The organism is Streptomyces sp. NPDC019531, assembly GCF_044903305.1.
GTDB lineage: Bacteria > Actinomycetota > Actinomycetes > Streptomycetales > Streptomycetaceae > Streptomyces.
Map to the genome: position 1 here is coordinate 55517 of NZ_JBJDQL010000007.1, position 55099 is coordinate 110615.

General features: G+C 70.8%; 55 protein-coding genes and 1 pseudogene (2 of these 56 cut by a window edge). 24 read left to right on the forward strand and 32 right to left on the reverse strand.

Annotation, left to right across the window (positions count from 1 at the left end; all coding sequences use genetic code 11):
• Positions 1-1026, forward strand: partial view of a PH domain-containing protein gene (locus ACI2L1_RS11295; RefSeq protein WP_404739069.1) — the 3' portion only. It extends 318 nt beyond the left edge of the window; 1026 of the gene's 1344 nt are visible here — the last part of the coding sequence; the start codon falls outside the window, past its left edge; its stop codon occupies positions 1024-1026.
• A gap of 30 nt (positions 1027-1056) precedes the next feature.
• Here ACI2L1_RS11295 and ACI2L1_RS11300 read toward each other — a convergent pair whose 3' ends face one another.
• Complete coding sequence (locus ACI2L1_RS11300; RefSeq protein WP_404739070.1) at positions 1057-2340, reverse strand: hypothetical protein; 1284 nt, start codon at positions 2338-2340, stop codon at positions 1057-1059.
• A gap of 133 nt (positions 2341-2473) precedes the next feature.
• Complete coding sequence (locus ACI2L1_RS11305) at positions 2474-3601, reverse strand: alpha/beta hydrolase (RefSeq protein ID WP_404739071.1); 1128 nt, start codon at positions 3599-3601, stop codon at positions 2474-2476.
• Positions 3602-3773: 172 nt separating this feature from the next.
• Between ACI2L1_RS11305 and ACI2L1_RS11310 the strand changes: the two genes are divergently transcribed.
• The 6 genes from ACI2L1_RS11310 to ACI2L1_RS11335 all read left to right on the forward strand — a co-directional run bounded on the left by ACI2L1_RS11310 (position 3774) and on the right by ACI2L1_RS11335 (position 8776).
• Positions 3774-5585: a phosphatidylglycerol lysyltransferase domain-containing protein gene (locus tag ACI2L1_RS11310; protein ID WP_404739072.1), complete on the forward strand. Its 1812-nt coding sequence runs from the start codon at positions 3774-3776 to the stop codon at positions 5583-5585.
• Between the two features lie 71 nt (positions 5586-5656).
• Positions 5657-6517 (forward strand): dihydropteroate synthase, encoded by an 861-nt coding sequence (folP, locus tag ACI2L1_RS11315; RefSeq protein WP_404739073.1) that lies wholly within the window; start codon positions 5657-5659, stop codon positions 6515-6517.
• A complete protein-coding gene (locus ACI2L1_RS11320) occupies positions 6514-7017 on the forward strand; it encodes a nuclear transport factor 2 family protein (protein ID WP_404739074.1) in 504 nt (167 codons plus the stop codon). The genes folP and ACI2L1_RS11320 overlap by 4 nt, the downstream gene beginning before the upstream one ends.
• Positions 7018-7253: 236 nt before the next feature.
• Positions 7254-7613, forward strand: coding sequence for a dihydroneopterin aldolase (gene folB, locus ACI2L1_RS11325; RefSeq protein ID WP_404739075.1), 360 nt, complete (start codon positions 7254-7256; stop codon positions 7611-7613).
• Positions 7610-8221 (forward strand): 2-amino-4-hydroxy-6-hydroxymethyldihydropteridine diphosphokinase, encoded by a 612-nt coding sequence (gene folK, locus ACI2L1_RS11330; RefSeq protein WP_404739076.1) that lies wholly within the window; start codon positions 7610-7612, stop codon positions 8219-8221. The genes folB and folK overlap by 4 nt, the downstream gene beginning before the upstream one ends.
• 69 nt (positions 8222-8290) lie before the next feature.
• Entirely contained in the window at positions 8291-8776 is a 486-nt protein-coding gene (locus ACI2L1_RS11335; protein WP_404739077.1) for a DUF3180 domain-containing protein, read from the forward strand.
• A 22-nt stretch (positions 8777-8798) separates the two neighbouring features.
• On the opposite strand, the gene folE is transcribed toward ACI2L1_RS11335, so the two are convergent.
• The 6 genes from folE to dacB all read right to left on the reverse strand — a co-directional run bounded on the left by folE (position 8799) and on the right by dacB (position 16472).
• The gene (gene folE, locus ACI2L1_RS11340; protein WP_404739078.1) at positions 8799-9404 is read right to left on the reverse strand and encodes a GTP cyclohydrolase I FolE; all 606 of its coding nucleotides are present in this window, start codon (positions 9402-9404) and stop codon (positions 8799-8801) included.
• Positions 9405-9550: 146 nt separating this feature from the next.
• Positions 9551-11584 carry an ATP-dependent zinc metalloprotease FtsH gene (gene ftsH, locus ACI2L1_RS11345; protein ID WP_404739079.1) on the reverse strand — a complete coding sequence of 678 codons (2034 nt, stop codon included), beginning with the start codon at positions 11582-11584 and terminating at the stop codon, positions 9551-9553.
• A gap of 184 nt (positions 11585-11768) precedes the next feature.
• Positions 11769-12329 carry a hypoxanthine phosphoribosyltransferase gene (hpt, locus tag ACI2L1_RS11350; protein ID WP_020122574.1) on the reverse strand — a complete coding sequence of 187 codons (561 nt, stop codon included), beginning with the start codon at positions 12327-12329 and terminating at the stop codon, positions 11769-11771.
• Positions 12330-12383: 54 nt separating this feature from the next.
• Positions 12384-13406: a tRNA lysidine(34) synthetase TilS gene (tilS, locus tag ACI2L1_RS11355; RefSeq protein WP_404739080.1), complete on the reverse strand. Its 1023-nt coding sequence runs from the start codon at positions 13404-13406 to the stop codon at positions 12384-12386.
• Between the two features lie 213 nt (positions 13407-13619).
• The gene (locus tag ACI2L1_RS11360) at positions 13620-14744 is read right to left on the reverse strand and encodes a zinc-dependent metalloprotease (protein WP_404739081.1); all 1125 of its coding nucleotides are present in this window, start codon (positions 14742-14744) and stop codon (positions 13620-13622) included.
• An 87-nt stretch (positions 14745-14831) separates the two neighbouring features.
• Positions 14832-16472, reverse strand: a complete 1641-nt coding sequence (dacB, locus tag ACI2L1_RS11365; protein ID WP_404739082.1) for a D-alanyl-D-alanine carboxypeptidase/D-alanyl-D-alanine-endopeptidase — start codon at positions 16470-16472, stop codon at positions 14832-14834.
• Between the two features lie 79 nt (positions 16473-16551).
• Between dacB and ACI2L1_RS11370 the strand changes: the two genes are divergently transcribed.
• Both ACI2L1_RS11370 and ACI2L1_RS11375 read left to right on the forward strand, forming a co-directional pair.
• On the forward strand, positions 16552-17043 hold the full coding sequence (locus tag ACI2L1_RS11370) for an inorganic diphosphatase (protein WP_164425123.1): 492 nt from the start codon (positions 16552-16554) through the stop codon (positions 17041-17043).
• Between the two features lie 101 nt (positions 17044-17144).
• Positions 17145-18812: a threonine/serine exporter ThrE family protein gene (locus ACI2L1_RS11375; RefSeq protein WP_404739083.1), complete on the forward strand. Its 1668-nt coding sequence runs from the start codon at positions 17145-17147 to the stop codon at positions 18810-18812.
• Positions 18813-18819: 7 nt separating this feature from the next.
• Here ACI2L1_RS11375 and ACI2L1_RS11380 read toward each other — a convergent pair whose 3' ends face one another.
• Positions 18820-19686, reverse strand: a complete 867-nt coding sequence (locus tag ACI2L1_RS11380) for a DedA family protein (RefSeq protein ID WP_404739084.1) — start codon at positions 19684-19686, stop codon at positions 18820-18822.
• 133 nt (positions 19687-19819) lie between these two features.
• Here ACI2L1_RS11380 and ACI2L1_RS11385 point away from each other — a divergent pair, with 133 nt between their 5' ends.
• On the forward strand, positions 19820-20185 hold the full coding sequence (locus ACI2L1_RS11385) for a YbjQ family protein (RefSeq protein WP_389102927.1): 366 nt from the start codon (positions 19820-19822) through the stop codon (positions 20183-20185).
• Positions 20186-20201: 16 nt separating this feature from the next.
• Here the strand turns inward: ACI2L1_RS11385 and ACI2L1_RS11390 are convergent, their stop codons facing one another.
• Entirely contained in the window at positions 20202-20963 is a 762-nt protein-coding gene (locus tag ACI2L1_RS11390) for a MerR family transcriptional regulator (protein ID WP_404739085.1), read from the reverse strand.
• Between the two features lie 112 nt (positions 20964-21075).
• Between ACI2L1_RS11390 and ACI2L1_RS11395 the strand changes: the two genes are divergently transcribed.
• Positions 21076-22356, forward strand: a complete 1281-nt coding sequence (locus ACI2L1_RS11395) for an ion channel protein (RefSeq protein ID WP_404739086.1) — start codon at positions 21076-21078, stop codon at positions 22354-22356.
• A gap of 31 nt (positions 22357-22387) precedes the next feature.
• The gene (locus tag ACI2L1_RS11400; RefSeq protein WP_404739087.1) at positions 22388-23794 is read left to right on the forward strand and encodes a glutamate decarboxylase; all 1407 of its coding nucleotides are present in this window, start codon (positions 22388-22390) and stop codon (positions 23792-23794) included.
• Between the two features lie 162 nt (positions 23795-23956).
• Here the strand turns inward: ACI2L1_RS11400 and ACI2L1_RS11405 are convergent.
• From ACI2L1_RS11405 to ACI2L1_RS11425, 5 genes and pseudogenes are all read right to left on the reverse strand, one after another.
• A pseudogene (locus tag ACI2L1_RS11405) lies at positions 23957-24234 on the reverse strand (ABC transporter permease); the annotation flags it as partial.
• Positions 24230-24871 carry a PadR family transcriptional regulator gene (locus tag ACI2L1_RS11410; RefSeq protein ID WP_404739088.1) on the reverse strand — a complete coding sequence of 214 codons (642 nt, stop codon included), beginning with the start codon at positions 24869-24871 and terminating at the stop codon, positions 24230-24232. The pseudogene ACI2L1_RS11405 and the gene ACI2L1_RS11410, both read right to left, overlap by 5 nt.
• Positions 24872-24889: 18 nt before the next feature.
• On the reverse strand, positions 24890-25426 hold the full coding sequence (locus ACI2L1_RS11415) for a DinB family protein (protein ID WP_404739089.1): 537 nt from the start codon (positions 25424-25426) through the stop codon (positions 24890-24892).
• Positions 25427-25547: 121 nt separating this feature from the next.
• Positions 25548-27008 carry an aldehyde dehydrogenase family protein gene (locus ACI2L1_RS11420; protein ID WP_404739090.1) on the reverse strand — a complete coding sequence of 487 codons (1461 nt, stop codon included), beginning with the start codon at positions 27006-27008 and terminating at the stop codon, positions 25548-25550.
• 144 nt (positions 27009-27152) lie between these two features.
• Positions 27153-27977, reverse strand: coding sequence for a helix-turn-helix domain-containing protein (locus ACI2L1_RS11425; protein WP_404739266.1), 825 nt, complete (start codon positions 27975-27977; stop codon positions 27153-27155).
• Positions 27978-28341: 364 nt separating this feature from the next.
• Here ACI2L1_RS11425 and ACI2L1_RS11430 point away from each other — a divergent pair, with 364 nt between their 5' ends.
• The gene (locus ACI2L1_RS11430) at positions 28342-28842 is read left to right on the forward strand and encodes an ATP-binding protein (RefSeq protein ID WP_404739091.1); all 501 of its coding nucleotides are present in this window, start codon (positions 28342-28344) and stop codon (positions 28840-28842) included.
• A 91-nt stretch (positions 28843-28933) separates the two neighbouring features.
• Here the strand turns inward: ACI2L1_RS11430 and ACI2L1_RS11435 are convergent, their stop codons facing one another.
• The 8 genes from ACI2L1_RS11435 to rpmG form a co-directional block, all read right to left on the reverse strand.
• Positions 28934-29176: a DUF397 domain-containing protein gene (locus ACI2L1_RS11435; RefSeq protein ID WP_362672134.1), complete on the reverse strand. Its 243-nt coding sequence runs from the start codon at positions 29174-29176 to the stop codon at positions 28934-28936.
• Positions 29177-29324: 148 nt separating this feature from the next.
• A complete protein-coding gene (locus tag ACI2L1_RS11440; RefSeq protein ID WP_404739092.1) occupies positions 29325-29786 on the reverse strand; it encodes an SRPBCC domain-containing protein in 462 nt (153 codons plus the stop codon).
• Positions 29783-30151, reverse strand: a complete 369-nt coding sequence (locus ACI2L1_RS11445; RefSeq protein ID WP_057612402.1) for a helix-turn-helix transcriptional regulator — start codon at positions 30149-30151, stop codon at positions 29783-29785. Before ACI2L1_RS11445 ends, ACI2L1_RS11440 begins: the two co-directional genes overlap by 4 nt.
• Before the next feature lie 10 nt (positions 30152-30161).
• Complete coding sequence (locus ACI2L1_RS11450) at positions 30162-30533, reverse strand: VOC family protein (protein WP_404739093.1); 372 nt, start codon at positions 30531-30533, stop codon at positions 30162-30164.
• 65 nt (positions 30534-30598) lie between these two features.
• Positions 30599-30832: a 30S ribosomal protein S18 gene (gene rpsR, locus ACI2L1_RS11455; RefSeq protein ID WP_404739094.1), complete on the reverse strand. Its 234-nt coding sequence runs from the start codon at positions 30830-30832 to the stop codon at positions 30599-30601.
• Between the two features lie 5 nt (positions 30833-30837).
• Positions 30838-32016, reverse strand: a complete 1179-nt coding sequence (locus ACI2L1_RS11460) for a CobW family GTP-binding protein (RefSeq protein WP_404739095.1) — start codon at positions 32014-32016, stop codon at positions 30838-30840.
• Complete coding sequence (locus ACI2L1_RS11465) at positions 32016-32264, reverse strand: type B 50S ribosomal protein L31 (RefSeq protein WP_404739096.1); 249 nt, start codon at positions 32262-32264, stop codon at positions 32016-32018. The genes ACI2L1_RS11460 and ACI2L1_RS11465 overlap by 1 nt, the downstream gene beginning before the upstream one ends.
• A 5-nt stretch (positions 32265-32269) precedes the next feature.
• A complete protein-coding gene (gene rpmG, locus ACI2L1_RS11470; protein ID WP_404739097.1) occupies positions 32270-32434 on the reverse strand; it encodes a 50S ribosomal protein L33 in 165 nt (54 codons plus the stop codon).
• A 62-nt stretch (positions 32435-32496) separates the two neighbouring features.
• Between rpmG and rpmB the strand changes: the two genes are divergently transcribed.
• The 4 genes from rpmB (at position 32497) to ACI2L1_RS11490 (ending at position 34241) form a co-directional block, all read left to right on the forward strand.
• Entirely contained in the window at positions 32497-32733 is a 237-nt protein-coding gene (rpmB, locus tag ACI2L1_RS11475) for a 50S ribosomal protein L28 (RefSeq protein ID WP_404739098.1), read from the forward strand.
• Between the two features lie 12 nt (positions 32734-32745).
• Positions 32746-33051, forward strand: a complete 306-nt coding sequence (gene rpsN / locus ACI2L1_RS11480; protein ID WP_404739099.1) for a 30S ribosomal protein S14 — start codon at positions 32746-32748, stop codon at positions 33049-33051.
• Between the two features lie 67 nt (positions 33052-33118).
• Positions 33119-33628 carry a hypothetical protein gene (locus ACI2L1_RS11485; RefSeq protein WP_404739100.1) on the forward strand — a complete coding sequence of 170 codons (510 nt, stop codon included), beginning with the start codon at positions 33119-33121 and terminating at the stop codon, positions 33626-33628.
• An 88-nt stretch (positions 33629-33716) separates the two neighbouring features.
• Entirely contained in the window at positions 33717-34241 is a 525-nt protein-coding gene (locus ACI2L1_RS11490; protein ID WP_404739101.1) for a DUF4232 domain-containing protein, read from the forward strand.
• On the opposite strand, the gene ACI2L1_RS11495 is transcribed toward ACI2L1_RS11490, so the two are convergent.
• Complete coding sequence (locus ACI2L1_RS11495) at positions 34222-35274, reverse strand: DUF2786 domain-containing protein (protein WP_404739267.1); 1053 nt, start codon at positions 35272-35274, stop codon at positions 34222-34224. The genes ACI2L1_RS11490 and ACI2L1_RS11495 overlap by 20 nt on opposite strands.
• Positions 35275-35532: 258 nt before the next feature.
• On the opposite strand from ACI2L1_RS11495, the gene ACI2L1_RS11500 reads away from it, so the two are divergent.
• The 3 genes from ACI2L1_RS11500 (at position 35533) to ACI2L1_RS11510 (ending at position 38708) form a co-directional block, all read left to right on the forward strand.
• Positions 35533-36159 (forward strand): LysE family translocator, encoded by a 627-nt coding sequence (locus ACI2L1_RS11500; RefSeq protein ID WP_404739102.1) that lies wholly within the window; start codon positions 35533-35535, stop codon positions 36157-36159.
• Positions 36160-36208: 49 nt separating this feature from the next.
• The gene (locus ACI2L1_RS11505) at positions 36209-36943 is read left to right on the forward strand and encodes a Clp protease N-terminal domain-containing protein (RefSeq protein WP_404739103.1); all 735 of its coding nucleotides are present in this window, start codon (positions 36209-36211) and stop codon (positions 36941-36943) included.
• Between the two features lie 70 nt (positions 36944-37013).
• Positions 37014-38708: a bifunctional 3'-5' exonuclease/DNA polymerase gene (locus ACI2L1_RS11510; RefSeq protein ID WP_404739104.1), complete on the forward strand. Its 1695-nt coding sequence runs from the start codon at positions 37014-37016 to the stop codon at positions 38706-38708.
• On the opposite strand, the gene ACI2L1_RS11515 is transcribed toward ACI2L1_RS11510, so the two are convergent.
• Both ACI2L1_RS11515 and ACI2L1_RS11520 read right to left on the reverse strand, forming a co-directional pair.
• Positions 38709-42191, reverse strand: coding sequence for a BTAD domain-containing putative transcriptional regulator (locus tag ACI2L1_RS11515; RefSeq protein ID WP_404739105.1), 3483 nt, complete (start codon positions 42189-42191; stop codon positions 38709-38711). It lies immediately after the preceding gene.
• Positions 42192-42581: 390 nt separating this feature from the next.
• Positions 42582-43475, reverse strand: coding sequence for a glycosyltransferase family 2 protein (locus ACI2L1_RS11520; protein ID WP_404739106.1), 894 nt, complete (start codon positions 43473-43475; stop codon positions 42582-42584).
• A gap of 324 nt (positions 43476-43799) precedes the next feature.
• On the opposite strand from ACI2L1_RS11520, the gene ACI2L1_RS11525 reads away from it, so the two are divergent.
• A complete protein-coding gene (locus ACI2L1_RS11525; protein WP_404739107.1) occupies positions 43800-44966 on the forward strand; it encodes an RNA-guided endonuclease InsQ/TnpB family protein in 1167 nt (388 codons plus the stop codon).
• Positions 44967-45150: 184 nt separating this feature from the next.
• Here the strand turns inward: ACI2L1_RS11525 and ACI2L1_RS11530 are convergent, their stop codons facing one another.
• Together ACI2L1_RS11530 and ACI2L1_RS11535 are read right to left on the reverse strand one after the other, a co-directional pair.
• Positions 45151-45345, reverse strand: a complete 195-nt coding sequence (locus ACI2L1_RS11530; protein WP_404739108.1) for a hypothetical protein — start codon at positions 45343-45345, stop codon at positions 45151-45153.
• Positions 45346-45497: 152 nt separating this feature from the next.
• Positions 45498-45947 (reverse strand): DUF5707 domain-containing protein, encoded by a 450-nt coding sequence (locus ACI2L1_RS11535; RefSeq protein WP_404739109.1) that lies wholly within the window; start codon positions 45945-45947, stop codon positions 45498-45500.
• Between the two features lie 313 nt (positions 45948-46260).
• On the opposite strand from ACI2L1_RS11535, the gene ACI2L1_RS11540 reads away from it, so the two are divergent.
• Genes ACI2L1_RS11540 through ACI2L1_RS11550 form a run of 3 tightly spaced genes read left to right on the forward strand, consistent with a single transcriptional unit; the run spans position 46261 to position 49560 of the window.
• The gene (locus ACI2L1_RS11540; protein WP_404739268.1) at positions 46261-48573 is read left to right on the forward strand and encodes a histidine kinase; all 2313 of its coding nucleotides are present in this window, start codon (positions 46261-46263) and stop codon (positions 48571-48573) included.
• Complete coding sequence (locus tag ACI2L1_RS11545; protein WP_404739110.1) at positions 48570-49253, forward strand: response regulator; 684 nt, start codon at positions 48570-48572, stop codon at positions 49251-49253. Before ACI2L1_RS11540 ends, ACI2L1_RS11545 begins: the two co-directional genes overlap by 4 nt.
• Before the next feature lie 25 nt (positions 49254-49278).
• Positions 49279-49560 (forward strand): SCO4225 family membrane protein, encoded by a 282-nt coding sequence (locus tag ACI2L1_RS11550; protein WP_404739111.1) that lies wholly within the window; start codon positions 49279-49281, stop codon positions 49558-49560.
• Between the two features lie 307 nt (positions 49561-49867).
• Here ACI2L1_RS11550 and ACI2L1_RS11555 read toward each other — a convergent pair whose 3' ends face one another.
• From ACI2L1_RS11555 to ACI2L1_RS11570, 4 genes are all read right to left on the reverse strand, one after another.
• Entirely contained in the window at positions 49868-51364 is a 1497-nt protein-coding gene (locus tag ACI2L1_RS11555; RefSeq protein WP_404739112.1) for a family 43 glycosylhydrolase, read from the reverse strand.
• Positions 51365-51379: 15 nt separating this feature from the next.
• Complete coding sequence (locus ACI2L1_RS11560; protein WP_404739113.1) at positions 51380-52789, reverse strand: AbfB domain-containing protein; 1410 nt, start codon at positions 52787-52789, stop codon at positions 51380-51382.
• 38 nt (positions 52790-52827) lie between these two features.
• Positions 52828-53595, reverse strand: a complete 768-nt coding sequence (locus ACI2L1_RS11565; protein ID WP_404739114.1) for a hypothetical protein — start codon at positions 53593-53595, stop codon at positions 52828-52830.
• 94 nt (positions 53596-53689) lie between these two features.
• A protein-coding gene (locus tag ACI2L1_RS11570; RefSeq protein ID WP_404739115.1) for a LamG-like jellyroll fold domain-containing protein crosses the window boundary here: on the reverse strand, positions 53690-55099 show its 3' portion. 1383 nt of this gene lie beyond the right edge of the window; the window shows 1410 of its 2793 coding nt (coding positions 1384-2793); its start codon lies beyond the right edge, outside the window — the gene reads right to left on this strand; the stop codon is at positions 53690-53692.

Here is a 55099-nt window from a genome sequence, read left to right on the forward strand (position 1 = left end):
CACATCCGGCTTGAGCGGATCCAGGCGATCGACGTCACGCAGCCGCTCCTTGCGCGCGTGGCGGGTGTCGCGAAGCTCAGGCTCGATGTCGTCGGCACCGACAAGAAGGACGAGCTGGCCTTCCTCGGGGAGCGCGAGGCGCGGGCGCTGCGCGCGGAACTCCTCGCGCGCGCCGCCGGGTTCGCGCCCGAGACCGCGCACGAGGTCGGCGAAGCCCCGGCGCGCGAACTGCTGCGCACGCCTCCGCGCGATCTCGCGCTTTCCCTTGTGCTCTCGGGCGCCACCTGGGGCAGCCTGGTCGCCGCCCTCGTCGTACCACCGCTGCTGTGGATGGCCACCCACAGCGCCTGGACGGTCCTCGCGACCGCACTGCCGCTCCTCGGCGCGGCGGGCGCGAGCAGCGTGGGACGGTTCGTCACGGAGTACGACTGGACGGTGGGCGAGTCTCCGGACGGGCTGCGCATCGACCACGGCCTGCTGGACCGCACGCACGAGACGGTGCCACCGGGACGCGTGCAGACCGTGCGGATCGTGGAGCCGTTGCTGTGGCGGCGGCGCGGCTGGGTGCGGGTCGAGCTGGACGTGGCCGGGTCGTCCAACTCCGTGCTGGTACCGGTCGCTCCGCGCGAGGTCGCCGAGGCGGTCGTCGCGCGCGTGCTGCCCGGCGTGACGGTTCCGCCCCTGTCGGCTCTGTCGAGGCCGCCGCGGCGGTCCCGGCGGTGCGTGCCCCTGTGGTGGCGCGGCTACGGACTCACCGTCACCGACGCGGTGTTCGCCGCGCGGCAGGGGCTGCTGCGGCGGAGCCTGGCGCTCGTACCGCACGCGAAGGTCCAGAGCGTACGGCTCGCGCAAGGACCCTGGGAGCGGCTGTGGCGGGTCGCCGACGTGCACGTGGACACGGGAGCGAACAAGACCGTCACAGCCCGCCTGAGGGACGCTCAGGAGGCCGCGGAGCTGCTCGGGGCGCAGGCGGAGAGGTCGCGTACGGGACGGAAAGGGGCACGGCCCGACCGTTGGATGGTCTGACCGTGCCCCGTTCGAGCACCTGTGCGTCCGTCAGGAGACCGCGCTGCGCAGTCCCTGCAGGTCGATCTGTTCCGTCTCGTCGTGGGCCGTCAGGTCGATGACCTGGCCGATGCCCCGCGACTCCTCGTCGGCCGGCTTGAACTCCGACTCCGACTCGGCCTTGTGCAGGGCGAGGGCCTCCTGGCCCACGACGTCGGCGAGGTCCTCGTTCTGCACGGCTTCCAGGGCGTCCTGCGAGGCCCCGGGCTTCGTGCCGAAGAAGTCGAACCCACCCTCGATCCGCTGGCGCCGCACGGGACCGGCGGGCACGACCGCCACCGCGGTCGGCGCGATGAAGTGCCCGGCGGGCTGCTGCGCCGGCTGGGCCGGTCTGGCCGTGATGGTGGCGGCCGCGCGCTCATGCCCGTCGACCGCCTCGGGCTTCCCCTGCGCCTCGTCCTCCTGCGCGGCCTCCGCCTCGGTGCCCACGGCATCCGCCGCGCCGGAACCGGCGTTCATCGGCTCGCTCTTGGGCTCGGCCGCGGAACTCCTGGGCTCGGCCATGGTCCCCGTCCTGACCCGAGCCTCGGCCTTGGCCCCGGCCTCCGTCCTGACAGCCCCGTCCCCGTCGCCGTCCCCGTCCCCGTCGCCGTCGCCGTCGCCGCCCTCGTCGAGCCGCTTCAGCGCCGCGTTCGCCCGCAAGAACAGCCGGGAACCCTCCGGCGAGAAGATCGCCGGCGGCTCCACCGCGGCTTCGGAGGCCTCTGAGGTCTCCGTGTCCGCGGTCTCCGCCGCGGCCTCGGTCTCCTCCTCGACCGCGGCAGCCACCGCCACGGCCTCCCCGTCGACCGGCTCCGCCGGAGGCAGCGCCCGCGCCGGGGCGGCTTCTATCTCCAGCAGCCGACGGCCCTCCAGGGCGCTGGCCCGCTCGGTCTCCGCCGTGGCGTACCGCCGCAGCAGCGCCGCGTGTTCGTTGCGCAGGCCCGCCAGCTCCGCGCGCTTGGCCCGCAGTCGCTGCTCCAGCTTGACGCGCAGCTCCCGCGACTCCTCGAGGTCGGTCTCGAGTTCGGCGGCACGCTCCTCGTGCCGCCACTCGTCGCTCGCCCGCGCGCGCGTGAGGTCGGCGACCTGTTTGCCCGCCTGCGCGTCCCAACGGCGCATGACCGCCGCCCCGACGACCGCGACCGCCGCGGCGAACGCGGCTATCACGCGCAGCACGGCCTGCTGCGAGAACACCCAGGGTCCGAAGGCGCAGACGAGAGAGACGCCTGCGATCGCCGACGGAGGCAGCAGCCTGTGCAGAGGCGGGGAATGGCGGTGACGTCCACGTGGCATGGCCAGAAACTTACCGCGCGTAGGTGAATCGTGGTGCCCCGCCCCGTAAAAACACAGCCATCCCGCAGCCTTCACACGACATCAGGAATCGGAACGGCCGCCGAATTCGGCGCATTGATCACTCATCGATCACTCATCGATCACTCAACCGCCCGCTGATCCACTGCAAGGTCGCCGGGATCTCCCGGCGCCAGGTGTTGAAGTTGTGCCCCCCGCTTTCCAGGATGATCGACGAGATACGTGTCGTTTCCGTGGCCTTCACCCGGTCTATGAACTTCAGCGTGTCCTTGTAGTTCGCCTCGCCCACCTTGCTGCTGCTGACGAGCAGTGAGGTGTCGGGCGGGGGCAGGTGCTTGAGGCACCACCACAGGTTCGCGCGGTCGCGCAGCGCCTTGTCGCCGTGGAAGAGATCGCCCGTGGTGGGGTCCACCGGCGCGTTGTAGTACGGGGACAGGCCCGCCCCGGCGGCGTACACCTTGGGGTGGTGCATGGCGAGCTTCAGCGCGCAGTAGCCGCCCGTGGAGTCCCCGATGATCCCCCAGCTTCCCGGTTCCCGGCCCACCCGGTAGTGCGCGGTCACCGCCTCGGGCAGATCCTTCGCAAAGAACGACTCGGTCCGCGGCCCGTCCGGGACATCCGCGCACTCCGTGTCCCGCGGCGGCGCGACCGTCGGCCGCAGCATCACCAGGATCATCGGCTCCATACGGCCGTCCTTGGTGAGTTGCAAGGCGGTGCGCGGGTAGTGGAGTTTGTCCACGAGCGCTCTCGCGGTGCCCGGATATCCGGTCAGGACGACGGCGGCGGGGAAGGTACGCGCGCGATAGCGGGCCTGGAAATACTCCGGGGGCAGATAGACGTACGCGGGCGAAGCGATGTGTGTCGTACGGCCGACGATGTCGACCTTCTGGATCTGCCCGACCGACGACGGCCGAAAGCCGCCCCTGCCGGGCACGTCCCCGATCGCGGTCACCCTCAGGGGCCCGCCCGCGCGGTCGGCCGGGTTGTGGTCGACCACCACACCCTGGTCGGTCTCCCGGCCCAGCAGATCCGCCCAGGAGGCGTAGAACCCGAAGGTCTGGTTGGCCGCGAGGCCCACCGACACGAAGAGCGAGAGCTGGGTCGCGAGCAGCAGCCCGACACGGCCGCTGACGGACCGCCAGCCACGCCGCGCGAGCCGCGGCCAGAGCCACACCGTGCCGGCGAACAGCGCCATCGCGGCCAGGACCGCCAGCACCAGCGTGTTGTTGCTCGTGAGACCCATTGCTTGCTTTCGCTTTCCTCGGCCTTTGAAACGGCTTTGAGGAGATGAGTGAACCTCTCCTCACGAGACACCGTCCTAGAGGGCGCAATGTCGCCGGATGCCCCAATCGGCTCCGGATCCAAGGTCACTCGCAGAACCACGGGATGCGATGTCTGTCAGGACAGATGAGGAAATGTCGGGCGGGGTTCCGATCCGATCAACACGGTTGCGGCGTGCACTGCACGGACCGCGCCCCGAGGCCGTCCCCGTCCTCGTCGCCAGAGCCTGCGCCCTCGTGGGTCTCCTGGACACCGCCGCCGGCGTCTTCCCACGCTTCCGGCACAGCCGTATGCACACCATGGCCGAGGTACTGCCCGGCGCGCTCGGTCCGTTCGCGGCCGCGCTCTCGCTCAGCACCGGCGTCCTGTTGCTGCTGCTCGCCCACGGCCTCAGGCGCCGCAAGCGCCGGGCCTGGCGGGCGGCCGTGGCACTGCTGCCGGCGGGGGCGCTGGCGCAGTTCACATACCGCCACTCGCTCCTCGGAGTGGCCATCTCGCTCGCCCTGCTCGCGCCGCTTCTGCGCCACCGCGACCAGTTCAAGGCACTGCCGGACCCGCGCAGCCGCTGGCGCGCGCTCGCCAACTTCGTCCTCATGGGCGCCGGTTCCCTCGTCCTCGGACTGATCATCGTCAGCGTCCACCCGAACCGCCTGGTCGGCGACCCGAGCCTGGCCGATCGCATTACGCACGTCCTGTACGGCCTCTTCGGCTTCGAGGGCCCCGTCGACTACCAGGGGGACACCTCGTGGACCGTCGGCGTCTCCCTGGGCGCCCTGGGCCTGCTCACCGCGATCACCACGATCTACCTCGCCTTCCGCCCCGAACACCCCGCCGCCCGCCTCACCGAGGACGACGAGTCCCGCCTGCGGGCCCTCCTCGTCAAGCACGGCAGCCGCGACTCCCTCGGCCACTTCGCGCTGCGCCGCGACAAGGCCGTCGTCTTCTCCCCCAGCGGCAAGGCGGCGGTGACCTACCGCGTCGTGTCCGGCGTGATGCTCGCCAGCGGCGACCCGATCGGCGACGTCGAGGCCTGGCCGGGCGCCATCGAGCGCTTCATGGACGAGGCCCAGGCCCACTCCTGGACCCCCGCCGTCATGGGCTGCTCGGAGACCGGCGGCGAGGTGTGGACCCGCGAGACCGGCCTGGACGCCCTCGAACTGGGCGACGAGGCGGTGGTGGACGTCGCGGATTTCTCCCTCGCCGGCCGTGCGATGCGCAACGTGCGCCAGATGGTCAAGCGCATCGAGCGCGCCGGTTACGAGACTCGGGTGCGGCGCGTCCGTGACCTCGGGGAGACCGAGCTGGAGCGCGTTCGGCAGGCCGCCGACGACTGGCGCGGCACGGACACCGAGCGCGGCTTCTCGATGGCCCTGGGCCGCATCGGCGACCTCTCCGACGGCGACTGCCTCATCGCCACCGCCCACAAGGCCGACGACCAGCCCGGCCCGTACGGCGACCTCAAGGCGATCCTGCACTTCGTGCCCTGGGGCACCGACGGGGCCTCCCTGGACCTGATGCGACGGGACCGCACGGCCGACCCCGGCATGAACGAACTGCTCATCGTCGCGGCCCTCCAGGCGGCCCCGAAGTTCGGCATCACGCGCGTGTCGCTGAACTTCGCCATGTTCCGCTCGGCGCTCGCGCGCGGCGAGAAGATCGGCGCGGGCCCTGTGCTGCGCGCCTGGCGCGGTCTGCTGGTCTTCCTGTCCCGCTGGTTCCAGATCGAGTCCCTGTACAAGTTCAACGCGAAGTTCCAGCCCCGCTGGGAGCCCCGCTTCGTCGTCTACCGGGCCTCCGGAGACCTTCCGCGCATCGGCTTCGCCGCCATGCAGGCGGAGGGCTTCGTCAACCTCGCACTCCCGCTGCCGCGCTTCCTGCGCCGCCGCTCGCACAGCGCACGCGCGTGTGCGCACGCGGTCGGCGAGCGGGACGTCAGAGCGGCGTGACCCAGGCCGCGCGGTCCGTGCCCCACAGGCCGCGCGGTCCCACGGATCCACGCTGGGCCTAGGCTGAACGCATGAGCAAGCAGAGCGGACGCGGGCGCGTCGCCGGCCTTCCGGAATGGGACCGCTGCGCGGTCATGGGGGTCGTGAACGTCACCCCCGACTCCTTCTCCGACGGCGGCCGCTGGTTCGACACGACGGCCGCCGTCAAGCACGGCCTCGCTCTCGTCGAGGAGGGCGCAGATTTGGTCGACGTCGGCGGCGAGTCCACCCGCCCCGGCGCCACCCGCGTCGACGAGGCCGAGGAGCTCCGGCGCGTCGTCCCCGTCGTCCGCGGACTCGCCTCCGAGGGCGTCGCCGTCTCCGTCGACACCATGCGCGCCTCCGTCGCCGCACAGGCCCTCGCCGCCGGCGCCGCCCTCGTCAACGACGTCAGCGGTGGCCTCGCCGACCCGGCGATGATCCCGGTCGTCGCCGACGCGGGCGCCCCCTTCGTCGTCATGCACTGGCGCGGCTTCCTGGAGGGCGGCAACGTCAGGGGCGTCTACGGCGACGTCGTCGCCGAGGTCCTGGACGAGCTCCGCGCGCGCGTGGACGCCGTCCTCACGGGCGGTGTCGCCCCCGACCGTGTCGTCGTCGACCCGGGTCTCGGCTTCTCCAAGGACGCCGAGCACGACCTGGTCCTCCTCTCCCACCTCGACCGTCTCCTCGGCCTCGGCCACCCCCTGCTCGTCGCCGCCTCCCGCAAGCGCTTCCTCGGCCGTGTCCTCGCCGGCCCGGAGGGCGCCCCGCCGCCCGCGCGCGAGCGCGACGCCGCCACGGCCGCCGTATCCGCCCTCGCGGCGCACGCCGGAGCATGGGCGGTACGCGTGCACGAGGTGCGTGCGACGGCGGACGCGGTACGGGTCGCCCGCGCCGTGGAAGGAGCCCGGTGAGCGCCCCGCACACGGACGTGGAGCAGGTGGAGGCCGCCAACACCTCCTTCTACGAGGCGCTGGAGCGCGGCGACTTCGAGGCACTGTCCTCGCTCTGGCTCACCCCGGCCGACCTGGGCGTCGACGAGGAGTACCACGACCCGGCCGACGTCGGCGTGGTCTCCTGCGTCCACCCCGGCTGGCCCGTGCTGACCGGACGCGGCGAGGTCCTCAGGTCGTACGCGCTGATCATGGCGAACACCGACTACATCCAGTTCTTCCTCACCGACGTGCATGTCTCCGTCACCGGCGACACCGCCCTGGTGACCTGCACCGAGAACATCCTCAGCGGCGGCCCCGCGCCCGAGGGCAGCGAGGAGCTGGGCCCGCTGGTCGGCCAGCTGGTGGTCGCCACGAACGTGTTCCGGCGCACCCCCGAGGGCTGGAGGATGTGGTCCCACCACGCCTCCCCGGTACTGGCCGAGAGCGACGAGGACGAGGACGAGGAGACGCCCTCGTAAGCCGTCAGGACCAGGAAGTGGTTGGAATCACGAACCCCTGGGTATGGGCGGCTACCAACCCGTGAGCCGCCGGGTTCCCCAGGGGAAACACAAGGTGAAACCTCCTGGGCCCGGCACGTGCCCGCGCCCCCGTGGCCCGGCTCTGTCAGTGCTCGCAGGTAGATTCGTTCGAGGCCGGTGTGCCGCCCGCACACGGCACGGACCGGCCGGCACCGACGATTGCAGGAGTGATTCGCGTGGATCGTGTCGCGCTGCGCGGCCTCAAGGCCCGCGGGCACCACGGCGTGTTCCCCAGGGAACGCGAGGAGGGCCAGACCTTCGTCGTGGACCTCGTCCTGGGCCTGGACACCCGGCCGGCCGCCGCCGCCGACGACCTGGCGAAGACCGTGCACTACGGCATCGTGGCCGAGGAGGTCGTGGCCGTCGTCGAGGGCGAGCCCGTCAACCTCATCGAAACTCTCGCCGAACGCATCGCCCAGGCCTGTCTGAAGCACGACGGGGTAGAGGAGGTCGAGGTCCGGGTCCACAAACCCGACGCACCGATCACCGTCCCGTTCGACGACGTGACCGTCACCATCACCCGGAGCCGAGCATGACCGCGTCCTTCACCGCGGGTCACAGCGACCCGACCGTACAGCCGGTACCCGCTTCCGTCGTGCAGCAGGTGGACGCCGCCGACACCACCCTGCACAACCCGAAACGGGCCGTGCTCTCCCTCGGCTCCAACCTCGGCAACCGCCTGGAGACCATCCAGGGGGCCATCGACGCTCTTGAGGACACCCCGGGCGTCCGCGTCAAGGCGGTCTCCCCCGTCTACGAGACCGAGCCGTGGGGCGTGGCGGCCGACAGCCAGCCGTCGTACTTCAACGCGGTCGTCGTGCTGAAGACCACGCTGCCCCCGTCCTCCCTGCTGGAGCGGGCGCACGCGATCGAGGAGGCCTTCAACCGGGTGCGGGACGAGCGCTGGGGCCCGCGCACCCTCGACGTCGACATCGTCGCGTACGCCGAGGTGGTCTCCGACGACCCGGTCCTCACCCTGCCCCACCCCCGCGCCCATGAGCGCGCCTTCGTCCTCGCCCCCTGGCACGACGTGGAGCCCGAGGCCCAGCTGCCCGGCCGCGGCCCGGTCGCCGAACTCCTCGGCACCGTCACCCGGGAGGGCGTGGAAGCCCGCAAGGACCTGGAACTCCAGCTGCCCGAATAGCCGTTAAGGTCAACACGACCACAGTCCGCGGGACAGCCCGAGGACCCCCGGGGGAGCTGAAGGAACACCGTGAGAGAGCTGCGCATCAGGCTGCTGGCCGGCGTCTTCGCCGTCGCCGGGGTCCTGTCCTGGGCGGGCGCCCGCCTGTGGAACTCGATCGGGACCCTGCCCAGCGTCCCGTTGGCCGCCCCCATCGTCCTCGCCCTGATCGCCGTGGTCCTCGTGGCCACGGCCCTCTCGATCCGTGCCCGTCTCAAGGCCCAGCGGGAGCGCAACCCGGAAGCGAAGGGCGTCGACCCCCTGATGGCCGCCCGCGCGGTCGTCTTCGGCCAGGCCAGCGCCCTGGTCGCCGCCCTGGTCTCCGGCATGTACGGCGGCACCGGCGTCTTCCTCCTGGAGTCCCTCGACATCCCCGCCCGCCGGGACCAGGCCATCTACGCCGGCTTCTCGGTCCTGGCCGGCATCGCGGTGATAGCGGCGGCCATCTTCCTGGAGCGCGTCTGCAAGCTCCCGGAGGACGACGACCGGAACACGGGGGCCACGTCGACCGCGTGAGGCTCCAAAGCCGACAGGCCGCTCAGCGGGCCATGATCAGGCTCATCGCCTCGTTGCGGGTCGCCGCGTCCCGCAGCTGACCCCGCACGGCGGAGGTGAGCGTCTTGGCACCGGGCTTGCGGATCCCCCGCATCGACATGCACATGTGCTCGCACTCCACGACGACGATGACGCCGCGCGGCTCCAGCATCTCCATCAGGGAGTCCGCGATCTGCGTGGTGAGCCGTTCCTGCACCTGCGGCCGGCGGGCGTAGACGTCCACGAGCCGGGCCAGCTTCGACAGCCCTGTGATCTTGCCGGTGGTGGCCGGGATGTACCCGACATGAGCGACACCCCGGAACGGCACCAGATGATGCTCACAGGTGCTGTACACCTCGATGTCCTTCACGAGCACCATCTCGTCGTGCCCCAGATCGAACGTCGTGGTCAGCACGTCCTCAGGCTTCTGCCACAGCCCCGCGAATATCTCCTTGTACGCCCGAGCCACCCGCGTCGGCGTCTCCCTCAGCCCCTCGCGGTCCGGGTCCTCTCCGACCGCGATCAGCAGCTCGCGTACGGCGTTCTCGGCGCGCTTCTCGTCGAACTCGCCGATGGAGCCCTCGCCGTACAGCGTCACGGGGTCGGTCATCTGGTGCCTCGTTCCTAGAGTCCTCACGGCCGAAAAACGCCGCGGCCCCCCAGGCTAAAACCTGGGGGGCGCGGCATCCATTCCGGGCCTGGTGAGGTCACCGAGGTGTGACCGGAGGTCAGCTTCCGGTCAGCTTTCCGGGCGGGTCAGCTCTCGGGACGCTCCTCGGGAACCGCCTCCGCGGCCGGCTCCGACGCGGTGGCCTTGGCGGTGGTGATCGCCGGGGTCGCGCCGTTGGCGCCGTTCGTCAGTGCGAGCTCCTTGGGGGAGAGCACCGGCGGACGGGTGGACGGCGTGCGTCGCGAGGAACCGGTCCAGGCCGGCCGTGCCGGACGCTTGACGATGGCGGAGAAGATCTCGGCGATCTGCTCCTTGCCCAGCGTCTCCTTCTCCAGGAGCTGGAGCACGAGGTTGTCGAGGACGTCGCGGTTCTCGACCAGGATCTCCCAGGCCTCGTTGTGCGCGTTCTCGATGAGCTTCTTGACCTCTTCGTCGACCAGCGCGGCGACCTCTTCCGAGTAGTCGCGCTGGTGAGCCATCTCACGTCCGAGGAACGGCTCGGTGTTGTCGCCACCGAACTTGATGGCGCCGAGACGCTCGGTCATGCCGTACTGCGTGACCATCGCGCGGGCCGTCGCCGTGGCCTTCTCGATGTCGTTGGCTGCGCCGGTGGTCGGGTCGTGGAAGACCAGTTCCTCGGCAGCGCGGCCGCCCAGCATGTAGGCGAGCTGGTCGAGCATCTCGTTGCGCGTGGTCGAGTACTTGTCCTCGTCCGGCAGGACCATCGTGTAGCCGAGAGCACGGCCTCTGGAGAGGATCGTGATCTTGTGGACCGGGTCGGAGTTCGGGGAGGCCGCCGCGACCAGGGCGTGTCCGCCCTCGTGGTACGCGGTGATCTTCTTTTCCTTGTCCGACATGATCCGGGTCCGCTTCTGCGGGCCCGCCACGACACGGTCGATGGCCTCGTCGAGCATGTGGTTGTCGATCAGCTTCTTGTTGCTGCGCGCCGTGAGGAGCGCCGCTTCGTTCAGCACGTTCGACAGGTCCGCGCCGGTGAAGCCCGGCGTGCGGCGGGCGACCGCCGACAGGTCGACGTCCGGGGCGACCGGCTTGCCCTTCTGGTGAACCTTGAGGATCTCCAGACGGCCCTGCATGTCCGGGCGGTCGACCGCGATCTGGCGGTCGAAGCGGCCGGGGCGCAGAAGGGCCGGGTCGAGGATGTCGGGCCGGTTCGTCGCGGCGATGAGGATCACGCCGCCCTTGACGTCGAAGCCGTCCATCTCGACGAGCAGCTGGTTCAGGGTCTGCTCGCGCTCGTCGTGGCCACCGCCGAGGCCGGCGCCGCGGTGGCGGCCGACCGCGTCGATCTCGTCGACGAAGACGATCGCCGGGGCGTTCGCCTTGGCCTGCTCGAAGAGGTCACGGACTCGGGAGGCACCGACACCGACGAACATCTCGACGAAGTCGGAACCCGAGATCGAGTAGAAGGGCACGCCGGCCTCGCCCGCGACGGCGCGCGCGAGCAGGGTCTTGCCGGTGCCGGGAGGGCCGTACAGCAGTACGCCCTTGGGGATCTTGGCCCCGACCGCCTGGAACTTCGCCGGTTCCTGGAGGAACTCCTTGATCTCCTGGAGCTCCTCGACGGCCTCGTCCGAGCCGGCGACGTCCGAGAACGTCGTCTTCGGAGTGTCCTTGGTGATGAGCTTCGCCTTGGACTTCCCGAAGTTCATGACCCGGGAGCCGCCACCCTGCATCTGATTCATCAGGAACAGGAAGACGACCACGATGAGGACGAAGGGGAGCAGGGAGAGCAGGATCCCGACGAAGGCGTTCTGCTTCGTCGGCGAGACGGTGTACCCGTCGGGGATCTGCTTGTCCTGGTACTTGGTCTGCAGCGTGTTGGCGATGGTCACGCCCTGGTCGCCGATGTAGCTCGCCTGGATCTTCGAGCTGCCCTCGACCTTTTCGCCGTCCTTGAGCTGCACCTTGATGGTGTTCTCGTCGCCGGTGGTCAGCTTGGCTTGTTCGACCTTGTTGTCATTGATCGCCTGGACGACCTGGCCGGTGTCCACCGTCTTGTAGCCGCCGGACGAGCCGACGACCTGCATCAACACGACCACGGCAAGGACGGCCAGCACGATCCACATGACCGGCCCACGGAAGTATCGCTTCACGTCCATCCATACGGAGCGATGTCGCCCCGTCCCTCCTGCCATAGTGAGTTTGATAAGACAGTTCTTCTGACGGTACCCCAGCATTGTGGGCCGAAGCCGCACCGGAGGGCTGTCGCACCCGTCTGCATGCTCCAACGGCGCGAAACCCGCTGGGGTTCCCGATCGTCCTACAGGGCTTGGGCCGTCTGGCTCAGCCGCCGTAGACGTGGGGCGCGAGCGTACCGACGAACGGGAGGTTGCGGTACTTCTCTGCGTAGTCGAGACCGTAGCCGACGACGAACTCGTTGGGGATGTCGAAGCCGACCCACTCCACGTCGATGGCGACCTTGGCGGCGTCCGGCTTGCGCAGCAGGGTGCAGACCTTGAGCGACTCCGGCTCGCGGGAGCCCAGGTTGGACAGCAGCCAGGACAGCGTCAGGCCGGAGTCGATGATGTCCTCGACGATCAGGACATGCCGGCCCTTGATGTCGGTGTCGAGGTCCTTGAGGATCCGCACCACACCGGAGGACTGGGTGCCCGCGCCGTAGGAGGACACGGCCATCCAGTCCATGGTGACGGGGGTGGACAGCGCCCGGGCGAGGTCCGCCATGACCATCACCGCGCCCTTGAGGACACCGACGATCAGCAGGTCCTTGCCCGCGTACTCCGCGTCGATCTTCGCGGCGAGCTCCACGAGCTTCGCGTCGATCTCTTCCTTGGTGATGAGTACCTCTTTGAGGTCGGCACCCATGTCTTTCGCGTCCACCCGCATCACTTTCGGTCGTCCCACCGGCCACCCGATTCCCCCCGGAGGGGAGCCGAGGATTCAGCCTTGCCGAATCACCAGTCTGCCACCCTGCCGCTGGGCGACGACCTTGCCGGGGAGATTGATGGCTCCCTGGCCGCGCCAGCCGGTGATCAGCCGGTCGACTTCCTCGATGTGGCGGGCGAACAGCGAACCGGCCGGGGCGCCGGCCTCGATGGCCGCCTGGCGCAGGATGCGGCGGCGTACGGCGGGCGGCAGGGCGTAGAGCTTCGCGCACTCCAGGAGGCCTGCCGCGTCGCGTACGGAGGCCTCGGCCTGGCGGGCCCAGGCGTCGAGGGCGTCGGCGTCGTCCCGGGAGAGCTGGGCGGTGCGGGCGAGCGCCTCGACGACTCCTTTGCCCAGCGCCTTCTCCAGGGCGGGCAGGCCCTCCTGGCGCAGCCGGGAACGGGTGTACGCGGGGTCGGCGTTGTGCGGGTCGTCCCAGACCGGCAGGGACTGGACCATGCAGGCCTTGCGGGCTGTCTGCCGGTCGAGCTGCAGGAAGGGGCGGCGGTAACGGCCGTCGGCCCCCGAGACCGCGGCCATTCCGGACAGGGAGCGGATGCCGGAGCCGCGGGCGAGGCCGAGCAGGACGGTTTCGGCCTGGTCGTCGCGGGTGTGACCGAGCAGAACGGCGGTCGCGCCATGGCGTTCGGCCGCGGCGTCGAGGGCGGCGTAGCGGGCGTAGCGGGCGGCGGCCTCTGGTCCGCCTTCGCGGCCGACTGTGACGGCGGTGGACTCGACGGGGTCCAGGCCGAGTTCGCGGAGCCTGAGGACGACTTCCTCGGCGCGCTGGTCGGAGCCGGGCTGGAGGCCGTGGTCGACGGTGATGCCGCCGGCGCGGACGCCGAGCTTGGGGGCCTCGAAGGCGAGGGCGGAAGCGAGCGCCATGGAGTCGGCGCCGCCGGAGCACGCCACGAGCACGAGCGGCGACGGGCGCCTGTGCGGACTCTGCTCGGCGGGGCTGTGATGGTCGTTGAGGATGTCGTGGAGGACGCGGCGGACCGCCAGGCGTATCGCCGCGACCGCAGGATGGGGACCCATGTCCGGTTCCCTTCATGAAGTTTTCGGGGGTGAGCCCGAGATTCGGTCACTCAGAGTGTGAAGATGGTGACAGAACCGGGCCGTTCCCCGAGCATTGCACGCCTACGCATGGCTCACGGTCCCTCGGACGGGTGATTGAAGGGGCGTTCGCCTGCCGTCGGCCGGATTCCTCTCACGACGTCCGCGCGCGGTTACACGACCCGCCCTCGGGGTTCACGACTCGGCCTTGCGGTGCACCCTCGCGACCCAGTCCGCCGGTTTGGCGATCTCCGTCTTGGTCGGGAGGGTGTTCGGGGAGGTCCAGACACGGTTGAAGCCGTCCATGCCGACCTGGTCGACGACGGCGCGTACGAAGCGTTCGCCGTCGCGGTACTGCCGGAGCTTGGCGTCCAGGCCCAGCAGTTTGCGCAGCGCCATGTCCAGGCGGGAGGCGCCCTTGGCCCGCCGCTGCTGAAACTTCTCGCGGATCTCGGCGACGCTCGGCACCACGGCCGGGCCCACTCCGTCCATGACGAAGTCGGCGTGGCCCTCCAGGAGGGACATCACGGCGGTGAGGCGGCCGAGGATCTCCCGCTGGGCCGGGGTCTGCACGATCTCCACGAACGAGCGCCCGGCGTCGTCCTCCTCGCCCTCCGGGCGGCTCCCGGCGAGCGACTGGGCGGCCTCACGGATGCGCTCCAGGACGGTCATGGGGTCGACCTCGGTCTCCCCCAGGAACGACTGGATTTCGCCCTCCAGGTGGTCGCGCAGCCAGGGCACGGCCGTGAACTGCGTGCGGTGGGTCTCCTCGTGCAGGCAGACCCACAGGCGGAAGTCGTGGGGCTGGACGTCGAGTTCGCGCTCCACATGCACGATGTTCGGGGCGACGAGGAGGAGCCGGCCACCGCCGTTGGCCCCTGCGGGGAGTTCGCGGGTGGGCGGGGCGAAGGTCTCGTACTGGCCGAGGACGCGGGAGGACAGGAACGACAGCAGCATGCCCAGTTCGACGCCCGTCACCTTGCCGCCGACGGCGCCCAGGACCGCACCGCCCGGGGTGTTGCCGCGTCGTTCCTGCATCTTCTCCAGGAGCGGTTTGAGGATCTCCCGGAATCCGGCGACGTTCGCCCGGACCCAGCCGGGGCGGTCGACGACGAGTACGGGAGTGTCGTGGACGTCCTCCGTCCCCATCCGGGTGAAGCCGCGGACGTGTTCCTCCGAGACCTTGGCGTGCCGGCGCAGTTCCGCGACGACGGCCCGGGCCTCGTCACGGCTCACGTCGGGGCCCGGCCGTACGAGCCGGGTCGCGGTCGCCACCGCGAGATTCCAGTCGACCATCTCGGCACCACCGATGCTCGTCATGCGTCAACCGTACGTGAGCGTTCCCACTTGGGGCAGGCCGCTCGGTCGGGCAAAGCCGACGTCTGCCCCACCGGGCCCCCGGCCGGTTCAGCCGCAGCCGCAGGCCGCCAGCGCGGTCGCCGTGCGGTCCAGAGCGCTCTGCGCCGCTGCCGAATCGGTCGTGTCCGACGCGAGGAACGCGAAGGCCAGCAGTCGGCCGTCCTGGTCGACGACCGTCCCGGCCAAGGCGTTCACCCCTGTGAGGGTGCCCGTCTTCGCCCGTACGATGCCCGCCGCGCCGTCTGTGTAGCGGCTGGTCAGGGTGCCGGTGAAGCCGGCCACCGGGAGGCCCGTGAGGACGGGGCGGAGCTCGGGGTGGGCCGGGGCGCCCGCCTTCACCAGCAGGGCTGTCAGCACCTCCGCGGTGAGCCGGTCGGCGCGGTCGAGGCCGCTGCCGTCGTGGAAGTCGGCGCCGGACAGCGGGAGCCCGAGCTTCTTCAGCTGGGCGCTGATCGCCTTGCCGCCGCCCGCGAAGTCGGCGCGCTGTCCGGTCGCGACGGCGGTCTGGCGGGCGAGGGCCTCGGCGATGTCGTTGTCGCTGTTGGTCAGCATGCGTTCGACCAGGGCCGACAGGGGCGGTGAGGAGACCTCGGCGAGATTCTCGGCGCGACCGGTCGCCTTGGACGGGCCGGGGGAGGTCGTCTTGATGCCGTGGGCTGACAGGAGCTTCGCGAAGGTGCGGGTCGCTTCCGTCGCCGGGTCGCTCACGCGCGCGACGGGGCCGCTCGTCGAGTCGTCGGTGCGGGCCTCGTCCGCCATCAGGGCGCTGACGGGGGCGAGGTTGTCGTTGACCCCGATCGGGTGCATCTCGGAGCCGGCGTAGAGGGTTTTGTCGTAGGAGAGCGTGACGGTGGTGATGTCCCGCTTCTTGAGGGCCGCGGCAGTCTCCCCGGCCAGTTCCCGCAGGCTCGCCCAGCCTCCCCCGTCGTCCGTGCGGGCCGTGAGCGTGGGGTCGCCGCCGCCGACGAGGACGAGCTCCTTGGTGTCGGGTTCCAGGGCCGCGCGGGTGGTGAGGCGGTGGTCGGCGCCGAGGGCGGAGAGGGCGGCGACCGCGGTGGCGATCTTCGTGGTGGAGGCGGGGGTCAGCGCGGTCCCCGCGCCCGCGTCGTAGAGCCGCTTGCCGGTGGTGACGTCGACGACGGCCGCGGTGTGGTGGGCGCCGAGTGCCGGGGTCCCGAGGAGTGGGTCGAGGACGCCCGCGAGGGCCGTTCCGATCGGGGCGGACTTCACGGAGTTGCCGGCGCCGCCGAGTCCGACGAGCACGGACGCGGCGCTCGGGGCGGGGTGCGGCGCCGAGTCCGTCGTACCGGAATCACCACCGTGATCTGTGCCACCCGGCTGCTCCAGTGCGGCTGCCCGGTCCCGCTCGGCCGTACGCTGACCGGTGGAGTCCCACGGACCGGCGGCGGTCGCCACGGTGGCGGCCAGCGCCAGACCGGCGGTGGCGGCGCCCGCGGTGTACTGCCAGGTCTTGACGACCTTCGGCCTCGGAATCCGGGCAAGCCCTGTGACCTGCGGTTTCACGGCGGCGACGGTGCGTGCGAGATACGGCCGTACGGCGTCCGTGGCCCGGGTGAGTCCTGGGCGCACGGCGTCCGCGGCGCGTGCCAGACGGGGTCGTACGGCGTTCGCGAACCGCACCACATGCGGCCTCGCGGTCCGCCAAGGCCTCAGTTCAGGCACGACCAACAGCCCCTTTCGCGATCACACACCAGCGTGAGGGACACTTAACCACCAGAACTATGTGCTGATCATGGAGGAGCCACCGGTGGAGTTCGACGTCACGATCGAGATTCCGAAGGGTTCGCGGAACAAGTACGAGGTGGACCACGAGACCGGTCGGATCCGCCTGGACCGTCGACTCTTCACCTCGACCGCCTACCCGACCGACTACGGCTTCGTCGAGAACACCCTCGGCGAGGACGGCGACCCGCTGGACGCGCTGGTCATTCTTGACGAGCCGACGTTCCCGGGCTGCCTCATCAAGTGCCGTGCGATCGGCATGTTCCGGATGACGGACGAGGCCGGCGGTGACGACAAGCTGCTCTGCGTGCCGGCGACGGACCCGCGCCAGGAGCACCTGCGCGACATCCACCACGTCTCCGAGTTCGACCGCCTGGAGATCCAGCACTTCTTCGAGGTCTACAAGGACCTGGAGCCCGGCAAGTCCGTCGAGGGCGCCGACTGGGTCGGCCGCACCGACGCCGAGGCCGAGATCGAGCGGTCCTACAAGCGCTTCAAGGACCAGGGCGGCCACTGAGCCCTGTGCGACGAACGGGCCGCACGCACACGCGTGCGGCCCGTTCGCATGCCCGCGCATACTGAGGCTTACGGAATGTGTCGTTCAGGGAGCGTTACGGAGTGACGGAGGCGGAGTACCGCAAGCCGCAGTCGGACGAGGCCAGGAGTTTCTACGACTCCGAGATCACGTCCGAGTTCGCCGTTCCCGACGGGCTCGCCATGCCCAGAGGCGTCGGCGGCGAGGCGGAGACCACGTCGGAGTTCGCGGTGCCGAAGGGGCTGGAGGTGCCGCAGCCGCCCACCGCCGAGTCGGAGGGTTCGGCGTTCAACACGCCCCGGACCTACAGCGCGAGGGACGCGCCGGTCGCCTTCACGCCCGCGACCGGCATACCGGTGGTCAGCCTCACCAAGGACGTGCCGTGGCAGGACCGGATGCGCACGATGCTGCGGATGCCGGTGACCGAGCGGCCCGCGCCGGAGCCGGTGCAGAAGTCCGAGGACGAGGCCGGTCCGGCCGTCCCGCGCGTGCTCGACCTGACCCTGCGCATCGGCGAGCTGCTCCTCGCGGGCGGTGAGGGCGCGGAGGACGTGGAAGCGGCGATGTTCGCCGTCTGCCGGTCGTACGCTCTCGACCGCTGTGAGCCGAACGTCACCTTCACGCTGCTGTCGATCTCGTACCAGCCGTCGCTGGTGGAGGACCCGGTGACGGCGTCCAGGACCGTGCGGCGGCGCGGCACCGACTACACGCGCCTCGCGGCCGTCTTCCAGCTCGTGGACGACCTCAGCGACCCCGAGACGGCCATCTCCCTGGAGGAGGCGTACCGGCGGCTCGCCGAGATCCGGCGCAACCGGCACCCGTATCCGACCTGGGTGCTCACCACGGCGAGCGGGTTGCTCGCGGGCGCCGCCTCCGTGCTCGTCGGCGGTGACCTGGTCGTGTTCGTCGCGGCCATGCTCGGCGCGATGCTCGGCGACCGGCTGGCGTGGCTGTGCGCGGGGCGGGGGCTGCCGGAGTTCTACCAGTTCACGGTTGCCGCGATGCCGCCCGCGGCGATCGGGGTCGCCCTGACGCTGGCCCATGTGGACGTGAAGGCGTCGGCGGTCATCACCGGTGGGCTGTTCGCGCTGCTGCCGGGGCGGGCGCTGGTGGCGGGCGTCCAGGACGGACTGACCGGGTTCTACATCACCGCGTCGGCCCGGTTGCTGGAGGTCATGTACTTCTTCGTGGGCATTGTCGTGGGCGTGCTGGTGATGCTCTACGTGGGCGTGCAGCTGGGGGCGCATCTCAATCCCGACGAGGCGCTGTCGACGGACCCGCGGCCGCTGTGGCAGACCGCCGCGTCCATGTTGCTGTCGCTGACCTTCGCCGTACTGCTTCAGCAGGAACGATCCACCGTGTTGGCCGTCACCTTGAACGGTGGCGTCGCCTGGTGTGTGTACGGCGCGATGCACTACACCGGGGAATTCTCCCCGGTTGCCTCCACGGCCGTCGCGGCGGGTCTTGTGGGGTTGTTCGGGCAGTTGCTGTCCCGGTTCCGGTTCGCTTCCGCGCTGCCGTACACGACCGCGGCGATCGGGCCGCTGCTGCCGGGTTCCGCGACGTACTTCGGGTTGTTGTCGATCGCTCAGAACCAGGTCGACGAGGGGCTGGTGTCGCTGTCCAAGGCGGCGGCGCTTGCCATGGCCATCGCCATTGGGGTCAACCTGGGGTCTGAGATCTCCCGGTTGTTCCTGAGGGTCGGTTCTGCGGGGAAGCGGCGGGCCGCCAAGAGGACACGGGGGTTCTGAGCTTCGGTCAGTAGCCCTCGTTGTACGGGTACTGCTGGTTCTGCTGACCGTACGGCTGCCGGCCGTGGTTCTGTGGGTACTGCTGGGCGTACGGCTGCGGTTGCTGGGGCTGCTGGCCGTAGGGCTGGTCGTAGCCGTACTGCTGCTGCGGCGGCTGCTGCTGCTGCTCGTCGTTCGACGGGATGCGGCGGAGCTGGGTCGTCGCGTCGTCCATGGGCTGGTACGGCTGCTGAGCCGGAGCCTGTGCCGCCGCGCGCTTCTTCTTCCCGCGCTCGCGGAGGTACTCGATGATGATCGGGACCACGGAGACGAAGACGATCAGCACGAGGATGGCCTCGACGTTCTTGTGGATGACGTCGATCTGGCCGAGCCAGTAACCCGCGAGGGTCACGCCCGTGCCCCAGGCCACGCCACCGATCACGTTGTACGTCAGGAAGGTGCGGTACTTCATACGGCCGGCGCCCGCCACGATGGGGGCGAAGGTGCGCACGATCGGCACGAAGCGGGCCAGGACGATCGCCTTGGGGCCGTACTTCTCCATGAACTCATGGGCCTTCTCCAGGTTCTCCTGCTTGAAGAGCCTGGAGTTCGGCCGACTGAAGAGCTTCGGGCCGAAGAACTTGCCGATCATGTAGCCGACCTGGTCGCCGAGGACGGCGGCCAGCACGATCAGGGCGCACACCAGCCACAGCGGCTGGCTGATGAACTCGCCCTGGGCCACGAAGAGGCCCGCCGTGAACAGCAGCGAGTCACCTGGCAGGAAGGCGAACAGCCCGGACTCCGCGAAGACGATCAGCAGGATGCCCGGGAGGCTGAAGGTCTCGATCAGATAGTCGGGACTGAGCCACTCGGGGGCGAGCGCGAGCGTGGTCACGGGATTGTGGCTCCTGCGTGTGGGGTTCGGGCTGGGACTGGCTGCCCACAAGTATCAACGCAGCCATGGTGACCCAGGTTCCTTGGGGCTCCCCAGGATGCACTGTGCTCCGTCTGGGACAAAGCTGTGAGCCATGGGTATTGACGAATACGGCGGCGGCCAGGGGCCCCAGCCCGATGTGCTCGTAGTGACCACGAACGACGTGCCCGGACACCGGGTCCAGGAGGTGCTGGGCGAGGTCTTCGGGTTGACCGTGCGCTCCCGGCATCTCGGCAGCCAGATCGGCGCCGGGCTGAAGTCGATGATCGGCGGCGAGCTCAAGGGGCTCACCAAGACGCTGGTGCAGACCCGCAACCAGGCCATGGAGCGGCTCGTCGAGCAGGCACGCGCGCGTGGGGCGAACGCCGTGCTGATGTTCCGCTTCGACGTGACGGAGGCGGCGGACGTGGGCACGGAGGTGTGCGCCTACGGGACGGCGGTGGTCCTGACCCGGGAGTAGCCCCCGGGTCGGACGACTACGAGGTGCGGCGGGCCGCGTTGGCCGTGATCGCCTCCCTGAGGTGCTCGGCCAGACCTGGACGCATGGTGTCGTAGAACGCCTTGAAGCGCTCGTCCGAGACGTACATCTCGGCGAGGCCGACGTGCATGTCGTACGGGCAGTCGTAGAACCATGTGCAGATGTGCTGCCGGTGTTCCTCGGCCATGTCCGTCGCCGCCTTGCCGGTCGGCGGTTCGTCGGCGGCCATCAGGGCGTCATAGCGCTCGCCCCAGGCGTTGACCTCGGCCTGCATGCGCTTCCAGTCGTCCTTGGTGTAGCGCGCGGCGCGGCGCTGTGACTCGGCGTACGCCTCGGTGCCGCCCCAGCGCTGTTCCGCCTCCTCGGCGTACTGCTCGGGGTCCTTGTCGCCGAAGACCTCGAAGCGTTCCTCGGGGGTGAGATTGATGCCCATCCTGCGTGCCTCCATGGCGTGTTCCACGGCCGCCGCCATCTTCTGCAGCTTCTCGATCCGGGCGGTCAGCAGTTCATGCCGGCGGCGCAGATGCGCGCGCGGGTCCGCGGCCGGGTCGTCGAGCAGGGCGGCGACCTCGTCGAGCGGGAAGCCGAGCTCGCGGTAGAACAGGATCTGCTGCAGCCGGTCGAGGTCGGCGTCGCCGTAGCGCCGGTGGCCCGCTCGGCTGCGCTCACTCGGGGTGAGCAGGCCGATGTCGTCGTAGTGGTGCAGTGTGCGCACGGTGACGCCGGCGAAGCCCGCGACCTGTCCCACGGAGTAGCTCACTTCGTCCGCTCCCTTCTCGGTACGCGCTCCACGGTGGCTCCTCACGCCACGTGAGGTGCAAGAGGGTTTCTTTCAAAATGTCGTGACCGTTTTGTCCGCTTATCGTGAGCCCGTGGCCCAGGACACCGCGCAGCAGGCACCCGCCCCGGCGACTCCGGCGCGCGCCCTGCTGCCGTTGATCCTCCCGGCTGTAGTGGTGGGCGTGGGCGCGAGTCTGCTCCTCATTGGGGTGAGCGCGGCGGCCGAGGAGCTCCAGCACGTGCTGTGGCGGAACCTGCCGGACGCGCTGGGGGTGGGCCGGTACTCCGCGCTGTGGATGCTGGTGATGCTCACGGCGACGGGGGTGGTCGTGGGACTGGTGGTGTGGAAGGCGCCGGGGCACGCCGGTCCGGATCCGGCCACCATGGGGCTGGACGCTCCGGTGCTGCCGCTCGCGGTTCTGCCGGGGCTGCTGCTGGCGACCGCGCTGATGCTCGCGGGCGGGCCGAGCCTCGGGCCCGAGAACCCGATCATCGCGGTGAACGTGGCCCTGACCTTCTGGCTGGGGCGCCGGCTGCTCCCGCGGATGCCGCGCGGACTGTGGCCGGCGCTGGCGGAGGCGGCGACGATCGGCGCGCTGTTCGGCACTCCGGTGGCGGCGGCGCTGGTGATCTCCGAGGCGCTGGCCGGGCGGCAGCTCAGGGGCGCGCTGTGGGACAACGTCTTCGGGCCGTTGGCCGCGGCCGCGGCCGGCGCGCTGACTGCCACCCTGATGGACCATCCCTCCTTCGATCTGCATCTGCCCGCGTTCGGGCGGCCCGGCTGGGGCGATCTGCTGGCCGTGCTGGTGATCGCGTCGGCGGCGACGCTGCTCGGCATGGCCGCCGTGCTGGCCTTCCCGTACGTCCATGGCGCGTTCGCGCGGCTGCGGCACCCGATGGTGGCGCTTCCGGTCGGCGGGCTCGTGCTGGGGCTGCTGGCGGCCGTCGGTGGCCATCTGACGCTCTTCAAGGGGCTGGACGAGATCGGCGAGCTGGCTGCCGATCCGACGGGCTGGTCGGCCGGACAGTTCGCCACCATGACGGTGGTGAAGCTGGCGGCGCTGCTCGTCGCGGCTTCCTGCGGCTTCCGGGGCGGGCGGATCTTCCCGGCCGTGTTCGTCGGAGTCGCCTTCGGACTGTGCGCCCACGCGCTCGTGGACGCCGTACACCTGGCCCTCGGCGTGGCGGCCGGGGTGCTGGGCGTGTTGCTCGCCGTCACCCGGCAGGCCTGGGTGAGTCTGTTCACCGCCGCCGTGCTGGTGGCCTCGCCCGCGATCCTCGCGCTGCTGTGCATCGCCTCGCTGCCAGCCTGGCTGCTGGTGACGGGGCGATCGCAGATGCAGTTGCGCGCGGACGGAACCCCGGTCCGCTGACCGACGTTGATCCCTTCTAGGAGGCACGCCCATGCCACTGCACAAAGGACCCGAGAAGCCCGACGAGCGTCCGTTGTCCGTCAATCCCTTCTACGGCGAGGCCGATCCGGTCGGCGGGATGACCGAGGCCCCGCCCAAGCACCGGCTCCCCGCCGCTCCCCTGCCGCCGTCGACCGCCTACCAGGTGGTGCACGACGAGCTGATGCTCGACGGCAACTCCCGGCTGAACCTCGCCACCTTCGTCACGACCTGGATGGAACCGCAGGCCGGGGTCCTGATGGGTGAGTGCCGGGACAAGAACATGATCGACAAGGACGAGTACCCGCGCACCGCGGAGCTGGAGCGGCGCTGCGTGGCGATGCTCGCCGACCTGTGGAACGCGCCGGATCCGTCGGCGGCGGTGGGCTGTTCGACGACCGGCTCCAGCGAGGCGTGCATGCTGGCGGGCATGGCGCTGAAGCGGCGCTGGGCGCAGCGCAACGCCGACCGGTACCCGGGGGCGCGGCCCAACCTGGTCATGGGGGTCAATGTCCAGGTGTGCTGGGAGAAGTTCTGCAACTTCTGGGAGGTGGAGGCCCGTCAGGTGCCCATGGAGGGCGACCGCTTCCACCTCGACCCGCAGGCCGCCGCCGAGCTGTGCGACGAGAACACCATCGGGGTCGTGGGCATCCTCGGCTCCACCTTCGACGGCTCCTACGAGCCGATCGCCGACCTGTGCGCGGCCCTGGACGCCCTCCAGGAGCGCACCGGTCTGGACATCCCCGTGCACGTCGACGGGGCATCCGGTGCCATGGTCGCGCCCTTCCTCGACGAGGACCTGGTGTGGGACTTCCGGCTGCCGAGGGTCGCCTCCATCAACACCTCCGGGCACAAGTACGGCCTCGTCTACCCGGGTGTCGGCTGGGCGCTGTGGCGGGACAACGAGGCGCTGCCCGAGGAGCTCGTGTTCCGGGTGAACTACCTGGGCGGTGACATGCCGACCTTCGCGCTGAACTTCTCCCGGCCCGGGGCCCAGGTCGTCGCGCAGTACTACACCTTCCTCCGGCTGGGCCGCGAGGGCTACCGGGCCGTGCAGCAGTCCACTCGGGACGTGGCCCGGGGCGTCGCCGACCGCGTGGAGGCGCTCGGCGACTTCCGGCTGCTGACCCGCGGCGACGAACTCCCCGTGTTCGCGTTCACCACGGCACCGGGCATCGAGGCGTACGACGTCTTCGACGTCTCCCGGCGACTGCGCGAGCGGGGCTGGCTCGTCCCGGCGTACACCTTCCCTCCGCACCGCGAGGACCTGTCGGCGCTGCGCGTGGTCTGCCGCAACGGCTTCTCGACCGACCTGGCCGACCTGTTCGTCGAGGACCTGGCCGGCCTGCTGCCCGAACTGCGGCGCCAGCCGCATCCGTTCACCCACGACAAAGGGGCGGCGACCGGTTTCCACCACTGACCGCGCCCGCCCCGCCGCCCTGCCGCTCCCCCGGCCCCGCACCATGACGATCCCCCCCGTCCGCCCTCTCAGCGCCGCACTGTCATACCTGGTACACCGCTCGGCGCACCGGGGTTCCCACTTTCCCGCGGCGGACTCGAAGCCCTGACCGGTTGCGGGGCGCTACCTGCTCAGCGCCCCGCACCTCCGTACCGCCGACGGGAAGAACACCGCCAGGAGGGCCAACGGCCAGACGACCGCCGCCCGCACGTGCCCCGGGTCCCCAACGGGGCCGCCCAGCAGGTCGCGGACGGCCGTCGCCGTCCGGGCGACATCGGGTTCCACTCGACGACCGTGCCCAGCCAGGCGGGCCCGGAGTCGGGGGTCGCGAAGGCGTTGGACAGGAAGCCGACCGGTCAGACCAGGATCTGTACGGCCTGCACCAGCTCCGGCTGATCAGCGGGCGTCCTCGGGATGCCGCTCCCCCGTCGCGTAAGGGTTCTCCTCGTCGTCGGTGAGGACGCCGACGAACGGGGCGCCCTCCCCCGCGAAGGTGTACGAGCCGCCCTCGATGCGGGCGATGAGACCCTGGGTCCACTCGGCCTCGGCGTCGGCCGTGTGGATCCAGAGGTTCATGATCTCGCCGATGTGGCCGAGCTGCTGCGGGCCGTCCTCGGGCACGTAGTGCTCGGTGACGGCGGAGCGCCACTCCTCGATGCCCCGGATGCGCTCCTTGAGGAGCGCGACCGCCTCGGCGCGCGGCAGGTCGACCATGAAGCCGATGGCCGCCGACTTGATGTCCATCTTCTGGTCGTAGGAGGTCAGCGCCTCGCGCACCAGCCGCAGGAACTCCTCGGTGCCCACGTCGGTGATCTCGTACTCGGTGCGCGGCGGGCCGCCGGCCGTGGAGGGCGCGATCTCGTGCGCGTGCAGCAGCCCCTGCTTCGCCATCTGCTTCAGGGCGTGGTAGATCGAGCCGGGCTTGGCGTTGGACCACTCGTGCGCGCCCCAGTACTCCAGGTCGTTGCGCACCTGGTAGCCGTGGGCCCGTCCGTGCTGGCGCACCGCGCCGAGCACGAGAAGACGGATCGTTGACATGCGGTCCAGGTTATGGCCTCACTTCTCGGCGAGTGCCACCAGCTCGAACGCCGTCTTTCCGTCCAGGGACTCCCGGATGATGTCGGCGTGGCCCGCGTGCCGGGCCGTCTCGCGGATCAGGTGCAGAAGCACCCAGCGGACGGAGACCCGGCCCTCGGGCGGGAACCAGGGCCGGTCCGGGAGCGCGAAGGTGTCGTCGAGGCTCGGGGCCGAGCGGGCGAACGCCTCCGTCTCGGCGGCCACCTTCTCCCAGTACGCCAGCTGCGACTCGACGGTCTCGCCGTCGACCAGAGCGAAACACTCGTGCCAGTTCGACTCGTCCCGGTGTACGGCCGGCTCCTCGCCCCTGGCACGGGCGATCCAGCCCTGTTCGACCTCGGCGACGTGCTTGACCAGTCCGGCCAGGGAGAGTTCGCTCGCGCTCGGCCTGCTCGTGGCCTGGTCGTGTGTCAGCCCGAGCACCGCCCGCCGGATTCCGCCGCGCTGCTCCTCCAGGAAGGAGAGAAGCGCTCCGCGCTCGTCGCCGCTCGCTTCTGCCGGAACGTGAGTGACCATGACGGCCGCCTTTCGCTTTCGTGGAGCCGGGGTGCTTCCCCCTGACACCGACGAAGCTACGGGCCCTCTAGGACAGTTTCGGTCCTAAAGGGCCCGCGCGAGGACAGTCGTACGCGATACGTCAGAACGGGAAGCCGCTCCGGCCGTGCTGCACCGAGATCCACTTGGTGGTGGTGAAGGAGTCCAGCATGGTGTCGCCGTTCAGGCGGCCGATGCCGGAGTGCTTCTCGCCGCCGAAGGGGACGATCGGCTCGTCGTGGACGGTGCCGTCGTTGACGTGGAACATGCCGGTGTCGATCTGCTTGGCGAAGGCGACACCGCGCTCGATGTTCGCGGTGTGGACTGCGCCGCTGAGGCCGTAAGGGGTGTCGTTGACCAGGCGGACGGCCTCTTCCTCGCCGTCGAAGGGGACGAGGAGGGCGACCGGGCCGAAGAGTTCCTGCCGCAGGAGCGGCGAGCCCGCGGGGAGATCGGTGAGGACCGAGGGCTCGACCAGGTTGTCCGTCGTGGTGCCGTGCACCAGGGCCGTCGCGCCGTCGGCGATCGCCTGCTCCACGGCGCTCGAAAGGGCGTCCGCCTGCGAGGAGTTGATCACCGGGCCGATGACCGTCTCGGGGTCGCGCGGGTCGCCGACCTTCAGCGTCCGCACCTTGGCGACGAACTTCTCGGTGAACTCCTCGGCGACCGTACGGTCGACCAGGACGCGGTTGGCGGCCATGCAGACCTGGCCCTGGTGGACGTAGCGGCTGAAGACCGCCGCGTCGACCGCGTAGTCGATGTCGGCGTCGTCGAGGACCACCAGCGCGCTGTTGCCGCCGAGTTCGAGGACCGAGCGCTTGAAGCCCGCGGCGCAGACAGTGGCGACATGGCGGCCGACCTTGTCGGAGCCGGTGAAGGAGATGACCTTCGGGACGGGGTGCTCGATGAAGGCGTCGCCGATCTCGGCGATGTCGGTGATGACGACGTTGAGCAGACCGGCGGGCAGCCCCGCGTCCTCGAAGAGCTTCGCGACCAGGGAGCCACCGACGATCGGCGTGTTCTGGTGCGGCTTGAGGACGACGGCGTTGCCGAGCGCGAGCGCGGGGGCGACCGACTTGATCGACAGCAGGAAGGGGAAGTTGAAGGGGCTGATCACACCCACGACACCGACCGGGACGCGGTAGACACGGTTCTCCTTGCCGTCCACCGGCGAGGGGATGATCCGGCCCTCGGGACGCAGCGAGAGGTGGATGGCCTCGCGCAGGAACTCCTTGGCGAGGTGGAGTTCGAAGCCGGCCTTCAGAGGGGTGCCGCCGAGCTCCGCGATGATCGCCTCGGCGATCTCGCCCTCGCGCTCCTCGATCAGCCTGAGCGCCTTCTCGAACACCGCACGGCGGGCATAGGGGTTGGTCGCGGCCCACTTCTTCTGCGCGCGTGCGGCGGCGCGGTACGCCTCGTCGACCTCATCGACCGTGGCTATGGTGATCGACGCCAACTTCTCGTTGTCGTACGGGTTGAAGTCGATGATGTCCCAGGAACCGGTACCCGGGCGCCACTCACCGTCGATGTACTGCTGGGCCAGGTCGGTGAAGTACGACGACATGTGATCCCCAAATCACTAGCAGACACACGATCAACGTCACGGTCTGATCACACGTCATCGTACTTGCGCGGCAGGCGAGTTGGGCACTCCGAGCAATCTTCTGGGGAGAACCCTAGGAATGTCGGTGGAGATCCTGCGTGCACCTCAGGAGAGTTGCAGGAGTCCGCGCAGCAGATCCCGGCTCTCGTCCAGGCCCGGGCTGTCCTGCTGGAGCTCCTTGAGCGCCTTCTCGTACTGCGTCACGTCCTCGCGTTTGTCGAGGTAGAGCGCGCTGGTGAGCTGCTCCAGATAGACGACGTCGGTCAGGTCGGACTCGGTGAAGCTGAGGATCGTGAACGCGCCGCTCTCGCCGGAGTGGCCGCCGAAGCCGAACGGCATGACCTGCAGCCGTACGTTGGGGCGTTCGGAGATCTCGATGAGGTGCTGGAGCTGGCCGCGCATCACCTCGCGGTCGCCGTAGGGGCGGCGCAGGGCCGCCTCGTCGAGGACCACGTGGAACTCGGGGCCGTTCTCGTCGGCCAGGTGCTTCTGTCGCTCCAGGCGCAGGGCCACGCGCTTCTCGACGTCCGCCTCGCTCGCGCCCTTCATCCCGCGCCGGACGACTGCACGTGCATACGCCTCGGTCTGCAGCAAGCCGTGGATGAACTGGACTTCGTACGCGCGGATGAGGGAGGCCGCGCCCTCCAGGCCGACATAGGTGGGGAACCAGCTCGGCAGGACATCGGAGTAACTGTGCCACCAGCCCGCGACGTTGGCCTCGCGGGCGAGGGAGAGGAGCGAGGCCCGCTCCTGTCCGTCCGTGATGCCGTACAGCGTCAACAGGTCTTCCACGTCACGCGTCTTGAAGCTCACCCGGCCCAACTCCATCCGGCTGATCTTCGACTCGGACGCGCGGATCGAGTAGCCCGCCGCCTCGCGCGTGATGTTCCGTGCCTCACGCAGTCGCCTGAGTTGCGAGCCGAGCAGCATCCGCCGCACCACCGATCCGGGCTCTCCCGCGCTCACGTTCGCCAGCCTCCCCAACGTTTTCAGGAGCCGAAGTCTGCCACTAAAACACTCCGAGCAGTACTCGTCCGATTACAGAGATGGAAAGAAGTCAAAGATTCTGCACAGGACCGGGACGGAGAAGGCGAGGAAGAGGCAAGAAACAGGGGAGAAGATGGCGGAAAAAATGACCCAGAAACGGTACGGGAGGGTCCAATTCGGTCACCTGCACGTGCATCTGCACCTTGCATCTGCATCGCTCATCCGAAACCATGGTCCCGCGCAACCGCTGCATCGCAACGACCGCGAATTCCCGGGAGTGCCTCGCATGGGGACGAATGGATCGACCATGCTCGAGCCGTTACGGCAGGGCCTTCCGCCGCTGGATCCCGCGGCCGTGTCCGACGCCGCCTCCTGTTCACTGCCCGCCCGCTACGAAGCGGTGGGCGACGCACGGAGGTTCACCCGCAGAACGCTCGACCAGTGGGAGCTGGACGACTGCTTCGACGACGTCTGTCTGGTGGTCTCCGAACTCGTCACCAACGCGCTGCGGCACGCCATGCCGGGGAACGGCGCGCACACCGGGGAACAGAACCCGCCCGTGCGGCTTCATCTGATGCGGTGGACCGAGCGGTTGGTGTGCGCGGTGCGCGACCCCAGCCGGGAAAGCCCGATCGCGCGCGATTCCGACGACTTCTCGGCGGAGTCGGGGCGTGGGCTGTTCCTCGTCGACTCCTTCAGCGACAGCTGGGGATGGCATCCGATGGCCGGGGCCCTCGGCGGCAAGGTGGTCTGGGCACTGTTCCGGCTCCAGCAGCACACGTCACCCCCGTCGGGCGCGGCCGAGTGACCCACCGCGGCGTTTTTCGTCGCCGCGGTTCTACGCGCGTTACCCAGCGCGCGATCACAGTCACCCTCGGTCGCCCTCGGGCGACCGAGGATCAGCCCGCTATCAGGTGGTCGAACTCGCCGTCCTTGATGCCGAGGAGCATCGCCTCGATCTCCGCGCGCGTGTAGACGAGCGCGGGACCGTCCGGGAAACGGGAGTTGCGAACCGCAACGCCTCCGTCCGGCAAGCGCGCGAACTCCACACAGGAGCCCTGCGAGTTGCTGTGCCGGCTCTTCTGCCAGGCCACCCCGTGCAGAGTCGTGGCCGTCATGCCGTTGTACACGTCGAGGTCCACAGGTCGCTCCCCGGTGGTGCGGTGGCCATGTGGCCAGTGATGCAGCGGTCAACTGGTCCGGATCATAGCTCTGTTCACGTGCAGATGCATGAGCAGATGCACGTGCACGCGGGGTGTTCCTGCGGTTACAGATGTGACGTGTGGGGCGCTAGATACGTTCCATCGTGTGCCCCAGAGCCCGCATCACATACGTCCGCCAGCCCCGGTCCATGATCGTCCGGGCCATCAGCTGAGCGGGGTCGTCGGGATCGAAACCCGCGTGCACTAGAAAGAGACGCGTACCGCGCCCTTCCTGTTCCACCTTCCATGTGACGGTCCAGTCCGCGGAGTTGGCCGGATCGGCGTCGGTCCACCGGAGGCTCAGCATCCGCTGCGGCTCGAACGCGAGAACCTCCACGTCGACGGTGCCGGAGAAGTTCGAGTTGGGCCGCGGGACGGAGTTCATGGTGTATCGGTGTCCGACCTCGAGCCGGAACGCCTCCGCCCCCGGCATCTGCCACTGCACGAGCAGTGCGGGCTCGGTGAGGGCCCGCCAGACCTTGGCGGGCGGGTGCGGGAAGAACTGGTCGACGCGGATGACCGTGAGGTCCTCGTCGGGTGCGTTGCTCATGTCACGTCATCGTCGGGCATACGGTCCAGCAGCGCGCCCAGGTCCTTGAGCCGGCCGCGCCAGAACCGCTCGTACGGATGGAGCCAGTCCTGCACCTCGGCGAGCGGGGCCGCCTCCAGGCGGTAGATGCGCTGTCGGCCGGAGCGCTGCTCGGAGACGAGGCCCGCCTCCCGCAGCACCCTCAGATGCTCGGACAGGCTCGGGCGCCGCATGTCGAAGTGGTCGGCCAGGGCCTGGACGGGCTGCGGCCCGCCGTCGCGCAGCAGCCGCAGCACCTCGCGGCGCACGGCGCTCGCGAGCGCGGCGAAGACGCGGTCCGCGTCGGCCTCGGTGGTCCCGGCCTCGACGGCCCCGGATGCGGTCATGCCGGCCTTCCTACTGGTGTGCCTCGGTCAGCAGCATCAGACCATTGCCGTCGGGGTCCGTGAAGGAGGCCATGCGGCCCCACGGGAGCTCGTCGGGTCCCTGTACGGGGATCCCGGCCTCCGTGAGCCGCGCACAGTCCGCGTCGACGTCGGTCGTGACCAACATGATCCCCCGGGCCGAGCCGGGCTGGAAGCCGCCCATGCCAGGACCGGAGAGCGTGAAGACGGTCTGTGCGCCCTTGGGGGCGACCTGGAGCCAGCGCCCCTGGGGCAGGTCCCGGTCTGCCGTGACGGTCAGACCGAGGACGTCGGTGTAGAAGCGCAGGGCGCGGTCCTGGTCGGAGACGGGGAGGGTGACGAAGGAGGCGTGAGTGATGGTCATACAGAGGAGAATAGGTAGGACTTCCCCTACGGGTCAACCGTAGGGGAACTCCTACCTATAGGGCCTCACCTGCTGGAGTAGGGCAGCAGTGCCATCTCACGGGCGTTCTTGATCGCACGGGCGAGCAGTCGCTGCTGCTGGGCCGACACACGGGTGACCCGGCGGCTGCGGATCTTGCCGCGGTCGGAGATGAACTTCCGCAGCAGATCGGTGTCCTTGTAGTCGATGTGCGTGATCTTGGCCTGGTCCAGCGGGTTGGGACGGTTCTTGGCGGGCTTGCGTTCGGGCTTGCGGGGCATGCGGGTCAGACCTCCAGGAGGGTGTCGAAGGCGGGAGGGAGCCGTTTCCAGGCGTCGCGCCCGGCGGCGTACTCGGTGTCGGTCAACAAGCAGGACTCCAGGAGCCGTTCGAGTCCGTCGCGGTCGAGACCGGGCGAGGTGAAGACGAGGTGCTGGCAGCAGTCGCCGTGCTCGGGGTGCCAGTCCATCGCCGCGGCCGCCCGGCGCACCGGCGGGACCATGTCCCACGCCGCGTCCGGGAGGGAGGCGAGCCAGGGGCCCGCGCTCTCCACGCACAGGGCGCCGCCGGCCGCGTCCCAGTGCAGCAGCACGTCCGGCTTGTCGGCGAGCCAGAACCGGCCCCGGCTGCGGGCGGCCGCGCAGGTGATGTCCTCCAGTGCCTCATAGAGCCGCTCGGGGTGGAAGGGGCGGCGACGGTGCCAGACGAGCGTGCAGACGCCGTGTGCGTCGGCCTCGGCGGGCAGCAGCGCGCACGCCGGGTGCTGGGCGGCCGCCGCGGACTCCACGTCGAAGCCGGCGAGGGCGGCCCGGGCGAGCGGGGAATGCGCGGACGGCCGTACCGGATAGGGGGTGCCACCCGGGTCCGTGGGCCGGTCGTCGCCGATCGGGACCTGGCGGGCCGTCGGGTGCAGCTGGGCAAGGAGTTCGCGGTCCTCCTCGTCGGCCTCCGGGGAGTCGAGGACGGCGAGGACGGGGGCGTACTCCAGCTGGCGGGCGAAGGTGTCGGCGACCGTGCGCTGGTCGGTGGCCGCGGCGGCGAGGCCGCGCTCGGCGAGGTCGTCGCCGTTGCCGAGGTACGGCAGCACGAGTGCCGGGTCGACGGCGGTGATCACGCCGGTGACCGAGAGGCCGCCGGCCGCGACCACCTCGGCCATCGCCTTGGGCTCGACGGAGTCCCACAGTTCGACGACCGCGAGCCGGAGCGTGCCGGCCGCGTCCAGGCGGCGCAGCTCCGGGACCAGGTCCTCCCGGAGCGCGCAGCAGGCGCAGTCGTTGACCAGGGGCGTCTCGCCCGCGGACAGGATGCCGGTGGCGTCGCGGATCGTCCGTGCGACGGTGCCCGCCGCGGCCGTCGCCAGGTCGTGGTGGAGGACGACACCGCCCGGCACGTCGGCGAGCAGCTGATCCACGGCCGCCTTGCGGGCGTCGGCGTGCAGCCCGCCGACGATCACGACGGAGAGCATCAGCCCTTCTTTCCGTACCGGCGCTCGAAGCGCTCCACGCGTCCGGCGGTGTCCAGCACGCGCGCGGTACCCGTGTAGAAGGGGTGGCTGACGTTCGAGATCTCGACGTCGACGACCGGGTAGGTGTTGCCGTCCTCCCACTCGACCGTCTTCTCGCTCGTCATGGTCGAGCGGGCCAGGAAGGCGTGGTTCGCGGCACGGTCGCGGAAGACGACGGGGCCGTAAGCGGGGTGGATTCCCTGGCGCATGACGATCAGCGCTCCTCTCGGAAGTCGACATGGCGGCCGGCGAGCGGGTCGTACTTCCGCAGGGTCATACGGTCCGGGTCGTTGCGGCGGTTCTTGCGGGTCACATAGGTGAAGCCGGTCCCGGCGGTGGACCGGAGCCTGATGACCGGGCGGAGTTCGTTGCGTGCCATGCTGCTATCTTACTGAAAATGAATTCCATTTACACAACCGCTTCGAGAGAGGTGCATCACCCTTGTCCGCCCATTGCATGCTGACCGGCGCCCAGCCCGGCTTCGGCAACCGCATCTCCCACTCCCACCGGCGCACTTCGCGCCGCTTCGACCCCAACATCCAGTCCAAGCGCTACTGGCTGCCCAGCGAGGGCCGGCATGTACGGCTGCGGCTGAGCACGAAGGGGATCAAGACCATCGACACGATCGGCGTCGAGGCGGCCGTGGCGCGCATCCGCGCACGCGGTGTGCGGGTCTGAGGGAGAACCGGTATGGCGAAGAAGAGCAAGGTCGCGAAGAACGAGAAGCGCCAGGAGATCGTCGCGCGGTACGCCGTGCGGCGGGCCGAGCTGAAGGAGATCATCCGCCGGCCGTCCTCCACCGAGGCCGAACGGCTCGCCGCGCAGGAGGAGTTGCGACGGCAGCCGCGGGACGCGAGCGCCACGCGCGTGCGTAACCGCGACCAGGTGGACGGGCGGCCGCGCGGCTACTTCCGGGCCTTCGGACTCTCCCGGGTGGGTCTGCGGGAGCAGGCGCACGCGGGATATCTGCCAGGTGTCCGCAAATCGTCCTGGTAGTTCTCACGGGTGGTGCTGGTAGCTTGCTGCGGTCCGTCCGGCCGACCGCTACAGCTTGGAGCTTCCAGTGACCACGGCGATCCTCTCGCGCACTGTGTCGCGTCGGCGGGCCGGGCTCGCGGCCGCGGGGTTGGTGGGCGTGCTCGTCCTGACCGCGTGCAGCGGCGGGGGCTCGGACGACGAACCGTCGCCGAGTGCCAGTACGAGCGTCTCGTCGTCGGCGTCCGCCTCGGGTTCCGCTTCCGGGGGGACCGGCGGTACGTCCTCCTCGTCCGGCGATGTGGCGGGCAGCTGGCTGGCCACCACTGGCGGCAAGGCCGTGGCGCTCCTGGTCAACGGCGAGCAGGCCGGGCTCTTCGTCACCGGCGGCACGGTGTGCAGCGGCTCCGCGAGTGCCGACGCGATCCGCCTGAAGTGCACGGACGGCAGCAAGGACCGCGCGGACGGGACGGTCGAGTCGGTCGACAAGGACACCCTCAAGGTGAACTGGGAGGGCGGCATCGGCGCCGAGACCTACACCCGGGCCGAGGGCGGTCAGCTGCCGAGCGGGTTCCCGACGGCGGCCTCCGGGTCGTAGCGGAAGGCATCGGCGGGGGCGGGCAACCGTGGTGTCCGGTCATGCGTGATGATCCATGCACCGGATCGCTCACTTCAGAGGACTTCACATGCGCGCCGCCCCCCTCACCGTCACCGCCCTCGCCGCGGCCCTGCTCCTGACCGCCTGCGACGACGGCGGTGACAAAGCCGCAGGCAGCGGTGGGGGCAGCGGTACGGCCTGCAAGATCGGCACGATGAGCGTGGAGGTCGGGCCCGCCAACGTGGCGCCGGCTGCCGGAGACAGCGGTGACGTGCCGGTCACGCTCACCAACCCGAGCGCCCCTTGCACGCTGGAGGGCTTCCCGGGCATCGACCTGTACGCCGCGAACATGTCGACGAACCTCCAGCCGACCCAGGGCGCGAAGTCCCAGAAGCTGACCCTGGCCAAGGGCGCGACCGCCACGTTCACCATCACCTACGAGCGCGGCAAGGCGGGCGGCGCGGACGTCCTGGACGCCAAGACGCTGAAGATCAGTCTGCCGGGCGCCACGACGCAGCAGAGCTACAAGTGGTCGTACGGACCGGTCCAGGGCGTGGACAGCCCCGGTGACCTCAAGGCCTCGGTCAGCGCCTTCACTCAGGCCGGTGACTGAGCCGGGGACGGTTTCCGACCTGTGCCCGGTCGGCCGCCTCGGCCCCCTCGGTCCAGCCCGCCTCGTCGTTGACGCCGCGTAGGCGGGTCGTGGTGGTCTCCGGGAACATACGGTCCATGCGGTCGGTGACGGCGACCTCGCGCGAGGCCAGGACCGGGAGCAGGTCGTCGGTCACCGGGGCCTTGGCGGCGGCCCGCAGACGGTCACCGACGCGGTGGGCGTAGGCCGCGAGGAAGGACTGCCGGAAGGTCTTGGTGCGTTTGCGGCCGCCCGCCCGCTGGGCCGCCTCCGCCTTCGCCATCGCGGACTGCGCCTGCACGAGCAGCGAGGTGTACAGCAGCTCGACCGACTCCAGGTCGGCCTCGAAGCCCACGACCGTGGAGAAGGCGAGCGGTTCGTTCCACACGGCCCGGCAGTGGTTGGCGGTGGCGACCGCGTCCAGCAGCACCGCCTTGGCCTGCTCGTACGGCGGCTCGACCCCGATCCGGCAGGCGCCGGGGGCGTCCTTCGCGGGCGCCTGCGCGTCCAGCAGGGCCTCGTCGACACTGTGCCGGGCCATCAGCTCCTGCGCCTTCGCGGTGAGCGCCTCCGCCTCCTCCGGGTAGCCGGTCGCCTCCGCCTTGGCGAGCAGGGCCCGGATCCGGCCCAGCATGCGGGCGTCGCCCCGGTGCCCCCGCCGGGGTTCCTCCAGCGGTTCCAGCGCGGGCAGGCGCAGCAGCAGGCGGTACAGCTCCAGTACGGCGGTGGAGTGCGTGAAGCGGTCGAGGCGGGGGGCGTTCTCGTCGGACTCCTCCAGCTGGGCGAGCTGGGCGGCCCAGCGGCGACCGCGCGGGCGGTCGTCAGGGGACTGCGCTCGGATCAGGGCCGTGGCGAGGCGCACGTGCGGGTCGTCCAGTTCGCGTCGCACGATCCGTACGACATCGGCGGGCTGCCAGCCGCGGCGCCAGGCCTGGGCCACGAACTCGGCGCCGCGCCGGGCCAGTTCGGTGTCCGTCGCGGGGTCGGCGGCGAGGAGGGAGGCGCCGGTGTCCAGCGCGGCGTCGTCGTCGGCGTAGAGGGCGGTCCGGAGGGCGCGGTCGACGGTGGCGGTCGGGGTGTTGTCGGTGCTGCCGCGCTTGGTGCCGCTCTGGGCGCCGGTCTTGTCGCTGTTCTTGTCGCCGCCCTTGCGGCTGTTATTGTCGCCGCCCTTGCCGCTGTTCGTACGGGCGTTCTTACTGCTGCTCACGGGGCGATCGTCTCACTCCTCGAAAATCGGTCGCCCACGCGCGCGTGCCGCTCCCAGCATGGCGGCATGGTGGACATGTCTCTCTACGCGGCCTTCCTCGTCGCCGCCTTCGCGCTCTGTGTCACTCCCGGTCCCGACATGATGTTCATCGTGGCGATGGGCGGCCGGGGCGGCCCCGCCGCGGGCGTGATGGCGGCGCTCGGGGTGGCCTCGGCGATGTTCGTGCACACGGTGGCCGCGGCTCTCGGTCTGTCCGCGCTGTTCCAGTCCCTGCCGACGCTGTACCACGTGCTGCGCTGGGCGGGCGCGGCCTATCTGTTGTACCTCGCGGTGAAGGCGTTCCGGGACCGCTCGGTGCCGGGTGAGGACGGGTCGCCGGCCGGTCCCGGGATGCGGCGGGCCTTCTGGCAGGGGGCCGTCACCAACCTTCTGAACCCCAAGGTGATCCTGTTCAACGTGGCGTTCCTGCCCCAGTTCGTGGCGCCCGACAAGGGTCATGTGTGGGGGCAGTTCCTGGTGCTCGGGCTCACGATCACCGTCATGGGGGTGCTGGTGGACGGCCTGACCGGACTGCTCTCCGGGAAGCTCTCCGCGCTGCTGCGCCGCAGCCGGCGGGTGGCGCGGGGGCTGAACATCTTCAGCGGGTCGGTGTTCACGGGGCTGGCGGTGCGGTTGGTGGCCTCGCCGAAGTAGAGGCAACCTTTGGTTGACACCCCGTCACTGTCAACCTAGGGTTGACACTATGACGACGAACCCCAACATCACGTCATCCGTACGGCTCGACGACCTCATCACGGCCATCAAGAAGGTCCATGTCGAGCCCCTCGACCAGCTCCAGGACGCGGTGATCGCCGCCGATCACCTCGGGGAGGTGGCAGACCATCTGATCGGCCACTTCGTGGACCAGGCCCGGCGTTCGGGCGCCTCCTGGACGGACATCGGCAGGAGCATGGGGGTGACCCGGCAGGCGGCGCAGAAGCGGTTCGTGCCGAAGGAGTCGACGGACCTGGCCGCCGACCAGGGCTTCAGCCGGTACACCACACGGGCCCGCAACGTGGTGATGGCGGCCCACAACGCGGCCATCACCGCCCGCAACCCCGAGGGCCGCCCCGAGCACCTCGTCCTCGGCCTGCTCGCCGAACCGGAGGGTCTGGCCGCCAAGGCGCTCGTGGCCCAGGACGTCACCCTCGACGCGGTGCGCCGGGCCGCGACCGACGCGCTGCCGCCCGCCGCCGACGAGGTCCCGGAGCTCGTCCCCTACGGCTCCGACGCCAAGAAGGTCCTGGAACTCACCTTCCGCGAGGCGCTGCGCCTCGGCCACAACTACATCGGCACCGAGCACATCCTGCTGGCCCTGCTGGAGTTCGAGGACGGGACGGGGGTCCTGTCGGGGCTCGGCGTGGAGAAGGGGCCGGTGGAGGGGGCCGTCGCGAAGGAGCTGGAGGGGTATGTGAAGTCTCAGGGGGAGCAGGGCTGAGGAGGGTCGCTCCGGCGCTGGGCGCTGTTCGGAATGCCCGTTGTCAGACCCCCCTGTCACACTCGCAACCATGACCGATCGCTGGGCTCTCGCTCCGGCCGAGGACGGTGGCGTGGAGCTCGCCGCCCTCGGCCCGGACGGGCTGCCCGTCGGGCCGGTGCGGCGGGAGGCGGATCTGGCCGAGGCCGTGCGGGGGCGGCCCGAGGTGGCGCGATGGGTGTGGCGGTCCACCGCCGAGGTCTACCCGCGGCTGCTCGCCGCGGGGGTGCGGGTGGAGCGGTGCTACGACGTCGAGGACGCCGAGACCCTCCTGCTCGGCCACGCGGGGCGATACGGCGAACCCCGTTCGGCGGCCGCCGCCCTGGCCCGGCTGCGCGGCGGCCCGGTCCCGCCGGACCCGCCCCAGCGTGCCGCCGAACCGGGCTCGCAGTCATCGCTGTTCGAACCGCAGAGGGTCCACGTCCCGCTGGCCGACCTGGTCGAGGTCTACGCCGACCAGCAGCGACGGCACGACACCACCGCGCACCCCGACCGGATGCGGCTGCTGACCGCCGCCGAGTCGGCGGGGATGCTGGTGGCCGCCGAGATGAACCGCGCCGGGCTGCCGTGGAGCGCCGAGACCCACCGCCGGGTGCTGCACGAACTGCTCGGCGAGCGGTACGCCGGCGGCGGCGAGCCCCGGCGCCTCGCCGAACTGGCCGACGAGGTGTCCGAGGCCTTCGGGCGCCGGGTGCGGCCCGATCTGCCCGCCGATGTCGTCAAGGCGTTCGCGCAGGCCGGGATCAAGGTGAAGTCGACCCGGCGATGGGAGATCGAGTCCCTCGACCACCCGGCCGTGAAGCCCCTGATCGAGTACAAGAAGCTGTACCGCATCTGGGTCGCCCACGGCTGGTCCTGGCTCCAGGACTGGGTGCGGGACGGGCGGTTCCGGCCCGAGTTCATGGCGCACGGGACGGTCACGGGACGCTGGGTCACCAACGGCGGGGGCGCCCTGCAGATCCCCAAGGTGATCCGCCGTGCCGTGGTCGCCGACCCCGGCTGGCGGCTCGTCGTCGCCGACGCCGACCAGATGGAGCCGCGCGTCCTGGCGGCGATCTCCCGCGACCCCGGGCTGATGGAGGTGGCGGGCCGGGAGAGCGACCTGTACCAGTCGGTCTCCGAGCGGGCCTTCTCCGGCGACCGCGCCCAGGCCAAGCTCGCCGTCCTCGGCGCGGTCTACGGCCAGACCTCCGGCGACGGCCTCAAGAACCTCGCCGCGCTCAGACGCCGCTTCCCGAGAGCGGTGGCGTACGTCGACGACGCGGCCCGTGCGGGTGAGGAGGGGCGGCTCGTGCGGACCTGGCTGGGGCGGACGTGTCCGCCGGCGGTGGGGGCGGGTGACTCCGGGGAGGAGGCGGGGATGCCTCAGGACGAGCCGGCCGGGCAACCTGCTTCCGGTGAGGACGGCTGGGTGCCCGGGTACGCCTCCACCAACACCCGCGCCCGCGGCCGGTTCGCGCGGAACTTCGTGGTGCAGGGCAGTGCCGCCGACTGGGCCCTGCTGCTGCTCGCCGCGCTCCGGCAGGCCTGCGCGGGGATGGCGGCCGAACTGGTCTTCTTCCAGCACGACGAGGTGATCGTGCACTGTCCCGAGGAGGAGACCGAGGCGGTGGTGGCGGCGATCAGGCAGGCGTCGGCTCTGGCCGGGCGGCTGACGTTCGGTGAGACGCCGGTGCGGTTTCCGTTCACGACGGCCGTGGTGGAGTGCTATGCCGACGCGAAGTGATCACCGTAAGCCCGAGTCGTCGAGCAGGGCGAGGAGTTCCTGGAGGACCGTCTTCTCGTCCGTGCCGTCCAGCGCGTCCAGAGCGGCCCGCCACTGCTCGTACGCCTCCTCGGTCCTCCCCCGCTCGCGCAGCAGGAGTCCGTGCTGGTGGCGGGCGAGGGCGCCGGTGTAGCGGTCGGCGCGGGCGTCCGCGCGGCGCAGCAGTTCCGCGCACTCGGCGGCGGCGCGTTCCCCGTGGCCGATCAGGCGGAGCGCGCGGACCAGGCCGAGGCGGCTCTGCGACTCGCCGTGCCAGTCGCCGGGACTGCCGAGGATGCGCAGGCTCTCCTCGAAGTGCGCCATGGCGGCGGCCGGTTCGCCGAGGGTGAGGTGGGCATGGCCGATGTTGCAGTGCGCCGAGTGCCGGACGACCACGCTGCCGGTCTCCTCGCCGATGGCGAGCGAGCGGCGGTGCTGCTCGATGGCGGCGCGGGGGTCGGTGTGCTCGTACAGGTTGCCCAGGTTGCTGTGGGTGACGGCCTCGCCGAAGGGGTCGTTCAACTGCCGTGAGTAGGCGAGGCTCTGCCGCAGTGCCTCGCCCGACTCGGCGTACCGGCCCAGGCCTTCGAGCAGCAGGCCCCGGTTGTTGAGGCAGCGGCGGATCCAGGAGTCCGTGCCGAGCCGCCGCCAGATCTCCAGGGCCCGGTCGTTCAGGGCCAGGGCCTCGCCGTGCCGGCCGGTCAGGAAGTGCAGCCCCGCGAGGTCGCCCAGGGCGCATGCCTCGGCCTCCTCGTCACCGAGCCGCCGTGCCACCACGAGGGCGGCCCGGCCGAGGGCCTCCGTCTCGGCGACCCGGCCGCTGCGCTGCAGGAAGGGGGAGAGCAGGCGCAGCAGGGTGGAGACATGGGCGGCGGTGCGCTCGTCGGGGGTGTCCGCGTGCCGTTCGGCCAGGACGACGATGTTCTCCAGCTCCGACTCGCACCAGGCAAAGGCCTTCTCCGAGGACGGGAACGGGGAAATGGCCAGTACGTGCGCCGCGTGTTCCGGCGGCTGTGCGGCGGTCGGGCGGCGGCGGTCGTCCAGGTCGAGGCCGGGTTCGACGATCGCGGTCAGGGCGCGTTCGGCGACGGCCGCGTACCAGCGCAGGGCGGTGCGGGTGATGTCTGGGGCGTGGCCGGTGCCCGCGAGTTCGCGGGCGAAGTCGCGGACCAGGCCGTGGGGGGCGTAGCGGCCGTACGCCGTCTCCTCCAGGAGGGCGACGTCGACGAGGCGGTCGAGGGCGTCCTCGGCGCGGGTCTCGTCGGTGCTGTCGGTGCCGAGGAGGCGGGCGACGAGGGGGACGCCGTAGGTGGGCAGGTCGAGGGCGCCGATGCGGCACAGGGCGAGCGCGGCGTCGCGGTCGGAGCGGCGGCCGGAGGCGGCGAGGGCGTCGTGGGCGACGGCCAGGGAGCGGCGGACGGAGAGGTCGTCGTACTCCAGGTGCCGCAAACGGTCCTCGGTGGCGGCGAGTTGGTCGGCGAGGACGTCGGGGGTGAGGGCGTGCCGGGCGGCGAGACGGGCGGCCACGACGCGGAGGGCCAGGGGAAGGCGGCCGGTGAGTTCTATCAGGGGGTGGGTGGCGTCTATGGGGGTGGCGGAAGGGGTGTGGCCGTCCCTGCCGTCCCTGCCGTCCCGGCCCGACACCGCGCGCAGCAACTCCGCGCTCTCCTCCGCCGAGAGGGGGGTGAGCGGGAAGCGGTGGGCGTCGTCGAGGGCGGTCAGGGGGGAGCGGCTGGTGACGATGACCGCGCAGCCGTCGCCGGCCGGCAGCAGCGGGCGTACCTGGGCGGCGCTCGCGGCGTCGTCCAGCACCATGAGCGTGCGGGTGGGCGCGAGGAGCGAGCGCAGCAACGCGGCCGCCGCGTCCGGGTGTTCGGGGATGCGGCGCGGGTCGGCGCCGAGGTCGCGGAGCAGGGCGGTGAGGGCCTGGGCCGGGGTGAGGGGGGTCATTCCCGGGCCGGCGCCCTGGAGGTTGACGTAGAGCTGGCCGTCGGGAAAACGTTCCCGCAGCTCATGGGCGACATGGAGCGCGAGTGCGCTCTTGCCGACGCCGGCCATGCCGCTGATGACGCCGATGGAGGCGCCGCCGCCGAGGGTGAGGACACGGTGGAGGTCGTCGCGGGTGCTGGTGCGGCCGGTGAAGTGGCCGGGGGGTGGGGGGAGTTGGGCGGGGCTGGGCAGCGGGAGGGAGGCGGGGGTTGGTGCCTCGGTGTGGGGCTCCTGGGTGTGGGGGTGGCGTGCCGGGGTGTGCGGGTGCGGCGCCTGGACGTTGGAGTGGGGCGCCCGGGTACGAGGAGATGTGTCTTCGCGCGTAGCGTCTGCGGGGAGCGCACCGGGAGAGGCTGTGCTGCCCGCCTCGCGTGCCTCGTCGGCGTCAACGGCCTCCCCCGGGCCGGCTGTTGCGCTCACCCGGCCGAAGTGGTCCGCTTCGTCGGCCGGACCGGTCTCGCCTTCCGCCTGCCCTGCCCGGAGGTGCCGGCGCCCGTCGGACGCCGACTGGCCGGACGCGTCGGCCCGAACGGCGTCCTCGCCCGAGTCGGCCCCGTCGGCCCGAACAGCGTCGGGGCCCTGACCGGTCCCACCCGGTCGGCCGGCTCCGGCAGCCCGCCCGGGCCTGGGGGCCTGACCGACCCCCGGCCCCGCTCCCCCGCGCAGTACTTCCACATGTGCCTCGCGGACCGCGGGTCCCGGCTCCACGCCGAGTTCCTCGACGAGGCGGGTGCGGAGGTCGCGGTGGACGGCGAGGGCCTCGGCGTGGCGGCCGCTGCGGTGGAGGGCGAGCATCAGCTGGCGGTGGTAGGACTCGCGGAGCGGGTGTTCGGCGGCCAGCGCGGAGAGTTCCGGAACGAGGGCGTCCGGTCGGGTGGGCGCGAGGGCGAGCTCGGCGTCGTAGCGCCACTCCAGGAGGAGCAGTCGGGCCTCCTCCAGGCGCTGCACCAGCGCGTATCCGGCGAGTTCGGAGGGGACGCCGCTGAGCGGCGCGCCCCGCCAGAGGGTGAGGGCGGCCGCGCACGCGTGGACGGTCTCGGTCCAGTTCCCGTCGGTGTGCGCGCCGCGGGCGCGGGCGGCGTGGGACTCGAAGACCTGGACGTCGAGTTCGCCGGGCGCCACGTGCAGCACATAGCCGGGGGCCACCGCCCGCAGCCGGTCGGGGTCGTCGAGCAGCCGGCGCAGCCGGGAGACGTGGTTGTGCAGGGAGGCCTTGGCCGAGGCCGGCGGGGTGCCGCCCCACAGCGCGTCCTTGAGGGCCTCGGCGGAGACGACCCGGCCGGCTTCGAGGAGCAGCGCGGCCAGCAGGATCCGCAGCTTGCGGCTTCCGACGACGCGTGCACCGGCGCCGCCCTGACCGTCGGCACCGCCGTGACCGCCGTGACCGCCGTGACCGCCGTGACCGCCGTGACCGCCGTACAGGATCGGCGGCCCGAGCAGTCCGAACCGCAGCCCCGACTGCGATCCGCGCCCCATCACGTCGCCCACTTCTGGCGGATTTCCGCCCTCGTCACGGCGGTTTCCCGCCAGCCATCCGACGCCGGCCACTGCCGGAGTCCGCTGCCGTCCCGCGGTTCCACACCGCCGGTCCCCCGTCGGCGCCGTCGACTTCACGCCAAGCGGCGAACAACAAAACGTAGATGCGATGGCCACATGTTAGCGATTTGTTGGCGCAACCTGATGTGATCACTACATCGGATCTGGCCCGAGGGTGCGCGCGCACGACGCGCGGCTCGGGGGAGTGTCGCCGTCGCGGCCGGGTCCGGGGACGCGAGAGGGTTCCGGTCGGTGGAGGTGAGCGACCGGGGCCCTCGTCCTGTTCTCGGGGCCGTTGGGTCTCGGAGCCTGTCCTCGGGGCGATGGATCTCAGATGACGGGCGGGCGCCCCAGCCGGGCGAGTCGCCACACCGTCCGCCAGCGCATCGGGCGGCGTTCGCCGGCCGGTTCCCGCAGGCCCTCGACGAACCCGGCGAGCCAGGCGCGCAGCCCGCTTCCCGACCGGGTCCGCAGCAGGGTGAGCGCCGTCCACACGCCGAGGTGGACGGGGATGAGGGGCAGGGGCAGCCGGCGGCGGACCAGCCAGACGCGGTTGCGGGCGTTGACCCGGTAGTAGACGGCGTGCCGGGCGGGCGAGGTCTTCGGGTGCTGGAGCAGCAGTTCGGGGGCGTACAGGATGCGCCAGCCGCGGTCGACGGCGCGCCAGGCCAGATCGATCTCCTCGTGGGCGAAGAAGAACTCGGCGGGCCAGTCCCCGGTTTCGGCGAGCATGGACATGCGAAAGGCGTGGCCGCCGCCCAGGAATCCGGTGACGTATCCGCCGCGCATCGCGTCGGAGGCGCCGACGCGGGGTACGTGCCGCTGCTGCGTCTCGCCGTTCTCGTCCGCGATGCGGAAACCGACGATGCCGAGGCGCTCGTCGGCCGTGAACAACTCCTGTACGCGGCGCAGCACATCAGGGTCCACGAGCAGTCCGTCGTCATCGAGTTCCACCACGACGTCCACGTCGCCGAAGTCCCGCAGCCGGGCGAGCGCCACGTTGCGTCCGCCGGGGCAGCCGAGGTTCTCCTCGACGTCGAGGGCGGTGACCTCGCCGGGCAGGGAGAGCCGCTCGGCGAACTCGGGCAGCCGGCAGCCGTTGCCGACGATCACGATCCGGGCCGGGGCGATGTCCTGCTTGGCGACGGACCGCAACAGCTCGTCGACCTCCTCGGGCCGGTTCCCCATGGTCACCACGGCGACGGCGATCCTCGGCGCGCTCATGTCCCCACCTCGTCCCCATCCGCCCGTCGTCCCATCAGCCCGTCGTCCCGTCAGCCCGTCATCCCGACGGGCATCAACCGGCGCGATACTAGCCGTTCACCTGATTCTTGCGAGGAGGCCCTGGCGTTCACGCCGGGGAGGTATCGCACCCCGCATCCGCGACGCGGAGCGTCGCCGCACCAGAATTCCCGCGGGCGCGGAGCGCCTGTCATGGCTGCCCGACGGAATCGGGGAATGCGAACACGCGGGCGAATGGTCACCGGTCATGGTGAACGGGCGGGATACGGGGCACGCATGTCGGATCGTCGCACTAACGTCGGGGTCATGAAGCTGGTGGTGCAGGTGAAGCTGCTGCCGACGCCCGAGCAGGCGGCGGCACTTGAGGCGACCCTGCACGCCTGTAACCAGGCCGCCGACCACGCCTCGACCATCGCGTACGAGAGCGGGGTGCACAGCCGCAATGACCTGCAAAAGGCTGTCTATGCGGAGTTGAAGGCGCGGTTTCGGCTGTCCGCTCAGCCAGCGGTGCGGGCGGTGAAGAAGGTCGTCGACGCCTACACCACACTGCGCGCCAACTTGAAGGCCGGGAACCTGGGCCCAGCCGGCTCGAAACGGCACCGCAAGGCGGTCGGCTCGCCGATCACCTTCCGGCCGCTGGCCGCCCAGCCCTTCGACGACCGTTGCCTGTCCTGGCAGTACGACGCCCGCACCGTCTCCATCTGGACCGTGACAGGGCGGCTGCGCGGCATCGCCTTCGCCGCCTCACCGGATCAGTTGAAAACCCTGACCGCGCACCGCAAGGGTGAGAGTGATCTGCTGTTCCGGGGCGGGAAGTGGTTCCTGGTCGCCACCTGCGAGGTTCCCGAACCCGACGCGTATGAGCCGGTCGACTTCATCGGGGTGGACCGCGGCATCGTCAACCTCGCCACCACCAGCGACGACACCAACTACCAAGGACGGCGCCTGTCACGCTACCGGCGCTGGCAGGCCCGCAAACGCGCCGAACTCCAGGCCAAGCAGACCCGTTCGGCGAATCGCCGTCTGGCCCGCCGGGCCAAGAAGGAGCAGCGTCACGCCACCCACACGAACCATGTGATCAGCAAGGAGATCGTTGCCGTCGCGCAACGCACCGGTCGCGGGATCGCCGTCGAAGCACTTGACGGGATCCGCGAGCGGGTACGGCTACGCCGCGACCAGCGGGCAACGCTCTCCTCCTGGCCCTTCCACCAGCTCGGACATCACCTCGCATACAAGGCCCGCCGGGCCGGGGTGCCGTTCCTTGAGGTGGATGCGGCCTACACCTCGCAGCGCTGTCCGCGCTGCGGACACACCGAGAAGGCCAACCGGCCCACTCGGGACCACTTCTCCTGTCGTTGGTGCGGCCTCGGTGGGCCGGCCGACCTCGTCGCCGGGGTCAACGTGCGCGACCGCGCACGCTCGGCGTGGGCATTCGTCACCATGCCCGTCGCTCCAGCGCCCACCCGGGCCTGAAGCGAGATGCGACCCGTGACCGTCCTGCCGTAGGGGACAGTCGGGAGCGCGACAAGGCGTGATCGGCCGAGCCGTACAAGTCGGCCGTTCACGGCCGAGAAGGTGACGGTAAGGACTTCTCAGATATGGGGATGTGTCGGCGGGGTGGACGGGGGGTGGAGTAGCGGAAGGTGCCCCGAACCGGCTACCGAACCACCCGCGCGAGCAGTGTGGCGAGATCGGCGAGGAACTGGAGCCAGGGCCGGGCCTGCTCGGCCCGGCGTCCGAACCGTCTGCGCCAGGCCCCGGGCCGGACGTCCTCCCGGCGCTGGATCGCCCTGTCCCGTACGCGCCGTAAGGACAGGGTGCGGCTCGTTCCGATGCGCTTGCGTCGCCTCATGTCGGGACGTTAGCCGGGCCGCGACCGGTGGCGCAGGGCAGCGGACCGCCAAAGCGGGCGGGCGTTTATTGGTGGTAACCCGTAAACAACCGCCCGCCCGGGGGGCCGGAGCGTGTACGGCGGCGGCGCCCGGCCCCGCCCGCGCCGGGAGGTCAGCGCTTGATGTCGAAGGTGGCGGCGCTGGGCACGAACTTCTTGTCGCCGTCCTTGGCCGTCGCCAGCACCGAGACGTGCCAGGTGCCCTCGGCCAGGTCGGCGGCTTCCGCCTCGGTGACCTTCGGGGTGTAGGTGCAGCGGGACGTCTCGTCGGAGATGCGCTCGCACTTGGCGCTCTCCACCGACCGCATCTCCGCCTCGGTCGGGTCGGGCTTCGAACTGGCGGGCCAGGCAAGGACCTTGAGGCCGACGACGCCGGAGTTGTCGCTGACGTCCGCGGTGAAGGTGAACTTGCCGTCCTTGCCGCCCGCCGGGGCGGCGTAATGGGCCGAGCCCTTCTCCACGGTCAGCTCCGTGGCGGCGGAGGCGATGGCGAGACCCCCGGCGGTGATGCCGCCGACCGCGGCGACGGCGACGAGGGACGAGATGAGAACGCGCTTGGACATGACAGATCCCCGTGATTCGTTGCTGGGTGAGTACGCGGTGAGACACCGCTGGCGGAGGCGGTGCCGGACCGGCCTCTCGATGTGATCGAGCCTATGGCCGGGCTCCTCGCCCGGTCCTCGCGCCGAAGGACGATTGCCGCATGGAACCGGAGATGGAGAGCGCCCGACGATCGCCCACCCACCGTGCGTCTGCAACCAAGGTAAGAGAGCCGAATCCGCCTCCAGCGGGAGCCGGGGCGCCCCTCCGCCGCCCTAGCCTTGATCCGCCATGACTCTCATGCCCTTCATGCCCATCACACCCTTCAGGACCGCCATGCTCCGAACCGACGACCGGCTGCTCCCGGCCCTGCTGCTCTGCGCCCAGGCGCTGGTGTGGCCGGGCGCGGACCTGGTGCGCGGTGTGGTCCCGAGCGGCGCCGCGCTGCTCGTGGCCGCTCTGGTCGCCGGAGTGGTGACGGCCGCGCTAGCGCTGCGCCGCACCCGCCCGGTGACCGCGCTCGTCGTGGTCGCCGCCGCCTGCGCGCTGGGCGCCGGACCACTGCCCACCGGCGCGATGGCGGTGCTCGGCACGGCGGGCGTCGCGCTTGCGCTGTTCACCGTGGCGACGGAACGCGACACGTTCACCGCCGTCCTGTGCGTCCTGGCGCTCGCCGGCTGGCAGCTGCTGCAGGGCCTCAGCCTGCACGGCCTCAGCGACCGCGACGGCCTCGACCTCGTCCTGACGACCCTGCTGTACGCCCTGGCGTGCGGCGCCGGCCTGCTCGTACGGCACCGGACGCGCGCGCGACAGGCCGCCGAGGCGCTCCTGAAGCGGGCCGAGGCCGAGCGCCATCGGCTTCCGGCGGTCGAACGGCGCCGTATGGAAAGGGAGTTGCACGATGTCAGCGCCCACCATCTGACGGCGGTCGTGGTCACCGCGGGAGCGGCCCTCGGACTGCGCGAACGGCGCCCCGAACTCACCGAGGAGGCCCTGGAGTTCGCCGCCGAGACCGGCCGCGAGGTCACCCGCGCGCTGAGCGCCGTACGCGCACCGGCGCCCTCCACGCAGGAACTCCCCTCCCCCGAGGAGCGGTTGCTGGCCCTGATCTCCGGATTCCGCCGACTGGACCAGACCGTCGACTGCGAGATCGACCCGCTGCCCGAGGGTTCCGTCGCGGACGCGGCGTACGGCATCGTGCGCGAGGCGCTGACCAACGTGGCCCGGTACGCGCCCGGTGCGCATACGACGGTGCTGTGCCGCTACGGCGACACCCGCACGGACGTCGTCGTCACCAGCACGGCGCCACCGGCGGGCACGGCGACCCATGGTGCGGGCCTCGGCGGCGGTCGCGGTCAGGGTTTTCTGCGGTCCCGGGCCCGGGAGCTGGGCGGGACGCTGGCCACCGGTCCCACGGCGGAGGGCGGTTGGGAGGTCCGGGCGGTCCTGCCCGGCAGGACCACCGCCCCGGCGGACGCGCCCGTCCCACGGAACTACCGCCTGGCACAGGTGGCGGCCGCGGCGGGCCTGATCCTGCAACCCCTGCTCCCGGTACTGGTGATCCGTCCGGATGACGCGCCGGCCGGGTCGCGGGTCTCGGCGGGGGTGCTCTTCGCGCTGCTCGCGGCGGCCCAGGCGGTGGCGCTGCTGTGGCTGCGGCGGGCACCGCGCGTCTCGTACGGCGTGCTGCTCGCACTGGCGCCGCTGTGGCCGGTGGCGATGGCGGTGGGCGAGTTCGGCGGGCCCGCGCTGCTGCCACCGGCACTGAGCGTGTTCGGCACGTGTGTGGCGGTGGCGCTGGGAGCGGCTCGGGGTGCCGTCGGACCGGCACGCGCCGAGGGCCACCGACGCGTCCCCCTTTTCCGTGAGGTCGCCGCGGTGGCCGTACACGCGGCCGCCCTCACCGCCGCCGTCCTGCACGGTGGCACCACCATCCCCGTCTGGGCGGTCGTCGCCGGAGCGGTGGCCGCGGCGGCCCTCGTGATCGGCGCCGCCCACGGGGCCGGAACCCTGCGTGGGCGGCGTGACCGGGAGGTCCTCGGCAGCCGGGACGCACGGCTGGCCACCTGGACCGAGGAGGCCGTCCGGGACGCGTGGGCGGAGCGTCGCCGTATCGCGGGCGGTCTGGAGACCACCGTGCTGTCGCGCACCGCCGACATGGTCACGGAGGCGGAGGCGGGCCGGCTCGACGTGACCGCGGACCGCGCCCGCGAGGCGCTGGCCGCGATGCGCGCCCTGCTGGACACGGTCCGGGAGTCCGGGACCGGCCCCGACCTGCGCCCGCAGCCCACCCTCCAGGCCCTCGACCTGCTGGCCCACCAGTGCCGGGCCACCGGCCGCGAGGTGGAGATACGGCTGACCGACCGGGTGCCGGAACGGCTCCCCACCGCCGTGGATCTGGCCGCCTACCACTGCGCCGAGATCCTGCTCGCGGCCGGCGGCGAGGGTCCTGCGGTGCTCGAACTGGACGCGTCGGACAGTACGTTGACGATCACGGCGACCGGGGTGCCCGGTGCCGACGTACAGGACCGGCTGGCCGCACGCATCGCACCACTGGGCGGCACGGTGTCCGTCCTCGGCGCGCCGGACACGGTCCGCCTCCGGCTGCCGCTGGCCCCACCACAAGGACCCGGAGAAGAGGAACGATGAGCCTTACCGTGCTGGTCGTCGACGACCAGGGCGTCGTACGGGCGGGTTTCGCCGCCGTGATCGACGCCGCGGAGGACATGACGGTCGTCGGCGAGGCGGCCGACGGCGCGGCCGCGGTACGGCTCGCGGCGGAGCTGGCACCCGACGTGGTCGTGATGGACGTACGCATGCCGGAGCTGGACGGCATCGCCGCGACCAGGATCATCACCGGCCGCGAGAACGCTCCGCGGGTGCTCGTGCTGACCACCTTCGACCTCGACTCGTACGTCTTCGACGCCCTGCGGGCCGGCGCGTCCGGGTTCCTCCTCAAGGACGTGCAGCCGTCCGAACTGCTCCAGGGCATCCGGGTGGTGGCCGGTGGCGAGAGCGTGCTCGCGCCGTCCGCGACCCGCCGCCTCATCGGCCACTACGCCTCCGGTACGGGCGTCGGCTTCCGCACCTCCGAGGCCCCGCGCGCACTGGACACCCTGACCGCGAGCCAACGGGGCGTCCTCTCCCTGGTCGCGGCCGGCCTCAACAACGCGGAGATCGCCGGGGAACTCGGCATCACCGTGGGCACGGTGAAATCCCACGTGAACGCGCTCCTGCGCAAACTCGGTCTGCGCGACCGCGTGCAGGCGACGATCCTCGCCTACGATCTCGGCCTGGCCCGCCCGCACCCGCCCGGCCCCCACCTCTGACCGCCGCGACCAAGGAACGCCTGCCATGACAGACCTCCGCAAGTACCTCACCACCCCGGCCGCCCTCATCTACCTGGGCCTGTGCGCCGCTCTCCTCATCTGGGCGCTGGCCGTGACCATCGGCGACACCTCCGACGAGTCCATGGCGGGCGTGATCCCCCTCCTCGCCACGGCACCGTTCAGCCTCGTCCTCCTCGCCCTCCCGGAGGGCCTCGCGATGCTGGTCCTCTCGGTGACCTTCGGCGCGCTGGTGAACGCGGCGTTCATCGGCTGGTGCGCACGGACCCTGCGCCGCGGCAACGGCTGACGCCGGGGCCGAAGGACGCGGGGCAGGTTGCCGACGGCCCGGCGCGGACGCGCGGGGTCCGCGCACAGGGTGGGGTCGCCCGGGGGCCGACGCCGTCGGGGGTGCGCGGCTGAGGTGGTACTCGATGGTCTTGACGCTGAGAACGAGTTCGCGTGCCGTCTGACGGCCGGTCAAGCCCTGTACGGCCGACCGCGCCACGGTGGATTCCTGGGCCGCCGCCCGCCCCACGACTCCGGCTCCCCTGACCGAAACTGCACGCGGCGGGCCGCCCACACCATCAGCGGAGTGAGCGGCCCGGCCGTCGCCGTCAGGAGACGGGCTTGAGCTGCCAGAGCTGGCAGTCGTTGTTCAGCCAGGTCCACTGGCGGACGTCGGTGCCGTCGGCGGTGTTGCAGTTCGCCACGTCGGCGACCTTGCCGCTGTTGACGTTCACCAGTCGCACGTAGCCGGTCAGGGTGTAGACCAGCTGCCACCGCTGGCACTTGTTGTCCAGCCAGCTCCACTGCCTGATGTTGGCGCCGTCGGCGGTACCGCAGTTGGTGACGTCGAGCGTCTTGCCGGTGGCCACGTTCGTCACGCGGTTGGTCTCGTCGCCCGGGTCGGAGAAGGTCCACAGCTGGTTGGTGGTGCCTTTGCACGTGTACTGGATGACGTCGGCGCCGTCGGCGGGATCGCCCGCGAACTCGTCGAGGCACTTGCCACTGCGGCGGTTGACCAGCTCGTACGCGGTCGGGGTGGCCGCGGTCTCGCCGGACGGGCCGGGCAGGGAGGTGCCGAGGGCGACCGGGGTACCGAAGTTCGGGGTGCCGTCGGCGTTCCAGGTGAACTTCTGGGCCCGGGTGCTGCGGGTGTTGCCGCAGCCGCCGGTCGTCGTGCTGTTGGCGTGGTAGACGATCCAGTTCTCCGTGCCGTCGGGTGAGGTGAAGAACCCGTTGTGGCCCGGCCCGTACACGCCGGCCGTGTCGTTGCGGGTGAAGACCGGCGTGGACTTCTTCGTCCAGGAGGCGGGGGCGAGCGGATCGGTTCCGGTCAGCTCCAGCTGGCCCAGCTTGTAGTCGGGCGTCCCGCAGTGACTGGCCGAGTAGGTGACGAAGGTCCGGCCGTCGTGGGAGAGCACCTCCGGTCCCTCGTTGACCGCGGTGCCCACCTTCTCCCAGCTGTAGGTGGGCGTGGAGATGACGGTGAAGGCCGTACTCGCCAGCGTGTAGGGATTGCTGAGCGGCGCGATGACCAGGCTCTGCACGCCGCCGACGAAAGCGCTGCCCAGCAGGTAGCGATTGCCGCCGTACTCCAGGACGTCGGTGTCGATCAACCAGCCGCCCTTGTCCAGGTTCGAGCCGGCGAGCTGGCTCTTCCACGTGTACGGCCCCATCGGATCCGTACCCGAACTCTCCAGGACGTTGGTGCGCTGGCCGTCGCAGCAGCTGCTGGAGTCACCGGCCGCGTAGTACAGGTACCAGCGGCCGTCGAGGAAGTGGATCTCCGGTGCCCAGATGTTCGCGTTGCGCCCGGCCGTGTCGTCGTGCCAGATGAGCACGTTGGGGGCGGTGCTCAGTCCCGCGAGGGTCGGGGACTTGCGCATGAACAGCTCGTTGGTGATCGAGGTGGTGATCAGGTAGTAGCTGTCGTTGTAGTACGTCAGCCACGGGTCGGCGCCCGCCCGGGACTTGACGGGGTTGGAGTACGGCTGTCCGTCTGCCGCCTGCGCCGGCGCGGCGAGGGCCGGGATCAACAGGGCGACGAGGGCGGCCAGCAACGCCAGCCAGGGCACGCGTCCGGCCCGGTTTCTCTGGAAGGTCTTCATGGCGACTCCTGTGCCTCAGTAGCCGACGTGGAAGGTGGCGTCGGACTTCTCGACGCTGGTGGAGATCGGGTCGATGCGCAGCTCGTAGTCCGAGTGCCGGATGTAGCGGTCCGGGAAGTTGTAGGAGCGGAACGAGCTCCAGGTGGTGTCCGCGAGCCCGGCGGTCTTGTAGAAGGTGGCGTCCTGGGCGAAGGCCGTGGTGCCGTCGTTGACGTCCAGTTCGATCTTGAAGCTGTAGTGCCTCAGGTAGCGGGTCGGGTAGTTGACCGACTGGAACGACACACCCGAGGAGTCCGCGAGACCGGGCACCAGCTTCCACTGCGAGTCGGTGTACGGGTCGAAGGGGTACGGGTCTATCCGGCCGACGAAGCCGACGTGCCGCCAGTAACGCCCGGGGTAGTTGTAGGACTTGAGGCGGTTCCAGGTGGGAGTGCCCCACTTGGCGACCAGGTTGTCGTACTCGGTCTGGCTGATCGCCTGGACCGTGCCGTGCTTGCAGTTCAGCGGCGGTGTGTAGACGCGCTGGTCGACCGCCGTCCAGGTGCCGGCCGCGAGGTCACTGGTCTGCCAGGTGTAGAACACGCCGTTCGGCGAGTAGGTGTCGCCCCACAGGTACCAGGTGCTGGACGTCTGGGACTTGACCAGGATGGGTGCCTCGGTGCTGCCGTGGGAGACGGTGCCGGTGAAGGCCGTGAAGCTGCCGGGGTCGAGGGTGGTGGACTTGGCGCCCAGCAGTTTCCCCGTGGAGTTGTTCTTGAAGTACATGTAGTTGACGCCGTTCACCCCGACGGCCATGTCACCGTCGATCGCGTCGTAGCCGGGGTCGAAGAACACCTGGCCGGTCGTCGCCGTCTGGAAGTCGGTGGTGTAGCTCACCATGATCACGTTGTGCCCGGTGCTGTTCACGGACGAGTAGATGATCGCGTACTGACTGCGCGAGGCGTCCCAGAACGCCTCCGGGGCCCAGCTGTGGGTGTTCATGTCGTGCAGCTTCAGCAGCCGGTAGTTGTCGAAGGACCGCAGGTCGGCGGAGTCCCAGACGTGGATGTACTGGCTCTCCTGGGTCCAGTCGGTGCCCTTCAGGTTGGTCGCCATGACCACGAAGGTGCCGTCCTGCTTGCGCAGGATGTACGGGTCGCGCAGCCCGCCGAAACCGCCGGTCGGGGTGACGACGGGGGCGTTCTGGTTCAGTGGCGTCCACTCCAGGCCGTCGGTGCTGACCGCCAGGTGCAGGCCGTAGTCGGAACCCACGTTGTTGGGCGACTCGGTGAAGTAGCCCATCACGTACGGCGTTCCGGTCGCCGCGCGGGCGGTGCCGGCGCCGAGGGCCAGGGCGCCGGACATGGACAGCGGGACGGCCGCGGCCATGCCGAGGAAGAGCCGGCGGGAGGGGCGGGGCATGCCGGGGTTGGGCTCCGTGCTCATGGGTTCTCCAGGGAGGGTGGGTGCGGGTGGCGGGTGCGTCAGTTCACCGGAACGGCGTCGTAGACGGCACGCGCGATATGGGTGCGGGCCGAGCGGGCGAGCTGCGCGGTCATCGCCTGGTAGCGCTCGTGGACGTAGGCCTGGCGGGCCTGTCCGCTGAGCCGGTCGGGGACCGCGATGGTGCCGTTCTCGGCCAGCTTCGTCTCCAGCTGGGCATCGAGGTCGTGCAGGACGTAGGAGAGGTAGTTGGCCTCGGTGTACTGCACGGGGCCGTAGACGACCTGGTGATCGGCGACGGCCTGGCTGCGGCGGGCGTTCTCGGCGGTCCAGGAGGTGAGAAAGGCGTCGTATCCGGGGTCGGCGATCAGCCCGTGCCGGTGGGCCAGGCCGAGGACGACCGTGGCCTTGGTGACCTCGGCGAGGGCGAGTTTCCTGGCGTAGGCGGCCGGGGTGGTGCCGCCGTGGGGTGTGGTCCAGAAGTCGGGGCCGTCACTGACGCCGTAGGCCTGCTGGAAGTGGGCGAAGGTGGCGGCCCGTTCCTGTGCCAGGTAGAGGGTGAACTCGCGTACGGGGATTGCCTGGCCGTTGATCTCGGCGACCACGGCGGTGGGCGGGGGCGGGAGCGGGGCCGGTGTTCCGGCCGCCGTGTCCCGGTGCCCGGCGGTCAGCAGGACGACGGCCGCGATCGTCAGGGCGCCGAGCACGCCGGCGACGGCGACCGCCCAGCCGGGGACGGACCTTCGCGTTGCCGTGCGGCGCCGTGGAGCCGTGGCGGGGCGGCGGGCCTGGCGCACCGACGTGGTCATCGTTGACCCCCATACGTGAGTGGTGGAAGAGGGTGCCCGGCCCGTCCGAGCCGCGTTTCTCTCCGGGCCGGGCACCCGCTGACTCGTCGCCGGCTCAGCCGGCGGCGAGCGTCTGGATCTCCGAGCTGCTGAGCACCCGGTTGTAGAAGTGGACGTCGTCGATCTGGCCGTTGGTGAAGTCGACGGGTCCCTGGTTGTAGGTGGCGGCCCCGATCAGGGTGGCGCCTCTGGCCGTCCAGGGGCTGGTGAAGGCGGTGGTGCCCTGGAGGGTGCCGTTGACGTACAGCGAGATCGTCTGGGCGCTGCTGTCGTACACGCCAAGGACGTGGTACCAGGTGCCGGTGGCCGCCGATGCGCTCGCCGTCACATTCGTGGCCGTCGAGTCGTTCACGTCGGAGGCGCGGGTGACGAAGACGAACTTCCCGCCCGACAGCTGGAGATAGAACGGGCTGACCTTGAAGCCGACCAGGCTGGCGAAGGTCTGGTTGCCGGAGACGCTGTTCAGCTTGACCCAGGCGCCGACCGAGTAGCTCTGTCCCGTGTCGATCACCGAGGACGGAACGACCCCCATGGTGGTGCCGGAGCCGTTGAAGCTGAGCGCGTTGCCGCCGACCTTGCCGCTGCCCGCCCAGGCGGTGTTGCCCTCGGTGTAGCCGGAGGCGGTGTTGCCGAGGAGGTTGCCGAAGCTCTGGCCGCTGCCCTCGTCCAGCTGGAAGTAGCCGGCCGCACCCGTGCCGAGGGCGTACGCCTCGCGCGCGGTCAGCGCCCTGGAGACCATCCGGACGTCGTCGATCGCGCCGTTCGCGAAGTCGACGTTGCCGCCGTTCCACTTCGCGCGGCCGATCGTCGTGTGACCGGTCGCCTTCCATGGGGAGGAGAAGGCGGTGGTGCTCTGAAGGGTGCCGTTGACGTACAGCGCGATGGTGTGGGCGCTGTTGTCGTACACACCGGTCAGGTGGTACCAGGTGCCGGTCGTCGGGGAGCCGCCGGTGACCTGCTTCCAGCTCGCGCCGGTCGAGTCGGCGCTGCGGACGGTGAACGCGAAGGTGCCGCCCGACAGTTGGAGGTAGAAGGGGCTGATGCTGCTGCCGTCGATGCTCGCGTAGGTCTGGTTGCCGCTGACGCTGCTGGGCTTGACCCAGGCGGAGACCGAGTAGCTGCCGCTGGTGTCCACGGCCGTGGTGGGCACGTCGACCCAGGAGTTGCTCGCGCCGGTCAGGCTGACGGCACCGGCGCCGAACTTGCCGGTGGTCCAGGAGGCTCCGGCCTGGAGCGTGCCGTTGTTGGAGCCGCCGCTGATGTCGGCGGTCGCGGTACCGGTGGCCTCGTCCAGCGGCCAGTAGGCGCCGGAGGTGGCGGTGGGGCCGGAGACGGCCGCGCCGTTGTAGGCGCCGATGTTGGGGGCCGCGGTCGAGGAGACGGTGGTGCCGAAGTAGTCCTTGCCGCCGTTGCCGGAGATGACGGCGCCCGCGCCGAGCGCCGGGGAACCGCTCTGGAGTTTGTA

Bases quoted from the DNA above. Each gene is read 5' to 3' on its own strand.
- ACI2L1_RS11300 (WP_404739070.1), bottom strand. From the start codon at position 2,340: ATGCCACGTGGACGTCACCGCCATTCCCCGCCTCTGCACAGGCTGCTG.
- ACI2L1_RS11305 (WP_404739071.1), bottom strand. From the start codon at position 3,601: ATGGGTCTCACGAGCAACAACACGCTGGTGCTGGCGGTCCTGGCCGCG.
- ACI2L1_RS11310 (WP_404739072.1), top strand. From the start codon at position 3,774: ATGTCGGGCGGGGTTCCGATCCGATCAACACGGTTGCGGCGTGCACTG.
- folP (WP_404739073.1), top strand. From the start codon at position 5,657: ATGAGCAAGCAGAGCGGACGCGGGCGCGTCGCCGGCCTTCCGGAATGG.
- folK (WP_404739076.1), top strand. From the start codon at position 7,610: ATGACCGCGTCCTTCACCGCGGGTCACAGCGACCCGACCGTACAGCCG.
- folE (WP_404739078.1), bottom strand. From the start codon at position 9,404: ATGACCGACCCCGTGACGCTGTACGGCGAGGGCTCCATCGGCGAGTTC.
- ftsH (WP_404739079.1), bottom strand. From the start codon at position 11,584: ATGGACGTGAAGCGATACTTCCGTGGGCCGGTCATGTGGATCGTGCTG.
- hpt (WP_020122574.1), bottom strand. From the start codon at position 12,329: ATGCGGGTGGACGCGAAAGACATGGGTGCCGACCTCAAAGAGGTACTC.
- tilS (WP_404739080.1), bottom strand. From the start codon at position 13,406: ATGGGTCCCCATCCTGCGGTCGCGGCGATACGCCTGGCGGTCCGCCGC.
- ACI2L1_RS11360 (WP_404739081.1), bottom strand. From the start codon at position 14,744: ATGACGAGCATCGGTGGTGCCGAGATGGTCGACTGGAATCTCGCGGTG.
- ACI2L1_RS11385 (WP_389102927.1), top strand. From the start codon at position 19,820: ATGGGTATTGACGAATACGGCGGCGGCCAGGGGCCCCAGCCCGATGTG.
- ACI2L1_RS11400 (WP_404739087.1), top strand. From the start codon at position 22,388: ATGCCACTGCACAAAGGACCCGAGAAGCCCGACGAGCGTCCGTTGTCC.
- ACI2L1_RS11410 (WP_404739088.1), bottom strand. From the start codon at position 24,871: ATGTCAACGATCCGTCTTCTCGTGCTCGGCGCGGTGCGCCAGCACGGA.
- ACI2L1_RS11415 (WP_404739089.1), bottom strand. From the start codon at position 25,426: ATGGTCACTCACGTTCCGGCAGAAGCGAGCGGCGACGAGCGCGGAGCG.
- ACI2L1_RS11420 (WP_404739090.1), bottom strand. From the start codon at position 27,008: ATGTCGTCGTACTTCACCGACCTGGCCCAGCAGTACATCGACGGTGAG.
- ACI2L1_RS11425 (WP_404739266.1), bottom strand. From the start codon at position 27,977: ATGCTGCTCGGCTCGCAACTCAGGCGACTGCGTGAGGCACGGAACATC.
- ACI2L1_RS11430 (WP_404739091.1), top strand. From the start codon at position 28,342: ATGCTCGAGCCGTTACGGCAGGGCCTTCCGCCGCTGGATCCCGCGGCC.
- ACI2L1_RS11440 (WP_404739092.1), bottom strand. From the start codon at position 29,786: ATGAGCAACGCACCCGACGAGGACCTCACGGTCATCCGCGTCGACCAG.
- ACI2L1_RS11445 (WP_057612402.1), bottom strand. From the start codon at position 30,151: ATGACCGCATCCGGGGCCGTCGAGGCCGGGACCACCGAGGCCGACGCG.
- ACI2L1_RS11450 (WP_404739093.1), bottom strand. From the start codon at position 30,533: ATGACCATCACTCACGCCTCCTTCGTCACCCTCCCCGTCTCCGACCAG.
- rpsR (WP_404739094.1), bottom strand. From the start codon at position 30,832: ATGCCCCGCAAGCCCGAACGCAAGCCCGCCAAGAACCGTCCCAACCCG.
- ACI2L1_RS11460 (WP_404739095.1), bottom strand. From the start codon at position 32,016: ATGCTCTCCGTCGTGATCGTCGGCGGGCTGCACGCCGACGCCCGCAAG.
- ACI2L1_RS11465 (WP_404739096.1), bottom strand. From the start codon at position 32,264: ATGCGCCAGGGAATCCACCCCGCTTACGGCCCCGTCGTCTTCCGCGAC.
- rpmG (WP_404739097.1), bottom strand. From the start codon at position 32,434: ATGGCACGCAACGAACTCCGCCCGGTCATCAGGCTCCGGTCCACCGCC.
- rpsN (WP_404739099.1), top strand. From the start codon at position 32,746: ATGGCGAAGAAGAGCAAGGTCGCGAAGAACGAGAAGCGCCAGGAGATC.
- ACI2L1_RS11490 (WP_404739101.1), top strand. From the start codon at position 33,717: ATGCGCGCCGCCCCCCTCACCGTCACCGCCCTCGCCGCGGCCCTGCTC.
- ACI2L1_RS11500 (WP_404739102.1), top strand. From the start codon at position 35,533: ATGGTGGACATGTCTCTCTACGCGGCCTTCCTCGTCGCCGCCTTCGCG.
- ACI2L1_RS11505 (WP_404739103.1), top strand. From the start codon at position 36,209: ATGACGACGAACCCCAACATCACGTCATCCGTACGGCTCGACGACCTC.
- ACI2L1_RS11510 (WP_404739104.1), top strand. From the start codon at position 37,014: ATGACCGATCGCTGGGCTCTCGCTCCGGCCGAGGACGGTGGCGTGGAG.
- ACI2L1_RS11515 (WP_404739105.1), bottom strand. From the start codon at position 42,191: ATGGGGCGCGGATCGCAGTCGGGGCTGCGGTTCGGACTGCTCGGGCCG.
- ACI2L1_RS11520 (WP_404739106.1), bottom strand. From the start codon at position 43,475: ATGAGCGCGCCGAGGATCGCCGTCGCCGTGGTGACCATGGGGAACCGG.
- ACI2L1_RS11525 (WP_404739107.1), top strand. From the start codon at position 43,800: ATGAAGCTGGTGGTGCAGGTGAAGCTGCTGCCGACGCCCGAGCAGGCG.
- ACI2L1_RS11530 (WP_404739108.1), bottom strand. From the start codon at position 45,345: ATGAGGCGACGCAAGCGCATCGGAACGAGCCGCACCCTGTCCTTACGG.
- ACI2L1_RS11535 (WP_404739109.1), bottom strand. From the start codon at position 45,947: ATGTCCAAGCGCGTTCTCATCTCGTCCCTCGTCGCCGTCGCCGCGGTC.
- ACI2L1_RS11540 (WP_404739268.1), top strand. From the start codon at position 46,261: ATGCTCCGAACCGACGACCGGCTGCTCCCGGCCCTGCTGCTCTGCGCC.
- ACI2L1_RS11545 (WP_404739110.1), top strand. From the start codon at position 48,570: ATGAGCCTTACCGTGCTGGTCGTCGACGACCAGGGCGTCGTACGGGCG.
- ACI2L1_RS11550 (WP_404739111.1), top strand. From the start codon at position 49,279: ATGACAGACCTCCGCAAGTACCTCACCACCCCGGCCGCCCTCATCTAC.
- ACI2L1_RS11555 (WP_404739112.1), bottom strand. From the start codon at position 51,364: ATGAAGACCTTCCAGAGAAACCGGGCCGGACGCGTGCCCTGGCTGGCG.
- ACI2L1_RS11560 (WP_404739113.1), bottom strand. From the start codon at position 52,789: ATGAGCACGGAGCCCAACCCCGGCATGCCCCGCCCCTCCCGCCGGCTC.
- ACI2L1_RS11565 (WP_404739114.1), bottom strand. From the start codon at position 53,595: ATGACCACGTCGGTGCGCCAGGCCCGCCGCCCCGCCACGGCTCCACGG.